45 protein-coding genes and 1 riboswitch (2 of these 46 running past the window's edge) are annotated in these 57,671 nt (G+C 38.3%); of the genes, 31 read left to right on the top strand and 14 right to left on the bottom strand.

The window, feature by feature from the left end; all coding sequences use genetic code 11:
- Both GAB14E_RS07650 and GAB14E_RS07655 read right to left on the bottom strand, forming a co-directional pair.
- Positions 1 to 307 carry the start of a sensor histidine kinase gene (locus GAB14E_RS07650; protein ID WP_033083175.1) on the bottom strand. 1,325 nt of this gene lie to the left of the window's left edge, so only the first 307 of its 1,632 coding nucleotides appear in the window; it begins with the start codon at positions 305 to 307; its stop codon lies beyond the left edge, outside the window.
- A gap of 24 nt (positions 308 to 331) precedes the next feature.
- Entirely contained in the window at positions 332 to 1,396 is a 1,065-nt protein-coding gene (locus GAB14E_RS07655; RefSeq protein ID WP_033083132.1) for a methyltransferase, read from the bottom strand.
- 166 nt (positions 1,397 to 1,562) lie between these two features.
- Positions 1,563 to 1,828, top strand: a riboswitch (Lysine riboswitch).
- 176 nt (positions 1,829 to 2,004) lie between these two features.
- On the opposite strand from GAB14E_RS07655, the gene GAB14E_RS07660 reads away from it, so the two are divergent.
- The 3 genes from GAB14E_RS07660 (at position 2,005) to GAB14E_RS07670 (ending at position 5,317) form a co-directional block, all read left to right on the top strand.
- Positions 2,005 to 2,754, top strand: a complete 750-nt coding sequence (locus GAB14E_RS07660) for a 2,3,4,5-tetrahydropyridine-2,6-dicarboxylate N-succinyltransferase (protein WP_033083131.1) — start codon at positions 2,005 to 2,007, stop codon at positions 2,752 to 2,754.
- 160 nt (positions 2,755 to 2,914) lie between these two features.
- Complete coding sequence (locus tag GAB14E_RS07665) at positions 2,915 to 4,162, top strand: PLP-dependent decarboxylase (protein ID WP_033083130.1); 1,248 nt, start codon at positions 2,915 to 2,917, stop codon at positions 4,160 to 4,162.
- A 24-nt stretch (positions 4,163 to 4,186) separates the two neighbouring features.
- The gene (locus GAB14E_RS07670) at positions 4,187 to 5,317 is read left to right on the top strand and encodes a succinylglutamate desuccinylase/aspartoacylase family protein (RefSeq protein WP_033083129.1); all 1,131 of its coding nucleotides are present in this window, start codon (positions 4,187 to 4,189) and stop codon (positions 5,315 to 5,317) included.
- A 290-nt stretch (positions 5,318 to 5,607) separates the two neighbouring features.
- On the opposite strand, the gene traF is transcribed toward GAB14E_RS07670, so the two are convergent.
- Complete coding sequence (gene traF, locus GAB14E_RS07675; RefSeq protein ID WP_033083128.1) at positions 5,608 to 6,876, bottom strand: conjugal transfer protein TraF; 1,269 nt, start codon at positions 6,874 to 6,876, stop codon at positions 5,608 to 5,610.
- Between the two features lie 205 nt (positions 6,877 to 7,081).
- On the opposite strand from traF, the gene GAB14E_RS07680 reads away from it, so the two are divergent.
- Complete coding sequence (locus GAB14E_RS07680) at positions 7,082 to 7,399, top strand: hypothetical protein (RefSeq protein WP_052093821.1); 318 nt, start codon at positions 7,082 to 7,084, stop codon at positions 7,397 to 7,399.
- A gap of 129 nt (positions 7,400 to 7,528) precedes the next feature.
- Entirely contained in the window at positions 7,529 to 10,039 is a 2,511-nt protein-coding gene (locus GAB14E_RS07685) for a TonB-dependent receptor (protein WP_033083126.1), read from the top strand.
- A 346-nt stretch (positions 10,040 to 10,385) separates the two neighbouring features.
- On the opposite strand, the gene GAB14E_RS07690 is transcribed toward GAB14E_RS07685, so the two are convergent.
- Complete coding sequence (locus GAB14E_RS07690) at positions 10,386 to 11,240, bottom strand: CvfB family protein (protein WP_033083125.1); 855 nt, start codon at positions 11,238 to 11,240, stop codon at positions 10,386 to 10,388.
- A 430-nt stretch (positions 11,241 to 11,670) separates the two neighbouring features.
- Here GAB14E_RS07690 and GAB14E_RS07695 point away from each other — a divergent pair, with 430 nt between their 5' ends.
- Positions 11,671 to 12,903: an efflux RND transporter periplasmic adaptor subunit gene (locus GAB14E_RS07695; RefSeq protein WP_033083124.1), complete on the top strand. Its 1,233-nt coding sequence runs from the start codon at positions 11,671 to 11,673 to the stop codon at positions 12,901 to 12,903.
- 2 nt (positions 12,904 to 12,905) lie between these two features.
- Positions 12,906 to 16,133 (top strand): efflux RND transporter permease subunit, encoded by a 3,228-nt coding sequence (locus GAB14E_RS07700; protein ID WP_033083123.1) that lies wholly within the window; start codon positions 12,906 to 12,908, stop codon positions 16,131 to 16,133.
- Between the two features lie 293 nt (positions 16,134 to 16,426).
- On the opposite strand, the gene GAB14E_RS07705 is transcribed toward GAB14E_RS07700, so the two are convergent.
- Positions 16,427 to 17,320 carry a glucosaminidase domain-containing protein gene (locus tag GAB14E_RS07705; RefSeq protein ID WP_033083122.1) on the bottom strand — a complete coding sequence of 298 codons (894 nt, stop codon included), beginning with the start codon at positions 17,318 to 17,320 and terminating at the stop codon, positions 16,427 to 16,429.
- Between the two features lie 292 nt (positions 17,321 to 17,612).
- On the opposite strand from GAB14E_RS07705, the gene GAB14E_RS07710 reads away from it, so the two are divergent.
- From GAB14E_RS07710 to GAB14E_RS07720, 3 genes are all read left to right on the top strand, one after another.
- A complete protein-coding gene (locus tag GAB14E_RS07710) occupies positions 17,613 to 20,561 on the top strand; it encodes an ATP-binding protein (RefSeq protein ID WP_231562073.1) in 2,949 nt (982 codons plus the stop codon).
- Between the two features lie 6 nt (positions 20,562 to 20,567).
- Complete coding sequence (locus GAB14E_RS07715; RefSeq protein ID WP_033083120.1) at positions 20,568 to 21,488, top strand: hypothetical protein; 921 nt, start codon at positions 20,568 to 20,570, stop codon at positions 21,486 to 21,488.
- A gap of 94 nt (positions 21,489 to 21,582) precedes the next feature.
- On the top strand, positions 21,583 to 22,512 hold the full coding sequence (locus GAB14E_RS07720) for a Dyp-type peroxidase (RefSeq protein ID WP_033083119.1): 930 nt from the start codon (positions 21,583 to 21,585) through the stop codon (positions 22,510 to 22,512).
- 74 nt (positions 22,513 to 22,586) lie between these two features.
- Here the strand turns inward: GAB14E_RS07720 and GAB14E_RS07725 are convergent, their stop codons facing one another.
- Positions 22,587 to 23,549, bottom strand: a complete 963-nt coding sequence (locus tag GAB14E_RS07725) for a hypothetical protein (RefSeq protein WP_033083118.1) — start codon at positions 23,547 to 23,549, stop codon at positions 22,587 to 22,589.
- 432 nt (positions 23,550 to 23,981) lie between these two features.
- On the opposite strand from GAB14E_RS07725, the gene GAB14E_RS07730 reads away from it, so the two are divergent.
- From GAB14E_RS07730 to lpxC, 17 genes are all read left to right on the top strand, one after another.
- On the top strand, positions 23,982 to 25,811 hold the full coding sequence (locus tag GAB14E_RS07730) for an acyl-CoA dehydrogenase C-terminal domain-containing protein (protein WP_033083117.1): 1,830 nt from the start codon (positions 23,982 to 23,984) through the stop codon (positions 25,809 to 25,811).
- Positions 25,812 to 26,199: 388 nt separating this feature from the next.
- A complete protein-coding gene (mraZ, locus tag GAB14E_RS07735; protein ID WP_033083116.1) occupies positions 26,200 to 26,658 on the top strand; it encodes a division/cell wall cluster transcriptional repressor MraZ in 459 nt (152 codons plus the stop codon).
- A 62-nt stretch (positions 26,659 to 26,720) separates the two neighbouring features.
- A complete protein-coding gene (gene rsmH, locus GAB14E_RS07740; protein WP_033083115.1) occupies positions 26,721 to 27,671 on the top strand; it encodes a 16S rRNA (cytosine(1402)-N(4))-methyltransferase RsmH in 951 nt (316 codons plus the stop codon).
- A 2-nt stretch (positions 27,672 to 27,673) separates the two neighbouring features.
- Complete coding sequence (gene ftsL / locus GAB14E_RS07745) at positions 27,674 to 27,982, top strand: cell division protein FtsL (RefSeq protein WP_033083114.1); 309 nt, start codon at positions 27,674 to 27,676, stop codon at positions 27,980 to 27,982.
- A gap of 107 nt (positions 27,983 to 28,089) precedes the next feature.
- Positions 28,090 to 29,865 (top strand): penicillin-binding transpeptidase domain-containing protein, encoded by a 1,776-nt coding sequence (locus tag GAB14E_RS07750; protein WP_033083113.1) that lies wholly within the window; start codon positions 28,090 to 28,092, stop codon positions 29,863 to 29,865.
- Positions 29,858 to 31,465 carry a UDP-N-acetylmuramoyl-L-alanyl-D-glutamate--2,6-diaminopimelate ligase gene (locus GAB14E_RS07755; RefSeq protein ID WP_033083112.1) on the top strand — a complete coding sequence of 536 codons (1,608 nt, stop codon included), beginning with the start codon at positions 29,858 to 29,860 and terminating at the stop codon, positions 31,463 to 31,465. The genes GAB14E_RS07750 and GAB14E_RS07755 overlap by 8 nt, the downstream gene beginning before the upstream one ends.
- Positions 31,462 to 33,030 (top strand): UDP-N-acetylmuramoyl-tripeptide--D-alanyl-D-alanine ligase, encoded by a 1,569-nt coding sequence (locus tag GAB14E_RS07760; protein WP_033083111.1) that lies wholly within the window; start codon positions 31,462 to 31,464, stop codon positions 33,028 to 33,030. Before GAB14E_RS07755 ends, GAB14E_RS07760 begins: the two co-directional genes overlap by 4 nt.
- Positions 33,030 to 34,112, top strand: coding sequence for a phospho-N-acetylmuramoyl-pentapeptide-transferase (gene mraY / locus GAB14E_RS07765; protein WP_033083110.1), 1,083 nt, complete (start codon positions 33,030 to 33,032; stop codon positions 34,110 to 34,112). Before GAB14E_RS07760 ends, mraY begins: the two co-directional genes overlap by 1 nt.
- Before the next feature lie 62 nt (positions 34,113 to 34,174).
- Positions 34,175 to 35,581 carry a UDP-N-acetylmuramoyl-L-alanine--D-glutamate ligase gene (murD, locus tag GAB14E_RS07770; protein WP_033083109.1) on the top strand — a complete coding sequence of 469 codons (1,407 nt, stop codon included), beginning with the start codon at positions 34,175 to 34,177 and terminating at the stop codon, positions 35,579 to 35,581.
- A complete protein-coding gene (gene ftsW / locus GAB14E_RS07775; RefSeq protein WP_033083108.1) occupies positions 35,572 to 36,873 on the top strand; it encodes a cell division protein FtsW in 1,302 nt (433 codons plus the stop codon). Before murD ends, ftsW begins: the two co-directional genes overlap by 10 nt.
- A complete protein-coding gene (murG, locus tag GAB14E_RS07780; RefSeq protein ID WP_052093819.1) occupies positions 36,873 to 38,042 on the top strand; it encodes an undecaprenyldiphospho-muramoylpentapeptide beta-N-acetylglucosaminyltransferase in 1,170 nt (389 codons plus the stop codon). Before ftsW ends, murG begins: the two co-directional genes overlap by 1 nt.
- 98 nt (positions 38,043 to 38,140) lie before the next feature.
- Positions 38,141 to 39,556: a UDP-N-acetylmuramate--L-alanine ligase gene (gene murC / locus GAB14E_RS07785; protein WP_052093829.1), complete on the top strand. Its 1,416-nt coding sequence runs from the start codon at positions 38,141 to 38,143 to the stop codon at positions 39,554 to 39,556.
- Positions 39,556 to 40,509: a D-alanine--D-alanine ligase gene (locus tag GAB14E_RS07790; RefSeq protein ID WP_033083107.1), complete on the top strand. Its 954-nt coding sequence runs from the start codon at positions 39,556 to 39,558 to the stop codon at positions 40,507 to 40,509. Before murC ends, GAB14E_RS07790 begins: the two co-directional genes overlap by 1 nt.
- A gap of 22 nt (positions 40,510 to 40,531) precedes the next feature.
- The gene (locus GAB14E_RS07795) at positions 40,532 to 41,401 is read left to right on the top strand and encodes a cell division protein FtsQ/DivIB (protein ID WP_033083106.1); all 870 of its coding nucleotides are present in this window, start codon (positions 40,532 to 40,534) and stop codon (positions 41,399 to 41,401) included.
- Between the two features lie 13 nt (positions 41,402 to 41,414).
- A complete protein-coding gene (ftsA, locus tag GAB14E_RS07800; RefSeq protein WP_033083105.1) occupies positions 41,415 to 42,650 on the top strand; it encodes a cell division protein FtsA in 1,236 nt (411 codons plus the stop codon).
- A gap of 148 nt (positions 42,651 to 42,798) precedes the next feature.
- Positions 42,799 to 43,956, top strand: coding sequence for a cell division protein FtsZ (gene ftsZ, locus GAB14E_RS07805; protein ID WP_033083104.1), 1,158 nt, complete (start codon positions 42,799 to 42,801; stop codon positions 43,954 to 43,956).
- Between the two features lie 269 nt (positions 43,957 to 44,225).
- A complete protein-coding gene (lpxC, locus tag GAB14E_RS07810) occupies positions 44,226 to 45,143 on the top strand; it encodes a UDP-3-O-acyl-N-acetylglucosamine deacetylase (RefSeq protein WP_033083103.1) in 918 nt (305 codons plus the stop codon).
- 102 nt (positions 45,144 to 45,245) lie between these two features.
- Here the strand turns inward: lpxC and GAB14E_RS07815 are convergent, their stop codons facing one another.
- On the bottom strand, positions 45,246 to 45,752 hold the full coding sequence (locus GAB14E_RS07815) for a DUF721 domain-containing protein (RefSeq protein WP_033083102.1): 507 nt from the start codon (positions 45,750 to 45,752) through the stop codon (positions 45,246 to 45,248).
- 104 nt (positions 45,753 to 45,856) lie between these two features.
- On the opposite strand from GAB14E_RS07815, the gene GAB14E_RS07820 reads away from it, so the two are divergent.
- The 3 genes from GAB14E_RS07820 (at position 45,857) to mutT (ending at position 50,034) form a co-directional block, all read left to right on the top strand.
- Positions 45,857 to 46,708, top strand: coding sequence for a M23 family metallopeptidase (locus GAB14E_RS07820; RefSeq protein WP_231562072.1), 852 nt, complete (start codon positions 45,857 to 45,859; stop codon positions 46,706 to 46,708).
- Positions 46,709 to 46,822: 114 nt separating this feature from the next.
- Positions 46,823 to 49,504, top strand: coding sequence for a preprotein translocase subunit SecA (secA, locus tag GAB14E_RS07825; protein WP_033083100.1), 2,682 nt, complete (start codon positions 46,823 to 46,825; stop codon positions 49,502 to 49,504).
- Between the two features lie 92 nt (positions 49,505 to 49,596).
- A complete protein-coding gene (gene mutT, locus GAB14E_RS07830; protein ID WP_033083099.1) occupies positions 49,597 to 50,034 on the top strand; it encodes an 8-oxo-dGTP diphosphatase MutT in 438 nt (145 codons plus the stop codon).
- A gap of 8 nt (positions 50,035 to 50,042) precedes the next feature.
- Here mutT and yacG read toward each other — a convergent pair whose 3' ends face one another.
- The 7 genes from yacG to GAB14E_RS07865 all read right to left on the bottom strand — a co-directional run bounded on the left by yacG (position 50,043) and on the right by GAB14E_RS07865 (position 56,633).
- Positions 50,043 to 50,279, bottom strand: coding sequence for a DNA gyrase inhibitor YacG (gene yacG / locus GAB14E_RS07835; protein WP_033083098.1), 237 nt, complete (start codon positions 50,277 to 50,279; stop codon positions 50,043 to 50,045).
- Between the two features lie 110 nt (positions 50,280 to 50,389).
- Positions 50,390 to 51,142: a cell division protein ZapD gene (gene zapD / locus GAB14E_RS07840; RefSeq protein WP_033083097.1), complete on the bottom strand. Its 753-nt coding sequence runs from the start codon at positions 51,140 to 51,142 to the stop codon at positions 50,390 to 50,392.
- A gap of 63 nt (positions 51,143 to 51,205) precedes the next feature.
- Positions 51,206 to 51,814, bottom strand: a complete 609-nt coding sequence (coaE, locus tag GAB14E_RS07845) for a dephospho-CoA kinase (RefSeq protein WP_033083096.1) — start codon at positions 51,812 to 51,814, stop codon at positions 51,206 to 51,208.
- A gap of 19 nt (positions 51,815 to 51,833) precedes the next feature.
- The gene (locus GAB14E_RS07850) at positions 51,834 to 52,715 is read right to left on the bottom strand and encodes a prepilin peptidase (RefSeq protein WP_052093828.1); all 882 of its coding nucleotides are present in this window, start codon (positions 52,713 to 52,715) and stop codon (positions 51,834 to 51,836) included.
- Between the two features lie 123 nt (positions 52,716 to 52,838).
- Positions 52,839 to 54,086 (bottom strand): type II secretion system F family protein, encoded by a 1,248-nt coding sequence (locus GAB14E_RS07855; RefSeq protein WP_033083095.1) that lies wholly within the window; start codon positions 54,084 to 54,086, stop codon positions 52,839 to 52,841.
- A gap of 113 nt (positions 54,087 to 54,199) precedes the next feature.
- Entirely contained in the window at positions 54,200 to 55,900 is a 1,701-nt protein-coding gene (gene pilB / locus GAB14E_RS07860) for a type IV-A pilus assembly ATPase PilB (RefSeq protein WP_033083094.1), read from the bottom strand.
- A 268-nt stretch (positions 55,901 to 56,168) separates the two neighbouring features.
- A complete protein-coding gene (locus GAB14E_RS07865; protein WP_033083171.1) occupies positions 56,169 to 56,633 on the bottom strand; it encodes a pilin in 465 nt (154 codons plus the stop codon).
- Between the two features lie 757 nt (positions 56,634 to 57,390).
- Here GAB14E_RS07865 and rplM point away from each other — a divergent pair.
- Positions 57,391 to 57,671 carry the 5' portion of a 50S ribosomal protein L13 gene (gene rplM, locus GAB14E_RS24895; RefSeq protein WP_019027184.1) on the top strand. The gene runs 148 nt beyond the window's last position, so 281 of the gene's 429 nt are visible here — the first part of the coding sequence; its start codon is at positions 57,391 to 57,393; the stop codon falls past the right edge of the window.

Here is a 57,671-nt window from a genome sequence, read left to right as displayed (position 1 = left end):
CTATACTGTCATCTTCATTTAATCTATAGACATGTATATGGTTGATGATGGGTGTGGTGATTAATTGTTTCAGCTCTTCTTTTAATTTAACTTGGCTAATATCATTGTCACTTTCTAGAAATCGAGTGCTATTTTGGGCGAGTATATTTGCCCAGGCACGAGTTTCACTGGCAATGGTTTTATCACCATGTTTATCAACCATAATAATTATGGTTATCGAAGCCATAAGTAAAACAACCGTGCTAAACGCCATTATACTTAGAACTAGGTGGTTATGCAGTGAAACGGTTTGATTTTTTTGGGGCATAGTATCCAATAAATAACACTTATATTACTTTGATGATAGCTGAGCTTGGTAAATAGTAAACCCTTGTTCTTTCGTTATCACGCGAGTATCGCCAATATGAGCTTGCATGATTGGTTGGTAACGTAAAAAACTGTTAGCGACAATGGTAATATTGCCTCTCTTACTAAGTTTTTTATTTATTCCGGCCAAAAACTCTTCACTAGCTTGGTAATGAGTTTTAACGCCTTGATGAAAAGGTGGGTTTGAAACAACGTATTGATACTGTTCGTTAACATCAGACAAGCTATTGGAAGGGAATACCTGACCTAATAAACCGTTTAAAGCTAAACTCTCTTGTGCAGACGTTAGCGCTAAAGCACTCACATCGAGTAACGATAAATTTATAGCAGTGAATTTTTTACCAATAAAGCAACTTATCACGCCAGCGCCACAACCAAAATCTAGTACTTTGCCAGACATCTTTTCGGGTAAGTTACCTAATAATAATGCCGTGCCAGTATCAAGTTTTTTCTGGCTGAAAACACCAGGTAAAGAAGCAATAGTCAGTTCAATGCCTTCAACAGTAATTTTATATTTTTTAAACCAATCTTGTAAGTTGAAAACTATTGATAACTTTTCTGGCTGAAATAAGCCTGCAAAAAGCAAACAGTGGCGCGCAGCATCGGCTTTTTGGCAACAACTCAGTAGGTCTTTTGTTAATTTAGGAGCTGACTGAATACCGCCTTTCTTCTCGCCAACCAGTAATATCTTTGTTGTTACATCTATGCAATGGGCAATCATAGCGAGAGTGAAGTTAAGTTCAGCTTTGCTCTTGGGAAAAGTGATGATTACTAAGTCATGATAAATCTTTGTTTGGTAAGTACTGGAAAATATTGCCTGAACATTTTGAGTGGCTGTTTGGCGATGTTTGTTAATAATTGCCTGATAATCAATAAAGTTATTATTAAAGCAATTAATGCTATTTGGCTTATAAAGTTCAAGATAGGCATCAATGAAACCATCCTCAGGTAAGTTAATGAATAATGGTGTTTTAGCAACGAGTAATTCACTATTACGTAATAAAACTTGGCTAGGATTTGACAAAGACATAGAGTAATAAATAGAAAAGAATAATGGTTATATTCTACGGTAAATAAGTATAAGGGAATAGCGTTATTTACCGTAAGTTAATTGTACCAAGGTAAAAAAAATGCTTAAATAGTAGGTGTCCCTAATTCCAGTTTAATGGTTAGTCAACTAAGCATTAAATTTTAATAGGGCCAGAAGAGGAGCGTTAACCAGGTAATTACCATTGTTTTGTTTGTATGGTGTTTTTTAATACAGTCAAAAGCAGAGATCAAACTCTGTAGATGGTAATGAGGGGGATTAACGCCGAGATAAGTGGCTATTTGATTGGCTGTTTATCGGTTGTTTACTTTATATCTATATTTTTTAGTGATGTAAAGTAGTGGGCTGAATCCCAACAACTGTCACTTTGAACAGCAACCTAGTTGGTTGTTTAAGTGGGGAGCTTCTGGCCTTTGCATATTAGCCAAAATGCCAGCCCCGCTGATATTATGCTCTTCTTTGTAATTGCCCAGTCCTCCGCACTATGTATTGAGTTTTATTAATCAAGTGTGCTTTCGTATGCCTGTAAATGCCACTCAGTACTCATTATTTTCCTATAAATTTTTTATATCAGATAAGCGGAGTAGCAAATGAACTGGCAAGAAGTAATAGCACAGTTAGAATCAGGTAGTTTACGAGCAGCAAACCAAGATGAAGCAGGTAACTGGCATGCCAATATTGAAGTGAAACAAGGCATATTAGCTGCTTTTAAAGCCGGAAAAAATGTCGCTTTTGAGAATAATTATCAAGGTTTTGTTGATAAGCATAACTTACCTGCTCGTCAGTTTTCGCCACAAGACGGTGTTCGTTTAGTACCTGGTGGTTCATCTGTACGTGCGGGAGCTTATGTTGCTGAAGGCGTGATCATCATGCCACCAGCTTATATAAATGTTGGCGCATTTGTTGATACCGGTACTATGGTTGATAGCCATGCTTTAATTGGTTCATGTGCACAAATAGGTAAAAATGTTCATGTATCAGCAGCAGTGCAAATTGGTGGTGTACTTGAGCCTGTTGGCGCCAGCCCAGTAATTATTGAGGATGATGCTTTCTTAAGTGCAGGGGTTGTTGTAGTTGAAGGTATTGTTGTTAAAAAAGGTGCGGTATTAGCACCGGGCGTATCGCTTTCTAAATCAGTGCCAGTTTACGATTGTGTAAACCAAGTCATGCGTGAAAAAGGTGCTGAAATACCTGAACGTGCGGTTGTAGTACCTGGCACTCGTCCAGTTAAAGGTGAGTGGGCGCAAGCACAAGGTTTAAGCATGGCCTGTGCACTTATTGTTAAGTATCGTGATGAGAAAAGTGACGCTTCATTAGAACTAGAATCAATCCTGCGTTAATAGATCACCCTGTCGCTGTTTAGTCCAACCTATACGTCAAAAGTACTCATTGATAGTCATCAACTCCGTGCTTTTTTCTTTAGTTTGAACCATACAGCTTAAAGATGACTAATTAATATAATCAATTGATTGAATTATTCAGATTAAAAGAACATTAATAATGACAACACCGACTTGGTTTGACACCACAATTGAAAATGCCCTAATCAATCATAAATCTCCAGAAGATGAACAGGGCTATTTTGTTTATCAACTTGACGCACTTAAAGAGCATTTAGCTAAATTGCAGCAGCAAGATGTTATTAAGCTGTGGTTTGCGGTTAAAGCCAATCCACTTTCAAAAGTTATTCAAACTTTAGACGGTGCAGGTTTTGATTTTGATGTAGCAAGCTCTGGTGAATTAACACAAGTGTTGGCTCAAGGCGTGGATCCAAGTCGTATCTTAAATACCGGACCCGCCAAGTCGAAAAAGCAGTTAACTGCCTTTGTAAAACAAGGCGTTAATACCTTTGTTGTTGAAAGCCTAAATCAGTTGAACTGGTTGCAAGAAGTTGTGCTTGAACAAGAGCAGAGATCAGGCGCTCTTGTGAAGCCTAAAGTATTACTTCGGGTACAGCTGCAATGGCATGAAGGTGAGAAAAATCCATTAGGGGGGAATAGCTTAACCCCTTTTGGTCTCTCTGTTTCTGAGTGGCAAAAAATCCATGTTGATAGCTTTCCCGCGCTAAACCTTTGTGGTTTGCATATTTTCCAATGGGGTAACATGCTGAGCAATGAAAAAATGTTTTCACTGTGGTCGCAAATGGTTCCTCCTTTAACTGATTTAGCAAAAAGTATCGGTATGACTCTAGATGTTCTGGATTTAGGTGGTGGCCTAGGTATTGATTACTTAGCTGAAGGGCAAACCTTGTCTTGGTCTAAAGTAATTGAAGATTTAGCTGTTATTAAAGAAGAATCGGGTGTTAAAGAGTTATGGCTTGAGCTTGGTCGCTTTGCTGTTGCTGAGTGTGGCTATTACGTTGTACCAGTAGTTGATAGGAAAATGAATTATGATCAAGAGCAGTTGGTGTTAGCCGCAGGTATCAATCATTTACTACGTCCAGCAATTACCGAACAACCCTTTCCGGTACAAATACTACGTGAAGGTTTTTCCACTGAAAATACCAATATGCAGGCTTTTGATCTTCATGGTCCTTTATGTACTAGCATGGATAAACTCGGGCATTTAGATTTACCAAGCGATATTGCTGTTGGTGAGCAGTTAGTCTTTGGTTATTGCGGTGCTTATGGCTTTACAGAAAGCATGCCGTTTTTCTTGTGTCATGAACTAGCGGCTGAGTATGTTTATCAAAATGGCAGACTAACTCAGGTTAGAAAATCTCTGCCTGCTTCATCTTATTTGGCATAGTAAAAAAATAGTTAAGGAATGGCGATGAATAAATTTATCAAAGAAATTATGCCTGTTGGCGAAATGGCCAGTGGCGCTAAGTTAACAGTGCCCGTTTACACTTTTAAAACAGAACATAGTTCTGGTCCTAATGTTTACATACAGGCAAATATGCATGGTGCGGAAGTACAAGGTAATGCGGTTATTTTTCAGCTGCTTGAATTGTTACAGCATTGTGACTTAAAAGGAGATATTACCTTAGTACCTTATGCCAACCCAGTAGCTTGCAATCATAAAAATGGCGAGTATACCTTAGGTCGTTTTGACCCTATTACCGGGGTTAATTGGAATCGTATGTATCATTTTGACCAAAGTGTTATAGAACCTTTTGCTCAGCAATATTTAGATGCCAGTGAAGATGAAATAAAAAATAAATTTCAAGAATTCTTGGTTACAGCTATTGAGAAAAAACTGGAACACAATACTTGGGGTATAACTACGGGACAACGCATTGCTTATCAATTACAACGACTCGCCCATCAAGCTGATATCGTTTTAGACTTACACACAGGTCCAATTTCAAGTAAGCACTTATATTGCCCTGAATATGTAAAGGAAAGCGCAAAATATTTTGATATTGAGCATACAATATTCATTGGTAATGACTTTGACGGCGCTATGGATGAAGCCACTTTTTGTCCATGGTGGAGCTTGCAGCAAGCTTATCAAGCTCTGGGGCGAAACTTTATCATGGGTCAAGGGGCTTTTAAGCGAGAAAGCTTTACCGTCGAATTGGGTTCGCAAGAGCAAATAGACTTGGATGTCGCCAAGCAAGATGCGCTGGGAATTTTATCTTATTTACAATATCAGGGTGTTATTAGTAACAAAAAATATCAACCACAAAAAATGACTCGATACGCGTGTTACCTGAAAGATTATAAAGCCTTATATTCTCCTATGGGTGGTATGGTAGATTACCTTGCTGAGTTTGGTAAGCCCTTGGCTGCTGGAGAGCCTTTAGCTCGAATTCTTCGCATGGATAACTATGGTGATGGCGAAGCGTTACATAATGTATCACTTGAGCAAGAAGTAATTCCCATTTTACATTTTGCTTCCGCTAGTGTTAATCAGGGGACTGAATTATATAAGGTATTTTCTAATTACTTTAAGCTTTAGTTTTTATGACTTTGACTTATAGTACATAAAGAAATCTTCAATGAAGTCTTAGATACATAATAAAAAAGCAGCTATTGAATAACATCAATAGCTGCTTTTTTATTATGTACAGGATGTACGGTAGCTCGCGGAGATAGGGATATCTAAGAGTGAGCAATACAGGATGTACGGTAGCTCGCGGAGATAGGAATATCTAGGAGTGAGCAATACAGGATGTACACTAGCTCACTAATACTGCATTCCTATGAATACAGTTTCAGAGAGTATATTTATATTGCCTATTCAGCAGGTCATATCTTTAAACTAAGCTGCAATGCAGCACCAAGAGTATCGTTATCTCCGGTGAAAGCAGCAATATCAACTGCGAAAACATCCCAAGGAGATACACCAATACCGGCGGTGTAAATATCGTCATCAACATCGTTTAAGTCAGTGCGATAACCTAATCGGAATTGAATATGGTCATAAAAACGAAACTCAGCACCAACACCGGCATATTTTGATGGTTCTAAGGAAGCAAATTGCTCACGATCTGTAAGATCTATATCGGTAGCCAAACTCAGCCAATTGTTTTGGTAACTAAGGCCAAAACTAATACTGTTTTCTAAAGTAAAAGTAATATCTTGCTCAACATGATGCACGGTTTGTTTGATCAAATTATTGCTAACCAGAGCTGCATGCCATTGACGTTCTGCACCCCAAGCAATATATAGCCCTAAATCGACGTTAGTACCATTTTCATTAGTAATATTTTCGTCATTAGTAATTTCAAAATCATCATCGTCAAAGTCACTAATTTTTACACTGTTATAATAAAGATCTACGCGTTGATATTTTAATTTAGCACCAATACTTAAATCGTAACTAGTGTGTGTAATTGCTGGATAAGCGGCCATAACACCTGCTTCGGCAATTGAGTAACCCACTGCTGTAGTGGCTGATTGAAGGTTATTTAAGTCTAAGTCACCCGTTAAAATTGCATCATTTAGTATCTTTTCATCGCCTTCACTGTAGTCCATTACACCGCCAATGCGTCCATATTGATTGGTGAAAAAACCTATACTTAAATATTGGTTGGGAATGAGAACTTGGAAGTTCAAGCCATTACGGACCTTAACTATCTTTCCATCGATTTCCTTAAAGTCAGTAATAATGGCATCCACTTGTTGATTTAAATCTTGATAATAACTTTGGGCTTGGTCTAACGATTGGAAATTTTGAGACTGAATGCCGTTAATGTCATCGGCTAACTTATCAAGGTTGTCACTAATATCTTCGGCAGTATCAACAACATCATATTTATCAGATGCCATAATGCCTACATTTAATGAGAAGAAAACATCATCATTATCATTATCAAATTTTGTCAGTAACGCAGGATTACTCAAAGATGAAGTAAAGTCTTGGGTTAAGCCAGTAAAGCCTTGTCCTGTGCGTTTTGCAGTAAAACTCTCGCCATAACTAGGTAGTGTCATGACCATAAGTGGAATTAGCAATAATATTCGTTTACATTTTACCGAACAGGCAATATTTGATGATGAGCTAATAAAAGGGGCCATAAAATATCCTTGTGTTAATAATTGCATAACTATCTAATCTAAAAGTAGTAAATGCTTAACTGCACAAAGTATAGCGTAGCAATGTTGTTTCGTTAGTTGTTTGTATACATTCTTCTAAATTTGTTCACATAGTCCGACTAAAGATCTCAATTCTTAACAAAGGTAGTGATTGAAGTTATTTTTGTAGTGTTATACTATAACAGTTATGGGCAATGTATTATCTCAACGTAAGATTAGAAATAGACAAATTAGGCAGAGTGTTTTAACACTTCTGCTTTTCTGTGCTACTTTTTTTGCCCATAGTGAGCATTATACTCAAGTTGAGTTTGAGGTGTTTTCAACCTTTGAACAGCATGATTGTCATTTATGTCAACAAGGTATTGATACGCCCCCTAACTCTATCGGGCTTTATCCTGTATCTGTTGGCATGGCCAATATTGATAAAGTTCAAATTGTTGACCTAGCACTTGTTTCCCCTGCTTATATTTCCCCTCAGTTAAGAGCACCTCCAAGCTTTCTTTAGTCTTTTCATTGTGTTTTTTGTTTGTGAAGTACTTATTTATATAAGTAACTCTTCATATTAGCTGCTTCTTTGTCTGCAAATAAAATTTGTTGCTTGAGCAGTATCCCCATCTATTTTCGGAAATTAGTTATGTCTTTTTATGTCTCTCAAAAGAGTATTAATGCTCAAGTAAAGTCTCCCCTTAAAAGAATTATCAACGCCGGTGCTCTCTCTACACTTGCCACTGCATTATGTTTTAGCCCTAGTACTTTTGCCCAACAGGTATCAGGGGTTGTGCTAAACAAACAAGGACAAGCAATTAAAAATGCCCTTGTTGAATTAGGTAGTGATTTACAAACAAGTCGCTCAAATTCACAGGGAATATTTAGTTTTAGTAATGTCAAAGAAGGTGTCTTTGAACTTCATATTAGTGCTAAGAATTATGGCCATAGTAATCAGCAAGTTATTATTCAAAATACCGATGTCACCGACTTAAATATCGTGTTGTCGACATCGGTAATGGAGGTGATCGATGTGCATGCCACTCCGTTACATACCTCGTCAATAGAATCAGCGTTGCCAATTAATGTACTTAGTGCCGATGAATTGAAAATGAAACAAGCGGCGACATTAGGTGAAACTTTAAAAAATGAAGTCGGTGTACATTCAAGTTATTACGGGTCAGTTGCCAGTACACCAATAATTAGAGGTTTAGATGGACCTAGAGTGCTCATTACTCAAAATGGCTTAGATGTTGGTGACGCTTCGCGTGTTGGACCTGATCATGTGGTCGCTACAGAAACGAGTACTGCAACTCAAATAGAAGTGCTTAGAGGCCCCGCAACACTCTTTTACGGTAGTGGTGCTATCGGTGGTGTGGTTAATGTGGTTGATAATCGCGTACCAACCAGTAGTGATGAACAAGTAGATTATTTGTTACAATATAACGATGTATCCAATGAACAACAGGCTTCAATAAATATCCAAACAGGTACAGATAATGTTGCTTTTCATTTAGATGGTTTTTGGCGTGATTCTAAAGATTATAAACTTGCAGGAGAGGCTGACTCTCATGGAGAAGAACACTCTGAACATTCGGATGAGGGACATAATGAACACGGAAAAAAACGTTTAGAAAATAGTTCATCTACTGCCAGCGGTGCCACATTTGGTTCAAGTTACTTGCTTGAAAATGGTTTTATTGGTTTTTCTTATGGTTTTATGAACAGAGAATACGGTATTCCTGGCCATAGCCATGCAGAAGAGCATGACGATGAACACTCGAATTTAACTGCTGGCGATGATGAACAAGAAGGCGTTTATGCAAAAATGCAGCAAGATAGGTGGCAGGTACTAGGTGAGTATAATTTTGATCAGCAATTTATCAGTAAAGTATCGACAAAATTTGCATATAGTGATTATCAACATCAAGAGATTGAGTCAGGGCTGGTTGGAACTACTTTTACCAACAAAAGTACAGAAGCACGTATAGATCTGTTCCACCAAAATACTTATGGTTGGCAAGGGGCTTGGACACTGCATTATAAATCATCAGACTTTAAAGCAATGGGTGAAGAGGCTTTCTCACCACCCGCTAAATCAGAAATGTTCGCAGCTGCTTGGCTAGAAGAGAAACATTTTGGCCCAGTGTTATTACAATTAGGGGCTAGGATAGAGCAAGTTAATATAGATGCTGATGACAGTTTAATTGGTTTTGAAGATTCCCATCAAGACCAGCATGGATTACATAACGCGCCGATACATAATGAACATCATGAAACTTTAATATCGTTTGAGCAACAATCATTTACTCCTATTAGTGCGTCGGCTGGCTTGGTGTGGGATTACCAGTCAGGTTATAACTTAGGGTTTTCAATGGCATTGTCACAACGTGCAGCTTCTTCGGGGGAGTTGTTTTCATTTGGCCCACATATAGGCACAAATACCTTTGAAGTGGGGGCAATGTTTGATGTTCATCAAGAAGGTGATGAAATTCATATAGAGTTAGCTGAACAAGCTCCTAGCGTTGAGACATCGCTTAATTTTGATCTGACATTACGTAAGTTTAATGGCGATTTTGGTTATGTTGTTAGTGCCTTTTATAATCGTATCGATAATTACTATTATCAGCAAGATACTGGTTTGTTTTTTGTCGATGATCACGGTCATGCACATACAGATCAAAATGAAGATGAATCAGGCTTACCAATATTAGTGTATCAACAAGATGATGTTGAAATGTATGGCGCTGAAGCTGAGTTTATTTATCAAGTGACATCGGCAGTTAAAACCAGTTTAATCGCTGACTATATCCGAGCTCGTCTAGTCAATGAAGATGAAAATGATAACTTGCCACGAATTCCACCTATGCGTATTGGCGCTATAATGAACTATCAAGCAGATAAATTTGATACAGAACTAAGTATCAGCCATTACTTTGAGCAAGAGGATATTGCCGAATTAGAGACGAGCACTGATAGCTATACGATGGTCGATGCCCATGTGAATTATTATATTGCTGGTGTCGGCGATGATTTAACTTTGTATTTGAAAGGACAAAACCTCACCAATGAGCATGCTAGGGTACACTCATCTTTTTTAAAAGAAGTAGCGCCGCTACCAGGGCGTAACTTTAGTCTTGGTATTCGAGGTAGTTTTTAAATTTTACTAAACAAGCTTAGTGGGGATAGCTATAGAGCTTTAACTTATACCAAGCTTATTAATTTAGTTCCCAAAGGGCGAGTTTAAAAGACTTATATGCAGTTTTAATAAGGACGCTACATGGAGGTAGCGTCTTAGAGAATGAAGGGGCATATTCTCCAGAATAACCATTCTCAACAATCAATGGCCTGCCTCTAATACTTTTAACTCTCGCTGAGTGGAAAAAACTTATTGGAATTGGTATTACTGTTCTAGAATCTTTAGAGTGAATATAAAAAAGAGCTTATAACATGGTTATAAGCTCTTTTTTTAGATAATTAGGTGAGTTTAGCTTTACTTCGATAAGTTAAATTAACTTAATGCCTTCTTTAACGATGGCAATCTTACCTTTTTTCAATAAATTACCCACGGTTGCTTTAAAGGTTTTTTTACTCACCCCTAACGTTCTTTGAATCAACTCAGGTGAACTTTTATCATTTAATGGGCTGATACCGCCACGATCGGCGATATGTGCTAATAATTTATCAGCAAAATCATTAACTTTGTTTTTACTACCACGCGATAAGATAAGATCTAAACGGCCATCTTCACGTACTTGTTTAATGTAGGCAGGAATTTTTTTGCCAACACGAAGGTGCTGAAAAATTTCATTATCGTAAAGTAGACCCCAATGCAGATCGTTAACAATGGCTTTAAAACCTAAATCTGTTTTACCACCAATGATGAGATTTACTTTATCACCTTGCTGGTATTCTGCCGGCCAAATATCAATAAATTTATCTAATTTACTTGAAGCAGCAATACGGTCTGTTGTTTGGTCGAGAAAAACTCTAACTAAGTAATACTTACCCACTTCCATTGCGGTGTGTTGCTGGTTATAAGGTACTAATAAATCTTTTGGTAAACCCCAATCTAGAAAGGCGCCCATTTTATTTACTTGGATAACTTTCAACGAAACAAACTCACCCACTTGTGCCAGTGGCGTGGTAGTTGTAGCAACAAGTCTGTCGGCAGAATCAGCATAAAGAAATACCTTAATACTCAAACCGACTTGGCAATTTTCTGGTAGGTAACGTTTAGGCAGTAAGATTTCACCCAAGTCACCACCATCTACATAAGCGCCTTGGTCTGTCATAGCGACAATAGTAAGCTGATTGAATTTACCAATAGTTGCTTGGGGTGTTACTTGAGAGTCTGTCATGGGAAGTGCCGTGGGATAAATTTACCGTATTGTAACGCATTCTCAGAGGGATACCCAAGGATTTCAATAGTGCTGATGACAATTGATAAGTGGTTAATTTGACAAAACGAATATGAAAATGACATTAAAATGGTGAGATAAACTAAATGATAATAATTTCATTATGGCGTTTAAAAAATCATGATAAGTTCATTAAAGATGACTATTTATGTAAGCTATTGAAAAATAGTGGTTATTAATTGGTGGTAGCTGTTTTATTATCATGTTTTTTACATTGGCTTATATCTTGTAATACTGCGTTACATCTTTGTTAATATTTGTAATTAAAAATTAGTTATTCTAACGGGATAAAATACAGATAAATTTGCCAGCAATAAAGCATTAGAGCAAATAAAAAAACATCAAACTTTTAGAGAGAAAGGGATTAAAAGTGGCCACTAAAAAACAAATTATTATACCTATTGTTATCTTAGCTACGGGCATTGCTGCCATGGCAATATTTTCTAGTATGAAAAAACCACCAGAAGAAAAAGAGAAAGTTGATAATACTCCTATCGTCGCAGTTGAAAACATCTCAGTTGCACCAATGACCCTAGAAGTAAACTCTTACGGCATGGTCAAACCTAAATATGAAACCGAATTAATTGCGCAAGTTAATGGTGAAATTGTTGAATTGAATGATGTTTTTGTTCGTGGTGGCTTTGTCAAAAAAGATCAGCTTTTAGCACGTATTGATCCAAGTGATTATCATGCCGCGCTTATTGATGCACAAGCCTCAATGGCTACGGCACGTGCCGCTTTAGAAAAAGAAGTTGCTCAAGGTAAAGTGGCTGAGCGTGAATGGAGACAAATTGAAAACAGCTCACCGACAGAGCTAAGTTTACGTAAACCACAATTAGCGCAAGAGTTAGCACGAGTGAAAGCTGCTCAAGCCTCTATTTTACGTGCCGAGCGTAATTTAGAGCGCACAGAAATTCGCGCACCATATGATGCCATGATTGATAGTCGTAATGTTGGTTTAGGCTCATTTGTTGGTATCGGCAGTAAAATTGGTCATGTATTGGCTACCGCAATTGCAGAAATTCGCTTGCCTGTTGCTGATAACCAATTAGCATTCTTAGTTAAAACTAAATCCGCTAAAGCCGGTGTTAATGCCCAAGTTAATCTCATTGGCACTTATGCCGGAAAAGACACCCAATGGCAAGCCAAAATAGCGCGTAGTGAAGGTGTTATCGATAACAAAAGCCGCATGAGTTATTTAGTTGCTGAAATTAACGACCCTTATCTGTTAAATAGTTCAAATAAAAGCAGCAATGCACCGTTACGTTTTGGTAGTTATGTCAATGCAAAAATCATGGGCTATACCATCAGCCAAGCAAGCCTAGTACCTCGTTACTTAGTGGTCAATGGTAAAGTTGCTATCCTAGATAGTGAGTCAAAATTAAATTATGTAACCATTGATATTGTTCGCCAGCAAGGCAGCCATGTTGTGGTTGCTAACGGTTTGGCTGATGGTGATCAATTGATTGTCTCTGCACTTGATTATCCTGTTGATGGCATGAAACTAGCCTTAATAAGTAATGAAAGCCAACAGGAAGAAAAAGATGTTGAAGCTGAGAAAAGTGAAACTCAAATGGCAAGTAACAAAGAGTCAGGAGAATAATAATGAGCTCTGCTGACAATATAACTAATGAGAAAAGTGATAGTGAAAACTTAAATAGGCCTCATGATGATATAGATACCAATAAAGGCATTATTGCTTGGTTTGCCCGTAATAGCATCGCTGCTAACTTGCTTATGGTTTTTATCTTAATTGGTGGCGGTTTAACGGCACTAACCATTAATAAACAAATGTTTCCCCAGTTAGAATTCAACTGGATTTCATATTCCGCACCATACCCAGGGGCCGCACCACAAGAAGTAGAAGAAGGCATTACTATTAAGATCGAAGAAGCGCTTAAATCAGTGCAAGGTCTTAAGCGAGTGATCACTTATTCTAACCGAAATTACTCCAACGGCTGGTTTGAAGTTGAGCTTGATTATGACCCCCAGGTTGTACTAGAGGAGGTGAAATCAGCCATTGACGCAATTCCAAGTTTCCCAGAAGGTATGGAAAGAATTAAGGTTGAGCGAGAGAAGTTTCGTCAAGAAGTGATGTATATCTCACTTTATGGTGATTTAACTAATAGTGAGCTGAAAGAACTTGGCCGCAAAGTTCATAATGAAATACAGCAACTTCCAGGTATCAGTATTTCTGAATTATACAGTGGCTTAGCCTATGAAGTCTCTATTGAAGTCAGTAAAGATAAATTACGTGAATACGACTTAAGTTTTCGGGATGTCGCTAACGCGGTACGTAGTTTTTCCCGCAATATGTCGGCGGGGCAAATACGTGCAGCCAATGGGTATATAAACTTACGGGTGGAAAACCAAGCCTATCGTGGCTTTGAATTTGAACAAATTCCCGTTATTACCTTGGAAGATGGTACCAAAGTCATGTTAAGTGAAGTTGCTACCATCAATGACGGTTTTCAGGAAGGACTACAGTATTCTAAGTTCAATGGTGAAAATTCAGTCACTATTTTTATCGGCGCTTCCGAGAATCAAAGTATTACCAAAATTGCCGATATTATGAAACGCTATGTTGACGATAAAGCATCTGTTTTACCTCCAGGGGTTAAGCTGGAAACCTGGGTTGATTTAACTTATTACCTCAATGGCCGGTTGAATATGATGCTCGACAACATGAAAAGTGGTGCGGTATTAGTCTTTTTAATGTTGGCGCTATTTTTAAGGGTACGTCTAGCTTTCTGGGTAATGATGGGTTTGCCTGTATGTTTCTTAGGCACGTTATTATTTATGCCAATGGAATTTATTGGTGTCACCATCAACGTTATTAGTTTATTTGCCTTTATATTGGTCTTAGGTATTGTGGTTGATGATGCCATTGTTATGGGGGAGAGTGCCCATGATGAAATTGAAGCGCACGGTCATACAACAGACAATGTAATTCGTGGTGTTAAACGAGTTGCTATGCCGGCTACTTTTGGTGTACTAACCACTATAGCGGTATTTTTACCTTTCCTCTTTGGTGAAGGTCCGTCATCTGCTTTTGGCAAAGCCATTGGTGGGGTGGTGGTTTTATGTCTTATCTTTTCACTGATTGAATCAAAACTTATTTTGCCAGCGCATTTGGTTAAAATGAAGGTGAAAAAATTTAATCCGAGAAACCCGCTCGATAGACTTCGCGCCTGGATTGATACTAAGTTAAAAAACTTTATTAATAATGTATATCGTCCGGCTTTAGTGGTTTTGATTAAATATCGCTATGCGGTGTTAATGTTTTTTATCTGCCTTATGCTTATTAGCAAGGGCTTGTTTGATGGTGGTTTAGTTCGCTATGTTGGTCAACCTAAAATCCCCCATGATTTTCCTCGCATCAGTGTAGACATGAACATAGATGCGTCAGAAAAAGCTACTTTAAATACCCTACTCAGCATTGAAAGTATTATTCATAAAGTTGATCAGGATATTGAAGCTAAATATGGCAGTTCAATGATCTCCGATATGCAAGTTGATTTGCGTAGCAGAACTAACGGTCAAGTGATGGTTAAGCTGGTTATTCCAAAAGAAAGAGCTATCAATACTTTTGAGCTGGCCGAATTATGGCGTAAGGCAATTCCTGACTACCCAGGTGTTAAATCCCTTACCATTAGTGATAATTTGTTTGGCGGTGGCCGAGATGATGGGGATATTGCTTTTAGACTGGAAAGCCAAGATGATGCTCAGTTACTAGCGGCGGCAAAAGAGCTGAAGCTGAAACTTAATTCGCTTAAAGGTGTCGGTGATGTTAACGATTCTCGCCAAACCAGTGCTAAAGAAGTGCAGTTCACATTAAAGCCTTTAGCCTATAGTTTAGGTTTAACGCTGGAAGATATTGCCTCGCAAGTGAGTTATAGTTTTTATGGTTTAGAAGCGCAGCGTATTTTGCGCGATAGTGAAGAGGTTAAAGTCATGGTACGTTATCCACTTGAGCAACGCAGCAGTGTTGGCCATGTTGATGATGTTATGATCCAAGCGCCTAATGGTGCGGAATTGCCTTTGTCGGAGTTAGCTGAAATTATTCTTACCGATGGTGTTACTCGCATTCGTCGTGAAAATGGTAACCGTACTATTAATGTTTGGGCATCGGTAGATGCTGAACAGGTTGAACCTTTTGAAGTAGCTAAAGATATCCGTGATAATTTTGTGCCACAGTTATTGCGTAAATATCCATTGGTGAAAAGTGAAGTCTCTGGACGTATTCAGGAAGAAATGGATGGTGCAGCGGAGCAGCTCCGTGACATGATGATTTCGTTTATGATTATATTTTCACTTTTGGCTATCCCCTTAAAGTCCTACTCACAAGCAGTCATGATCATGACCGTGATTCCTTTTGGTGTTATTGGCGCAGTATTTGGTCACATGATATTAGGTTTGGATTTAAGTGTATTATCCATGTTTGGTATCGCGGCAGCATCGGGCGTGGTGGTTAATGACTCCCTAGTGATGGTAGATTTTGTCAATAAAGCAAGACAGCGTGGTGAACGTTTAAAAGATGCGGTAATACATGCAGGCACTAAGCGTTTTCGCGCCATCATGTTAACCTCAATCACTACCTTTATTGGTCTAGTTCCAATTATTTTCTTTGAAACAAGTGCTCAGGCACAAATAGTAATTCCTATGGCAGTATCACTGTCGTTTGGTGTGCTATTTGCCACTATCGTAACTTTAGTGTTTATTCCTAGCCTTTACTTGATCATTGAAGATATACGTGTACAGGCAAGACGCTTGATAAATGCCATCAAACGTATGTTATTTGGTACGGATGCTGCGGATACAACTAAAGCGTGAGTCAGCTAAGATAGCCAGTTCGCTTTAATCGGCAGGCAATTATCATTTAGTGAAAACCACCGCTTAGTCGGTGGTTTTTTATTGTGCTAACCTGAACTCGGCTTCATAAAAGATCTCTAACAATTATTTCTCCTTACTTCTGCGGAAAACTCACTTGTATTAGCTCCCTATTGACACGTAATTTTTTCTTGAATTAAGCAAAACTATCAAGTTAGATAATATCTATAAAACTTAATCTATATTTCAATTGATTAACTTACCTCTTAAACCAAGTTCAGGTTATGTTAATAGCCCTATTTAGTGGTAACTAACTTAATCAATATAGTGTCAGACAAATAAGCTTCATCCACATCCTCTAATTTGTTGTAGCGGATCATTGAGCGCAGGCCATCAATATAAGCTTGGCCACGTTCAGAATACTTATCTAACGTGCCAGCTAACGCTAAACCCGTAATTTCCTTATTCTCTTGACGTAACCTTTCTCGCAAGATACGAAGTTTCTTATATGCAGCTGTAGTGTTGATATTGAGCATGTAAGCTTCAACCGAGTCTAATGGACTATCAAAACGCGCTAAACCATAGTTGCCTAGTTCTTTGCGTTGTTGCTTAGGAGTCATACCTTTACCAGAAAAATCCCATTGTCCAAAAAAGGCGTTACCTTCTTCAGTAAATCGTGACGTTGCCCAGCCACTTTCTTCCGCCGCTTGGGCTAATGCCAGGGAAGGCGGCATAATGTCCACTTGCAGCAACAGTTGTTGGCGTTCGTTATTAGTTAACCCTGAATCTGATTTGGTTTTTAGGCGATACTTTTTCGCGATAGCGAGTAATTGCTTTGAAGACCATGACGCCGATTTTACGACTTCACGTTCTTTGAGGATATTTTCATTAGACATTAATACTAGCGGTGCCATTAATCGGAAAAACACCTGCTTTTTTTGCTTTACTGGAATATGACTAGAGGCTATTTTCCATTTTTCACTAACACCTGAAAAAATTAGCCTCGGTACTTCTCTATTACCTTTTTGCCAATGTTTACTGGTGTAGTGGTGTTTTTTGAATAAGGCTATTAATTCGTCTAAGGAATGAATCTGCACTTCGATAAACTTCTTATTATCAAGGTGGGCATAACTTACTTGGTTTAAAATACCAAATAATAAAAATATAATCACCATAGTTTTTTTGATCATTGAGCTGTCCTTGCATGAGAGAATTACAGAATGAATGTAACAGTTGCAGTTTGAATTTTAGGGAATTGCTTTATCTATGTCAAAAGTATAGCTAGGGACCTAAAGCTAAATATAACAAAAGCTTGTACTTTAAATTTGGTACATTTCCTAGATGTAAATTGAAATGATTTATCACAGGCTGTTTGTTGATACGATGTTTTTTAAACGTAATTAATGCTATAAATAATATCCCTTAATCCTGTTAATAAAATTCAGCAGCCCATGATAGTTAAAGTAGAGCTCTAATTACCCCATGATGGAACAACTTAAACAAACAATATTGCTCTTTTGTATATTGACCATCAGTAATTTAACCAGCCTCAATAAAGCTTGGGCTCAGCATAGTCAGTTGCAACAACAGCTTATCGAAATTAACCAGAGAGTCGATAAAAAACAAGCCTTGTTAGCGTTATCGCAATTGATTAACTCCCCAGCCCTTAGTGCGGCAGATAAAGTGGCGATATTACTGCAACAAAGTAAAATACTATTTACCCTGCATCGATATAACCAAGGTATTGATGTCGTGCAGCGGGCGAGAGATACAGCAACGAAGGCAGGTTTATCTAACTTAGCAGCACAAGCAGATAAAATGCTTGGTGTACTGTTGTATTATCAAGGCGAGTTAAAGTCGGCATTAAAGGCTTACCAAGCATCTCTTGCTTATTATGATGATAATCAAGAGAGCGACCTTAATACTTTTGCTATTGAACGGGCAAATTTATTAAATAATATAGCACTAGTTTATACCTCTTTGGGACAACCTAATTTAGCCTTAGTGAATTATCAACTTGCCGAGCCCTTATATGCCCACTACGGTGATGAAGTTGATAAAGTTGATGTTAGATATAACATTGCGGCTTTGCATATCAGTTTAAAACGTTTTGATAGTGCCATTGATATGTTGATAGTGATAATAGAAAAACGTCAGCAACTAAAAGATGACTATGGTGTCGCTCAAGCTAGAGCTGATTTAGGTGTTGCTTATAAAGATTCTGGCCAATTTGAGTTAGGCGTTGAAAATATTTTATCCGCTTTACGTTTTTTTCAAGCGCACGGTTACAAGCATGATATAGCCTCTCAACTGCATAATATGTCTGAAATATACAACGATATTTTTGATATTGAACAAGCGTTGTATTATGGCAAACAGGCACTTGCCATAAGTAAAGAAGTTGGCCACCAAAAAGCCTATGCTGGCAGTTTACAAAGTTTAGCTAAAGCCTCTTTTTATTCTGGTGACATAGCACAAGCTGAACTATATATAGAGCGATCAATTAACGTAGGAGAAAAAATTGATTATCAGGCACTACTGACTGAAAATTTAGCTATATCTGCTTTAATTTACGCCAGTAAACAAGACTTTGTACAAGCACTTGTTCAACAACAGAAATATCAATATAGGTATTTATTAGCTTCGAATAATTTACTTAATCATAAATTGGCTGAATTTGAGTCAGTGCAGCTTAATCAAAAGATAGTCGATTTAGAGCAGCGTAGAAGGTTACAAAATTTACAATCGGCTAAAATAGAGCAGCAGCGCAATCTTATCATTTTGGGTTTAGTATTAGTGCTTGTGGTGATCTTTTTTATCTATCGCCGCTACCTTGAGAAGCGATTAACACAAGAGTTAGAATTTCGTGTTAAACAACGTACCCGTGAACTTGAAAACTTAACAGATGAATTAGCCCAAGCTAACCAAGTTAAAAGCCAATTTCTTGCTAATATGAGCCATGAGATTAGAACGCCACTTACTGCCATTGTCGGGCACGCGGAAGCCATCATTCATGACGATATTGATAAAAGTAAAGTGCAAGAAGATATAGAAGTAATCCATGGCAATAGCTTACACTTACTTGAGCTTATTAATGATATTTTGGATTTAAGCCGCATTGAAGCCAATAAATTTGAATTAGAAATTCAGCCTGTAGATTTAGCTGAATTAATTCAAGATTTATCGCATACCTTTACCAGTCAGGCTGAACAGAAGCAGCTAAGATTTACTATTGAACATCAACTATCTCTGCCCTTTATTATTCAGGTGGATAACTTACGCTTAAAACAAATATTGCTTAATCTATGTGCTAACGCTATTAAGTTCACTGAGAAGGGCCATGTAAAACTAAATATCAGTTGGCAAAGTGGCCAGTTAGCTTTTACAGTTACGGACACGGGTATTGGTTTGAGTACCGATCATTTAGCACAAATTTTCGAAATATTTACTCAAGCAGATAATAGTATTAGTCGAAGGTTTGGTGGTTCAGGCTTAGGCCTTTCCTTATCAAATCAGTTGGCAAAGCTGATGTCTGGTAATATTGCGGTAACAAGTAAATTAGGTCGAGGTAGTAGCTTTTGTTTGACTCTCCCGTGTCAGCATAATGCTGATAAAAGTAATATTGTTAAAGAAAACATTAAGGTTATAGATGATGCATTGCTCATACATAGTAGTGAAGATCTCTTTAGCGGCCAAGTTTTATTGGCTGAAGATCATGATGATAACCGGCGCTTGATTGCTCGTTTATTGAGGAGCTTAGGTTTAGAGGTCATTGTCGCCAGCAATGGTAAAGAAGCCGTAGAGCTTTGGCTTGAGCATCAGCCAAAGCTGATACTATTAGACATTCAAATGCCAGAGATGGATGGTGTAGAGGCATTTAAAGCTTTACGTGCTTTAGGTTGTAAGCAAGCTATCTATGCCTTAACAGCAAATGCTATGTCCCATGAAGTTAGCCAGTATCTTAGTATAGGTTTTACCGGACACTTAAAGAAACCTATAGAAAGAAAGAATTTTATTGCTACCATTGCCAAGTATTTTAATACAAATAACGCATTAAGTTCTTCAACACACAGGCGAAATGATGGACCGGGTAAAGTATTGTCGGCAAACGAACTGTTTGATAAAGCGGAAGAAAACATAGCACAAGTAGATTTAAGTGATTTAGTCGCTGAGTTTAAAATTAATCTTAGTAACGATAAAAGAGCGTTGTTACTTTTTAGTGATAATAATGAAATCGAGAAGCTTGCTTACCTTAGCCACCGTTTAGCAGGCGCCGCACAAATGTTTGGTTTTAATGAACTCAATCAAGCAGCGAAAGAATTAGAGGTTATAATTAAAAAAGAGTTGGGAACAGATAAACCTAATCATTTATCAATTAATGAATTAGCTCATTGCTTAGTTGATGAAATTAATGTGATTGAGCAGCAGTAATATTTTATGAAAAAACAATTTTCTTATTCACAAGCTTTGTTAGCATTAGCTATAACATATCTAGCTTTTTCCTTATTTAAATTTACAGTGCAGATACCTGATATTCTCAGCGTTATAGAGAAAACGACACAAACTATCGATGTTGTAAGCCCTAGAGTCGACGAAATAGTTGCTGAAGTTGCCCTTGTTAGAGTGGAAGTGGGTAAAGTTAGGACAATGGTATCGAAACAAACGCCTGATATTTTATCGCAAATTGAAGCATCTCTACCTGTGATCCAGCAAGTGGTTGCTGAAAGTGAAAATTATTCACGGCAATTACCTAGTATAATGAGTCAAATTGCGAGTATTGAGCAACAAGTCGCAATATTGCAAGCTTCGATGCCAGCAATATTAAAACGTGTTGATGCAGTGGTTAAAACCACAAATAATACCACTAATGAAGTTGCGCGTTGGCGTCCTCATTCTACTAAGTACCTAGAGGAAATTGCCCTTTCCAGAGGTTATATTCCGAACTATCTTACACGTATTGAAAATACCGTTGTCGATGCTAAAACAGTTGGTAAGGAGGCTAGTAGCGGTTTAGTTACTGGGTTTTTCAAAGGTGTGATTTCATTGCCATTTGAAATGGTTGCTGGCTTAGCTGGTATTGTTGATGCAGACTCTCGATCTGCAAAATACTTAACTGCTGAAGATGTTGCTTTAATGCAAGAAAAGGTCGTTGCTTTACTCAACGATGGTAATCAAACTAAAACGATTTGGCAAAATGTGAAGAGCGGCAACCGCGGCACCATAATTAAAGGTGATAGCACTACCCGAAATAAACAAGCATGTCTTAATGTCATTTTTAACAATCATTTCGGTAATGAAAAAGAAACACTCAAAGAGCTTATGTGTATCAATGAAAAAGGTTTATGGAAGGTCATTTAAGCTTTTCCTGACGACATCATGGTAAGACCAACTTTATTGTGTACAATACTGATATTATATATTTTTAATATAAAATAAGTTAACAGGAAGTGAAATGGCTAGAGAACAATTTGGAATTTGTGCTGAACCAAACTTGCATGGAAATTATCTACTGTTTAATGCACTAGATGATAAAAATGCTTTTATTCGAGCGGCAATTTCTCGTTTACCTCAGCTGTTTGATAATTACGCGGATCAATTCTCTGAAGCAAATCTTATTGGTGTCGTCGCTATTGGTGAGGCGTATTGGGATGAATTTTATCCCCGTGCACGTCCTACATTATTAGCACCATTTCCTGCAATGCATAGTGGTGATCGTGTTGCACCAACGAGTAGTTATGATATTTATATTGAAATACGCAGTGATCGCGCCGATGTTAATCATATTGTTAGCTCTAAAGTCTGCCAATTACTCGGTGATAGTGTTGAATTAATCGAGCAAGTACAGGCATTTAGATTTTTAGATGGCAGAGACTTAACTGGCTTTGTTGACGGTACTGAAAACCCGCAAGGGTTACGCCGCCGCGAAGTTGCCTTGGTTAAAGCCATTGATGACAGTGAGTTTGCTGGTGGCAGCTATTTACATACTCAGCGTTATCAGCATAACCTATCACTCTGGGGCTCTCTTGCTGAGCATGAACAAGAAGATGTTTATGGTCGAACCAAATTAGATAACGTTGAATATGATAGTGCCGATAAGGCGCTAACAGCTCATACTAAGCGCACTAGTCTTAAAGATGAACAGGGCAATAACATTGAAATTGTCAGACAAAGCATGCCTTATGGTGATATGAAGCGTAAAGGTCTATTTTTTGTATCATATTGCCACTCACCTAAGCCGTTTGAGGTTATGCTCAATAGCATGATACATGGCGATGGTCATGGTAACTCTGATCATTTACTTAAATATACTCAAGCTGAAACAGGCAGTGCTTTTTTTGCGCCGAGCTTAACGTTTCTCGCTCACGTAGCTGATATTGATTAAACTGTAATTACTTCAATTAAGCATAATGGAAATAATCTTAATTTGTTAAGGTTATTGATATGACTAACGATGAGCTATTTTTTTTGCTCCTCTTTGGGCTCTTCGTTCTGCTCAGATAAAACTTCGTGGTAATTTTGGGCAATATAATGGCCTTGATTAATCGCTAGCTCAGATTCAGGAGCTAAAGCACCCAAAGGCAGTAAAGTGGGGCCGGTCGGCTCAGCCAGTAAATAGTTTACGCCATCATGTTCAATGGCAACTTCGCCAGCTTCGCTTGGAATATTGATACCAATAAAAGCATGACCATCAATATAAACAAACACCATCTCAATACGCGGCATTAAAGCCCGTAATAAAGTGGCGGTTAATGTCATTTTACTATCACAATCTCCTTGGTTCTCCCACAGTAATCGCAGCGGTGGATTAAAACCTGCGCCGGAAGACGTGAGGCGAGATTCTAAAGTGCTGTATGGAATACTCTGCACAAAGCCTAATACGTAGTTACTTACTTTTCGTATGTTTTCTATGGATACTTTATCTAAAATAATAGGTTTTAATGACTTTAAGTCGGCAACTGAATTATCTGCAATGCTAACGTGATCTACTTTAATACCGTTTACTTGCTCATGATTGGTAAAAGCTTGGTAGTAAGTCTGTTGGAAATACTCTTTTGTTATGTCGCTCTCGAGCCTAGCTAGAGTTTGGTAAGCTTTAGCTACTTTCTCTTTATCTAAGCCCCTTACTTCAATAGAGAAATTATCATGCTGTTGCTGATAACGTACTTGCACCCCTGAAATGGGGTTTTTCTGCATATACTTTTTAATACGGCGCAGGATTGTTTTTTGCGCATAACTTCTTTGATAGGTTTTGAAACTTCTGAATCGGTCAAATAGCCCTTCTTGAGCTAAAGTAAAGCTGATGTCTTGTTTATTTTTGTTGTGATCAAGCCATTGATAATGAAAGCGGTAGCCTTGTTTTATTTTAGTTTTCTCGAAACTTACTTGCTGTGTTTGTCCATCAGCTATAAATAATAACATGAGGGCTGCTATCGTTAGCAAGCGCTGATGTATTTTTAGATATTTATAGGCAAAATCGAAGGTCACGTTATTTTTACTCATAGGTATAGGAATTATTAATTATATCAGTGTTGCTTTAATCTTTAACTCAGCTTAACCAAAGCTGATGTCGATTATATGAGTATAAACCCTAAATAACACATTAACTTAGTTTTAAAGCTAATAGCAAACAGCAGGTATATTTCAAACGAAAAATCTCGTCATGTAGATTGTTATTGAATTACCGGCAAAGAGCTGAGCCGAAACTAAACTAGAGGCTGGATATTTGAGCTTCAAATAATGAAAACGTTTGTAGACTTGCCCTTTACATTGTCATGATTTATATTGTATTCAAACGAGTGTTTTAATTGTGTGTTTGCCACACTTTAACCGATTCCCCTAAAGGAGGTCATTATGGCTGAGTATAGAGCGCCATTATCAGATATGAATTTTTTGCTATATCAAGTGTTTAATGCCGATAAAATGTGGCAAGAAATACCGAAACTTAATGAGCAAGTAGATAAAGAAACAGCAACGGCAATATTGCAAGAATGCTCAAAAATAGCGGAAAAAGAAATTGATCCTATCGCCCGTCAAGGGGATGAAATAGGTGTTAGCTTTAGTCTTAATGAAGATGGCTCTGGTGGTCAAGTAACCACAGCACCGGGTTACAAAGAGGCCTTTAATACTTTTGTTGCAGGGGGTTGGACTGCATTGGGTGGTGATGTTAACTATGGCGGCATGGGCATGCCCAAAATAGTGACTGCGTTTATGGAAGAGATGTTGTGCAGTACTGATATTTCTTTTGCTTTATATCCAATCTTAACTGCAGGTGCGGCTTTATCACTGGCTAAACATGGTAGTGAAGAGTTAAAACAACGCTATTTAACTAAGTTGTACAGCGGTCAGTGGTCGGCTTCAATGTGTCTAACAGAAGCTCATGCGGGCTCTGATCTCGGTATTATCCAAACTAAAGCGCTGCCACAAGCAGATGGTAGTTATCAAATTAGCGGCAGTAAAATATTTATTACCGGCGGGGAGCATGATCTCACCGAAAATATTATTCATCTAGTACTAGCAAAGTTACCTGATGCTCCAGATGGTCCTCGCGGTATATCATTGTTTTTAGTGCCTAAGTTTAATGTTGATGAAAACGAAAACTTATCAGGTCGAAACAAAGTAAGCTGTGGCTCTATTGAAGAGAAAATGGGCATACATGCATCGGCAACCTGTGTAATGAATTTTGATGGCGCGCAAGGCTTTTTAGTGGGTGAGTTAAATAAAGGTCTAGCTTGTATGTTTACCATGATGAATTTTGAGCGTATTGGTGTTGGTATTCAAGGCATGTCAGCAGGTGAACGCTCTTATCAAAATGCCCTTGAATACGCTAAAGATCGTAAACAAGGTAAAGCCTTAGATTCTTCGACAAAAGCAATAAAACAGCCTGATTCTATTATGGTGCATGGTGATGTGCGCCGTATGTTGTTAAACATGAAAGCCTTTAATGAAGGTTCACGTGCTCTAAGTTGTTATATTGCTATGCAACTTGATTATGCTACTTTTGGCTCAGGTGAGCTGCAGAAAAAAGGTGAACAATTATCTACCCTGATGACGCCTTTAGCTAAAGCATTTTTCACAGATTTAGGTTTTGAGAGTGCTGTAGCGGGTCAGCAAGTACTTGGTGGTCATGGTTATATTAGAGAGTGGGGTCAAGAGCAACTAGTACGTGACGCACGTATTGCGCAAATTTATGAAGGTACCAACGGGATCCAGGCAATGGACTTATTGATGCGTAAAGTTATTGCTTCTAAAGGGGCGCTAATGAACGTCTTTGATAAGGAAGTAACAGACTTCATAAGCTCACAACAAGATAATAATACTATGGCTGAATTTATTGAGCCACTAACAGTCTCAATAGCACACTTGAATGAAATATCATCACTGTTACTTGCTAAATCAGCTGATGATATCAATGAAATAGGCGCGGCAGCCAATGATTACCTTCACCTATTTGGTTATACCGCTATGGCATTTATTTGGGCAAAAATGGCGCGAGTATCACTGAGTAATATACAAGAGGGTACAATTAGCGAAACCTCTGAATACGGTGAAAATTTTTATCAAAGTAAATTACATACAGCGAGATATTACTTTGCGCGATTATTACCAAGACAACTCTCTTTAATAGCCACTATTAAATCAGGCAGTGATAGTTTGTTTGCTATTGAAGATGAACTTTTCTAACTAAATTACCCTAGTAGCCAAGCTGAAACAGGCTTATCTTTCTAGCTAGCTTTTCCTTATTTGGGTGAAGCTAGCTCTTTCATACCATTTTTTTCTTTCAGTGATCCATTTAACGCTTTTTTGTCGTATAAAAATTATTTTTGAGTACAATTTTGGGATGGTATGTCACAAAAGCCCACAAATTCATCTACTTCTTTGCAAGGCCTAATTTTACTGGTGTTATAGCCAGTATTTAGTAAGTCACTTTTCATTTTCCTTACTTGACAGTTCATTGCTTTTTTCACTAAACTGTAGCAATGTGGAAAAAAGTGGGTAAATGTGGATCTTAAAATTTAGCTTCACTTTACTTGTTTATTAATCAATCCAAAATGGCTAAGAAACAGCAGATATGTTTAGAGGCACTAGCGCAATTACGCTTGACAGCAAAAATAGGATCACGATACCGACCAAGTATCGTGAAGAGCTATTTGCTGATTGCCAAGGAAAAATGGTCTGTACTGTCGATATCCAGCAAGCCTGCTTATTGCTTTATCCATTAGCTGAATGGGAAGAGATAGAGTTAGCCTTAGCGGGTTTATCTAGCACAAACCCACAAGAGCGCTTATTCAAACAAATTATTCTGGGTAATGCGAGTGATTGTGAAATGGATAAAAATGGCCGTTTACTTATCAATGGACCATTAAGAGAACATGCCAACTTAGAGAAAAGTATTATGCTAGTTGGGCAATTGAATAAATTTGAAATATGGCATGAAAGTGCCTGGCAAGAACAGATGAAACAAGGTATTAGCAAAATACAATCAGGTGAAATTGTATTGACAGAGCGTTTACTTGATTTAGCTCTTTAGCAATAACAGAAATATACGTTATAAAAAATAAATGCGTTAACAAAGGTTATAAAAATAATAACATGGAATTAGATACCACACATATCTCAGTACTACTCAATGAAGCTGTTGATGGCTTGGCAATTGAAGGTGACGGTTGTTTTATCGACTGCACTTTTGGTCGGGGTGGTCATTCGTCATTAATTCTTTCTAAGTTATCTGCAGATGGTCGCTTAATTGCCATTGACCGTGATTTAACCGCCATTGAAGCCGCTAAAAAATTCAAAGATGATGCTCGATTTTTAATTGAACACCAAGGCTTTGCCGCATTAGCTGACATTGTCGAAAAACATCAATTAACAGGTAAGGTTGACGGTATTCTACTTGATTTAGGTGTATCTTCTCCTCAACTTGATGAAGCCGAACGTGGTTTTAGTTTTATGAAAGATGGCCCTCTGGATATGCGCATGGATATCAGTAAAGGCCAAACTGCAGCCGAGTGGTTAGCGGTGGCTGATGTTGAAGATATAACTTGGGTATTGCGTACTTTTGGTGAAGAAAAACATGCCTGGCGAATAGCCAATGCCATTGTCGATAGCAGAGAAGAGTCACCGTTAACCAGAACAAGCCAGCTAGCCAAGCTAATCAAAACAACGGCACCACAAAGAGAAATTAAAAAGCATCCTGCAACTCGTAGCTTTCAAGCAATCCGCATATACATCAATAGCGAGCTAGAACAGATTGAGAAAGTTCTGGCTGCTTCTCTTGATGTGTTAGCGGAAGGCGGACGATTAGTTGTTATCAGTTTTCATTCTCTTGAAGATCGTTTAGTTAAGCAGTTTATGAAAAAACACTCTCAGGGTAAAAAAGTGCCACGAGGTTTACCTATAAGCGAAGCAGAATTAAATAAGAGTAAAAAACTGGCTTTAATTGGCCGGAAATTAAAACCGAGTAAAACAGAAGTTGAAGAAAATGTCCGTTCTCGTAGTTCGGTCTTACGTATTGCTGAGCGTTTAGCAAGAAACGTTGATTAGTTATGGCAGCTCGTGCCTTAGTTTTTGATATTTGGCAAGATATTGTCCGTTATAGCGTAACGTATATATTGTTGATATTTGTGGTTATGTCAGCATTTTCTGTCATTTACTATAGCCATATTAACCGACAAACAACGAGTGAACTTGAAGTATTATTATCAAAAAAAGATGAATTTAACATTGAGTGGCGCAATTTATTATTAGAGCAAAACAGCTTAGCTGAGCACAGTGCAATCGAGAGTAAAGCTAAAAAGCTATTAAATATGAAACAACCTGATAGCAATTCGGAAGTAATTGTAAATTTTGAGTAAATGGCTCTGAGTTTTCAACTTTATTATAAAAACTTTATTAAAAAAGAATAATGTTTAGTACGAATTTCACTAGAGAGCGATAAAACAATAATTTTAATGAGAACGCTGTGAATAAAAGATCAGCCAAAAACAATAACCCATTAAATACCGCTCCATGGCGTTATTATTTAGTGCTGGCTGTTGTAGCTCTGATTTATCTAAGTTTGATGGCGCGTACCGCTTACATTCAGATTATTGAACCGGATATGCTGAAAAGACAAGGTGATTTACGCTCATTGCGTGTTGCCGCTAATACTGTACAACGCGGCTCTATTGTTGATCGTAATGGCGCTGAATTGGCTATTAGTGTTCCAGTTGAAACTGTATGGGCAGATCCTAAAATCATCATGGACAATAATGCTTTAACCATGACTAAACATTGGCAAGCACTAGCTGATGTGCTCAACCAAGATATAAATAAACTTACCGCACGAGTGCTTAAAAGTCCGCGAAAACGTTTTATTTATTTAGAGCGTAAAATCTCTCCCGCCATAGCAACCTACATTAAAGAGTTGAAAATTCCTGGTATTCACTTACGCAAAGAGTCAAAACGTTTTTATCCAACGGGGGAAATTAGCTCTCACCTTATCGGCTTTACCAATGTAGATGATAAAGGCATCGAAGGCATTGAGCGTATGTACGATAAATTATTAACCGGTACTGGTGGCACTAAACGTTTTAGAAAAGATGCTAAAGGCCGAAAAATTGAAATTATCTCTGTGGAAGACGCTGAACAAGCGCAAGACATTACCTTAAGCATTGACCAACGTATTCAAGCTATTGCTTATAAAGAGTTAAAAGGTGCAGTACAGGCTTTTAAAGCGACCTCAGGTTCGGTAATCGTGGCGAATGTACATACTGGGGAGATATTAGCTATGACTAATAGCCCATCGTACAACCCAAATAACCGTCGCAATACGGCGATACACCGTTTTAGAAATCGTGCGATTACCGATATCTATGAACCAGGCTCTACCATGAAGCCACTTACAGCGTTAACTGCATTAGAGTTTGGTTCAGTAAAAACTAATACTATCCTTAATACTAGTCCTGGCTGGATGCGCTTAGGTGGTAGGCGCGTTAGTGATCCAATAAATCGCGGTAAGTTATCAATTGAAGAAATATTAGTTACTTCATCAAATATGGGTACTACTAAATTGGCGCTTTCAGTACCAAAAGATTATCTATTAACTAAGTTCTTCGATGCTGGTTTTGCCGATGATACCGGTACCAATTTAGTCGGTGAAAGTGCCGGTATGATGCATGATAGAAGTCGTTGGTCGAAATTTGAATTAGCCACGCTCTCTTGGGGCGCAGGACTTGCCATTACTCCTGCTCAGTTAACGCGTTTTTATATGGCGTTGGCAAATGGTGGCATAAAACGTCGGTTATCCATTGTTAAAACCGATAAAAAAACTGCATCGTCTGAGGATCAAGAAAGGATCTTTTCTAAAGAAAACAGCTTAGCCATTACTCACATGTTAGAAGCTGTTGTGGATGAACATGTACCGAAAGCCAAAATTGATGGTTATCGTGTGGGCGGTAAAACTGGTACCTCAATTAAAGCTGTAGCCGGTGGTTATGGTAATGATTATGTGGCTTTATTTGCCGGTATGGCGCCGATATCGGATCCTGAAATTGTAGTCGTGGTGGTGATTAATGAACCCAGTGGCGATTTGTATCACGGCGGTGAGGTTGCTGCACCTGTATTTTCAAGAGTGATGAAAGGAGCCTTGCGGGTGCTTAATATCGCTCCGGATGCGAAAAACTCACAAACGGCTAAAAAGCATATTATTCAGTCAAAACCTAATTTGACATTAGTAGCAGGAGAGCAACATGCCTAAACCTGCCGCGCAAAATATAATAACTTGCTTAGCTAAATTCGATATTGCCATGGCAAGTACGGTTAATTTAGGCTGTTATGTTGGTGATCTCCATAACGATAGTCGAGAAATAGTTGTAGGAGATATTTTTTGCGGGATTATTGGTCACGACCAAGATGGTCGTCAATATATCGAACAAGCAATTAAACAGGGCGCTAAGCTAGTTCTTGCCGAATGTGAAAGCATTGATGAACATGGTGAAGTTACTAAGAGTTCAATTGATGAAGAGGTTGTTATTGTTAAGTTCTACCAGCTTAATCAACACTTATTTATCTTAACGAAGTGCTATTATCAAAAACCGCAAAAGAATATGACTATAGTTGGTATTACGGGCACTAATGGGAAAACAACTACGAGTCAGTTATTAGCTCAAATGCTCAGTCTTTCTAATAAAAGTTGCGCAGTCATAGGTACTAATGGCGCTGGTAGTCTTGATAAATTATTGCCCGTTGAAAATACCACACCTGGTGCTTGTGAGTTACATCAATTATTTAATCGTTTTAATGATGAGCACTCTGTCCATGGTAAGTTTAGCCATGTTGCTATGGAAGTTTCTTCACATGCACTATCACAAAATCGTGTGCAAGCAGATTTATTTGATATAGCCTTATTTACCAACTTAAGCCGTGATCATCTAGATTACCATGGCTCTATGGCAAGTTATGGTGTTGCGAAAAAGAAAATCTTTACTGAAAATATGAATCAAGTTGCCGTTGTTAACTTTGATGATGAGTTAGGAAAACAATGGTTAGCAAGTTGGCCGAAGCAACAACGTTTATGGTTATATGGTCGTGATGAAAATATCAGTAATAACAAATATTTTGTAACAGTCAATAACATTAATCGCCATAGTCATGGTGTATCCTTCACCTTAATAAGTCACTTGGGTAGTGTTGATATTATCAGCCCATTATTAGGTGACTTTAATATTGATAATTTGTTGGCAGCTATTTGTGTCTTGCTTATAGAAGGAGCGTCATTAACCGATGTTCCCAATTTAGTTAAACAAGTTAATGGTATTGCCGGGCGGATGGAAGCTAGCAGTGCAAACAACTTAGCAACCGCCGTGGTTGATTATGCCCATACACCAGATGCCTTAGAAAAAGCCCTGCAAGCCTGTCGTCAACATTGTTCAGGTGAACTTTATGTTGTTTTTGGTTGTGGCGGAGATAGAGATAAAGGTAAAAGACCCTTAATGGCGCAAGCAGCAGAAAAATATGCTGACTTTCTAGTAGTGACCAATGATAACCCCCGCAGTGAAGATGAGCAGTTAATTGCCAATGATATTGTTACCGGATTTATCAATCCAGATGCAGAAAATATATCCGTGATTTTAGCAAGAGAACAAGCCGTATTGACTACCCTGAAAAAAGCAAAGGCTGGCGATATTGTTTTATTGGCAGGTAAAGGGCATGAAGATTATGTCATTGTCGCTAAATATGATGTTAATGGCGCTATCATAGGCACAGAAAAACTAGCTTACGACGAACGTTCAGTGGTGAAAAAGTTTTACCACGATAACGCAGACTTAGCCATATCGACTAATAAGGCAAACTTATGATTGCTATTTCATTATCGACTTTAGCACAAGTGACTGATGGCCAACTGATTAAGCCAGAAGATGCAACCTCGGTCAGTTTCGATGAATTGGCCATTGATGATTTAGTTATTGATAGTCGCGCCATTGTTAACAATCCCGACAAAACCACTGCTTTTTTAGCGCTCAAAGGCCCTAGTTTTGACGGTCATCGTTTTGCACCACAAGTTATCGAGCAAGGCTGTCAATTGCTTATCGTTGATCATCATTTGAGCAGTGTGACTGATACCGCACAATTAGTTGTCAGCGATACCCGTATTGCTTTAGGAAAAATAGCCGCTTTTGTTAAAAAAGAGCTTGGTCCTAAAACTGTCGGCATTACCGGCAGCAGCGGTAAAACTACTGTGAAAGAAATGGTGGCTGCTATTTTATCTCGCCTAGGTAAAGTATTGGCTACTAATGGTAACTTTAATAATGATATTGGCGTGCCGCTAACGTTACTTCGTTTAGATAGAAGCCATGATTTTGCTGTCATAGAAATGGGCGCTAACCATATAGGTGAAATCGCTTATACCACCGTCTTAACAAAACCAGACGTTGCCGTAATTAATAATATTGCTGCTGCGCACCTCGAAGGTTTTGGTGATTTATGTGGCGTGGCACGGGCTAAAGGTGAAATATTCTCAGGGCTTGGCGAAAATGGTGTCGCTTTATATAACCAAGACACTAAATATACCAATAAATGGCAATGGCGTTTAACGGATAAAACTGTTCGTACTTTCTCTTGTGTCACTTCTTCACCAGAAAGTAAGGCCAATTGTTATAGCGAAAATGCCAACTTAGATGATAGTGGCTGCGCAAGTTTTACCTTAAAAACTGATCAAGGCAGCTGTGAAGTTAAGTTAACAGTACCGGGTAAACATAATGTTTGTAACGCAGTTGCAGCAGCTTGTATTGCGCTAGAATTTGGCGCCAAGCTTGAGGATATTCGTTTAGGTCTAGCACAAATGCAACCAGTACAAGGGCGTCTGAATTTACATCAAATAATCGATAACAAAACCGGTTGTAATATTAAACTTATTGATGATAGTTATAACGCCAATCTTGAGTCAGTAAAAGCGGCTACACAACTATTATCAAGTTACCCCGGTAAACAGTTGCTTATTCTAGGTGATATGGGCGAGCTCGGTAGTGATGCACGTCGTTATCACCAAGAAGTTGGTGAGTTCGCTAAGAGCCAACAGTTAAATACATTATTGTCTTTAGGAGTATTAAGTCAAAGTGCCAGTGATGCCTTTGCACAGGACAATGATAAAAATGAGCAAAGTCGACATTTTAATAAAAGGGCTGATTTGATGGCTCATTTACTAACTATGATCACTCAGCAATTGTCGACTGGGCAGCAAGATATTGCCATTTTAGTTAAAGGCTCTCGCAGTGCGCATATGGAGCATGTAGTAACAGCACTTATTAAATGGTTTGGGAAAATGAATACTGAACAAAGTAATAGTCAAGAAAGTATTGTTCGTACCAACCAAGCTTGTAAAATTCAAGCTAATGAAAATCAAAGTAAAGAAGGTAAAGCTTAATGTTATTGTGGTTAGGAGAGTTTTTAACTCAATTTTATACAGCGTTCAATGTTTTTTCATATTTAACATTTCGCGCCATTACCAGTACGCTGACCGCGCTGTTTATATCACTGTACTTTGGCCCTAAATTGATTCGTTACCTGCAAAAAATGCAAATTGGTCAAACGATTAGAGATGATGGTCCAGAAAGTCACCTCTCTAAGTCAGGTACGCCAACCATGGGTGGCTTGTTAATACTCGCCTCCATAGTTGTTAGTGTTTTATTGTGGGCTGATCTGAGTAATATTTATGTTTGGGTCGTTTTATTTGTGGTAATAAGCTTTGGCGCAATTGGTTTTGTTGATGATTATCGTAAAGTTATTAGAAAAGACTCAAATGGATTGATTGCCCGTTGGAAGTACTTTTGGCAAACCGTTATTGGTTTAGGTACAGCATTATTTTTGTATTATATTGCTCAAGGGCCTAATGAAACGGCGTTATTAGTACCTTTTATGAAAGAGGTTTTACCGCAATTAGGCATATTTTATGTGGTGATGACCTATTTCGTCATTGTCGGCACTTCAAATGCGGTTAACTTAACTGATGGTCTTGATGGTTTAGCTATTGTACCTACTATCATGGTCGCCGGCGCTTTTGCTCTGTTCGCCTATGTTACGGGTCATGTGAACTTTTCCAATTACCTTAATATTCCATATATCCCATTAACAAGTGAACTCGTTGTAGTTTGTACTGCAATTGTCGGTGCAGGATTAGGTTTCTTGTGGTTTAACACTTATCCAGCGCAAGTATTTATGGGTGATGTTGGCTCACTAGCTCTCGGCGCAGCGCTTGGCGTAATTGCCGTACTCGTTCGCCAAGAGTTGGTTTTATTTATTATGGGTGGTGTTTTTGTTATGGAAACGCTGTCAGTTATTTTACAAGTAGGCTCGTATAAAATGCGCGGTCAGCGTATTTTCCGTATGGCACCTATTCATCACCATTATGAATTGAAAGGCTGGCCAGAGCCGCGGGTGATTGTTCGTTTTTGGATTATTTCATTGATATTAGTATTAATAGGTTTAGCGACCTTGAAGTTACGTTAAATACTAGGTTGAACAAAGCGTTAAAAAATACGTAAATAATATAAGGTAAATTTAAATAAATTATGACTTGGTTAACAGCTTTTAAAGGTAAAAATATTGTTGTGCTTGGCGCCGGAATGACAGGTTTGTCATGTCTGCGCTTTTTGCATGGGCAAGGTTTGTCTTTTGCTGTTAATGATTCTCGTGCTGCGCCTTTTGCCAGTAATGGTGAACAAATAAAATACATGAATGACTATCCAAGGGCACAATTTGTTTTTGGTCAATGGCAACAAAGTTTGATTGTTAGTGCTGATATTATTATTGCCAGTCCCGGTATTAACCTTGAAGATGAAGGTATTGCCGCTCTTATTTCGAAACATTGCCGAGTCATAGGTGATATTGAATTATTTTGTCTAGTAAACAATAGCAGTACTAAGCCAATAAAAATGTTAGCTGTTACTGGTTCAAATGGTAAATCCACAGTGGTCTCACTGCTTGACTATCTAGCGAAGTCCCTTGGTGAAAGCGCTTCTTTGGCGGGGAATATTGGTGAACCAATACTTAACCTGATTCATGAAGGCTTCAACACCGAGGTTAAGTCAGTCGACATAGCAATTGTTGAACTATCTAGCTTCCAACTTGAAACCTTAGTAAGTATGAAGGCTATTGCTGCTAGTGTACTGAATTTAAGCGATGATCACCTTGATAGACATAAAACCTTAGCTAATTATCAGACCATCAAACAAAGTATTTATCCACAAGCAAAAATAGCCGTAGTAAATAGAGAAGATAAAGCTACCAACAGTTTAATAACCGAACAAAAAGTCATCTCATTTGGTTTAAATGCACCAGAACAAGGCCACTTTGGTCTTGCGATTATTGATGACCAGCAAGTTATTATGTTTGGTGAACAAGAAATTATAACTCTAGATGAATTACCACTTGCCGGTATGCATAACGCGCTAAACTATATGGCGGCTTTTGCCCTTGGTTATAGTGCTGGTTGGTCATTATCTGCTATGGCAGAAAATATAGCAGGATTTACTGGTTTAGCGCATAGGTGTCAACGAGTAGTAACTGACGATGGCATTCAATGGATTAATGATTCAAAAGCGACCAATGTTGGTGCATCGCTTGCAGCTATATCAGGCTTATCGCCAACGCTGAGCGGAAAAAACCAGCTGATTTTAATTGCTGGTGGCGATGGAAAGGGTGCTGATTTTACCCCCCTTAAAAATATATTCAATCTTGAAGTGAGCCAGTTAATAACGTTAGGTAAAGATGGCGCTGAAATTGCTGGTTTAGTCAGTAATTCGATTGTAGTTGAAACTTTAGTGGAGGCCGTTGAACAAGCTAAGAAAATAGCAAAAGCAGGAGATATGGTCTTGCTATCACCGGCTTGCGCCAGTATTGATATGTTTAAAAACTATATGGTACGTGGCGAACAATTTATTGCAGCCGCGCAAGCTAAGGATACTTCATGTCGTTAGAAAAAACCATGACCTTAGCAAGAACCATGTCATTAGAAACTACTCAGGCAATTACCAAGACCATTTCAAAAGTGTCAGCACCACCATTACCTGAGTGGATAAATCGCTTTATGGCGGGTTCAAATCAATATGGCGCAAGCGCATTTGATCGCAGTTTTATTGTTCTGGGAATAATCATGTATATGGTTGGACTGGTTATGGTGGCAACTTCCTCAATACCGGTTGCAGAACGGCTATTTAACAACCCTTTTCATTTTGTTATTCGTCACGGCATTTATATTGGTTTAAGTCTTGCGATTGCAGGTGTTGCTTTACAGGTCCCCATGTCTTGGTGGCATAAAAACAGTAGTTACTTGTTAGGTTTTGCCATAGTGCTGTTGGTTACGGTTTTGCTGATTGGTCGTACAGTAAATGGTTCGACGCGCTGGATCGTATTAGGGCCAATCACTGTACAGGCAGCAGAGCCTGCTAAATTATTTTTCTTTTGTTACTTATCGGCATATTTAGTGCGTCGCCGTGAGCAAGTCATGGAAAACTTAAAAGGTTTTATAAAACCACTCATTGTCTTTGGCGTTATGGCGGCATTGTTATTATTGCAGCCTGATTTAGGCACAGTAATTGTGATGTTTGTTACCACTTTTGGTTTACTGTTTTTAGCTGGAGCTAAGTTATGGCAATTTATCGCTATGGCTTCAGTTGGAGCAACCTCTCTAGGCATGTTGGCCTATTTTGAACCTTATCGCTGGCGCCGAGTCACTAGCTTTTTAGACCCATGGCAAGACCCGTTTGGCAGTGGTTATCAATTAACTCAATCCTTAATGGCCTATGGTCGCGGCGAAGTGTTAGGCCAAGGCTTAGGAAATAGCATACAAAAATTAGAATATTTGCCTGAAGCGCACACTGATTTTGTGATGGCAGTTTTAGCTGAGGAGTTTGGCTTTATTGGTATCAGCTTGGTGTTGTTACTTAGCATGACTTTAGTTTATAAAGCGCTTATTTTGGGCCGTTATGCGCTTGCAAAAGAAAAGTATTTTGAAGGTTTCTTAGCCTATTCTATCGGAATTTGGATGTGCTTTCAGGCTGCGGTAAATATAGGCGCTAGTGCTGGTATCGTACCCACTAAAGGTTTAACCATGCCACTGATTAGTTATGGTGGTAGCTCGATGATAGTAATGACATTAGCCTTAGTTATTTTAATACGCATTGACCATGAGATTCGATTGCAGAGTATTCAAGCGACTAGCTCGAAAAGAACTACAAAAAAAGACGCTAAGAAAAGTGATGATAAATAATGAACACGAATCACAATCAAATCGAAGCAAGTGAAACAAAAACCTTACTTGTCATGGCTGGTGGTACCGGTGGCCATATATTCCCAGGTCTTGCGGTCGCCGATGAGCTTAAAGCTATGGGTTGGAACATCCATTGGTTGGGAACGGCTGATCGCATGGAAGCTAAAATTGTGCCTGAGTATGGTTATAATATCTCCTTTATCGATATCAGTGGTTTGCGTAAAAAGCGGTTATTAACAATGTTAGGTATGCCTTTTAAGTTATTTAAATCGGTTGTGCAAGCAAGGCGGGTGATTAAAGCGGTTAAACCCGATGTGGTGTTAGGTATGGGCGGTTATGCCAGCGCGCCAGGTGGTTTTGCGGCTTGGCTAAGTAACATCCCTTTAATTGTGCATGAACAAAATGCTGCCGCTGGTTTAAGCAATCGATTATTAGCGCATATTGCCAATAAAATATGCTGCGCTTTCCCTGGTGCATTTGATAAGAATGTAGCTGTTGAGGTGCTTGGTAATCCATTACGTTCTTCAATTGCACTGCAAAATTCGCCAATAAATAACGATGAAGAAAAAGAAAGCAAAAGTTCAAGTAAAAATATATTAGTAGTTGGCGGTAGTCTTGGGGCACAGGTATTAAACGAAGTAATGCCTTCTTGTTTTGCCAGTCTAGTTAACCATGATGAAAAATTTTCCATATGGCACCAAACTGGCGCAAGTAAACAAGAACAAGTTGTCAAAGCTTACGCAGAACAAAACCATGGCAGGGATAAGGTGCAAGTGAATGAATTTATTGACGATATGGCAAAAGCATATCATTGGGCCGATCTGGTAATTTGTCGAGCGGGAGCTTTAACGGTTTCAGAACTAGCCATGGCAGCAAAACCAGCTGTTTTTGTTCCTTTACCTCACGCGGTAGATGATCATCAAACAAAAAACGCACTTTACCTAGTTAAACGCGATGCAGCAAAGTTAATGCCACAGGCGCAATTAAATAAAGACAGTATCGCAACATTAATTAGCGAACTGTTTGAGCAGCCTGAAACTTTAACAAATATGGCTAAAGCTTCATTTAGTGCAGCAAATAGTGATGCCAGTAAAAAAGTAGCAAAATTGTGCCAACAACTTACACAAGTTAATAGTGCAAAACCCAGCAATAACGAAGAGAAAATATGATTAAGCAAACGAACTCAAATGCCAGCTCAAGTACTAGCTCAATTAAAAGTACTGATTCAAGTAAAGGTACTGCCTCACACATAGGTCAGGTACCTGAAATGCGTCGGGTTAAACGTATCCATTTTGTCGGAATAGGTGGCGCTGGCATGGGCGGAATTGCCGAGGTATTGCTTAACGAAGGTTATCAAATTTCAGGCTCAGATATAGGTAAAAACCAAGTAGTAAAACGCCTAACAGCCTTAGGTGCCGATATTATAATTGGCCACCAAGCAGAAAATGTCGAACAGGCAAGTGTCATTGTTGTTTCTACCGCGATAAGTAGTGATAATCCGGAGCTAGTTGCAGCAAAAAAATTACGCATCCCAGTGGTTAGACGCGCAGAAATGTTAGCTGAGTTAATGCGCTTTCGCCATGGTATTGCCATTGCCGGTACGCATGGCAAAACAACAACAACAAGCCTAATTGCCAGTATTTTTGCCCAAGGCCAATTAGACCCAACATTTGTTATTGGCGGCCTACTCAATAGTGCTGGTACTAATGCTCGATTAGGTAGTAGTCGCTACTTAATTGCCGAAGCTGATGAAAGTGATGCGTCATTTTTGCATTTACAACCTATGGTTGCGGTTATCACCAATATCGATGCCGACCATATGGAAACTTATGGCGGGGACTTTGAAAAACTCAAAGATACTTACATCGAGTTTTTACATAACTTGCCCTTTTATGGTTTAGCTGTTGTATGTATCGACAACCCAGTAGTACGTGAGTTATTGCCACGCATTAGCCGTCAAGTGATCACTTATGGCTTTTCTGAAGATGCAGATGTAAGAGCGGTAAATTACCGACAAGATGGCGCAGTTAGTCACTTTACCGTTGAAGTGGCGGACAAAAAAGCACTTGATATGAGTGTAAATTTACCAGGGCAACACAACGTGTTAAATGCTTTGGCAGGTGTTGCCGTCGCTAAAGATGAAGGTGTTAATGATGAGGCTATATGCCAAGCATTAACCGAGTTTGCCGGTATTGGTCGACGTTTTGAACAGCTAGAAAACTTCAGTACTGATGCAGGTGAGATGGTATTGATTGATGATTATGGTCATCACCCAAGTGAAGTAAAAGCCACAATTTTGGCTATGCGACAAGGTTGGCCAGACAAGCGGTTAGTGATGGTTTTTCAACCTCATAGGTATTCGCGTACGCGAGATTTATATGAAGACTTTGTTGAAGTATTATCAGAAGTCGACTGCCTGTTTTTACTTGATGTATATGCGGCCGGAGAAATACCTATCTCAACGGCTGATAGTAAAAGTTTAGCTCGTTCAATTAGACAAAGAGGCCAAATTGAGCCCGTTTATGTTAGTGATGTAGATAAACTAGCGCAACTATTAGCAAACCAGTTGCAAGATAATGACATGGTCATTACTCAGGGGGCCGGCAGCATTGGCGCAGTAGCTAGAAAATTAGTAGAGCATAACTTATTACATGTTAATTCAGCTGATGAAGGTAGTGAGTAATGACTAGCGATATCAGCAGTGAATTTGTGCAGCTTAAGCAAGAGAAGATTGCTGTGCTTTATGGTGGTAACTCTGCAGAGCGTGAAGTGTCACTTAATTCAGGACAAGCTATTGCTAATGGTCTTGAGCAAGCAGGTTTTGATGTGGTGTTAATTGATACTAAATTTGTGCCTTTGACTGATTTGGTTAGTAAAGAAATAGATCGAGTTTTCATTGCTCTGCATGGTAGAGGCGGTGAAGATGGTTGTTTACAAGGTGCTCTTGAGTACATGGGCATTCCTTATACAGGCTCAAATGTTTTAGGATCTTCGCTTTCAATGGATAAGGTACGCAGCAAACAAATTTTTAAAGCCTGTGACTTACCAACAGCACCCTTCGCCGTTGTTGGTAAGAATGACTTCGATGACTTGTCATTAAAGACATTATTGACTGAATTAGGCGGTAGAGTCATGGTCAAACCTGCCAATGAAGGTTCAAGCATTGGCATGGCGCAGGCACGAACTGTAGAGCAGTTACGCAATGCGCTTATTGAAGCCTTTGGTTTTGATGATGAGGTATTACTCGAAGCTTGGATAGATGGACCTGAATATACAGTCGCTATTTTAGGTGATAAAGCCTTGCCAGCAATACATATGGAAACACCACGTGAATTTTATGATTACGAAGCAAAGTATCAATCAACAAGTACGCAATATCACTGTCCATGCAGCTTAAGTGATAGTGACGAAAGTGAATTGAAAAAATTATCGTTGAAAGCATTTAACGCTACAGGGGCAAAAGGTTGGGGCCGTGTAGATGTTATGCGAAGCAGCCGTGGTGAATGGCAAATTTTAGAGGTCAATACTGTACCAGGTATGACAGAAACCTCATTAGTGCCAAAAGCAGCGAATGTATACGGTTTAAATTTCAGTGAGTTAGTTACGCAAATTTTATTACTTAGCATAAAAAAATAAACGTCAAAGAGTGACGAGGATTATGAAAAAAAATCAGCATAACAATAGTAAAAAAACAACACAGCCAAGCCAAGCGAGTACCTTGTCTTTTGGTTTGGGTTTGCTATTTTTTGTTGTTGTGCTGTTTGGTTTAATCACTATCAGTTGGTGGCTTACCCAACATTTCATCGGTCAAGAAAGTGCGCCGGTGACTTCTATCGTTATATCAGGGGAGATGCCCTATAGCCACCGTAACGATATTATCAATGCTATTGAGCCGGTTGATATGGGTAACTTTTTTCAAGTCGATGTCAATGAGGTACAAAGTTATGTACTCACTTTACCTTGGGTTTACTCTGTGGCGGTGAGAAAACAATGGCCAAATGAATTAAAAATATATGTGGTTGATCAAAAGCCAGTAGCATTTTGGAATGGTAACTTTTTAATCAATCAACTCGGTCAAGTATTTCAGGCGGAAATAGCGCGCATTAATCATTATCTACCGAGCTTTTTTGGCCCTGAGGGAAGTGAGTTGTTAGCGTTGAAAAATTACCGTGATTTCAATGCCCTATTAGACTTTAAAGCCTTGTCTATTGATGAGTTAGTGTTAAGTGAACGTTTTTCATGGCAACTAACTCTAGATGACGGCGTTACCTTAAATTTAGGTCGCGAAGAGCGAGTTGAGCGCATTCAACGATTTATGGATGTTTACCCAATAATCAAAGCACAGCTTAAAGTGAAAAAAATTGCGGGAAAACAGCAAAATCAGGCAGTTGATTACATAGATTTACGGTATGATACGGGATTGGCTGTTGGTTGGAAAACAATAGATAAAATTAGCCAGAATAAATTGCTAAAAAATAACGATAATAATCACCTAAAACTAGTGCCTCAAATAAGCACAATCAGTTAAGAGTTTAAGTTAAATGTCTAAAGCAGCAGAAAGAAAATTAGTGGTTGGTCTTGATATTGGAACTTCAAAAATATCAGTCGCCGTTGGAGAGATCACCCCGGACAACCAATTAAGTATTATTGGTGTCGGTAATCAGCCTGCGCGCGGTATGGATAAAGGTGGAGTTAATGACTTAAATTTAGTTATTCAAGCAATTCAACGGGCGATTAATGAAGCTGAGTTAATGGCCGATTGCCAAATAAGCTCTATCTACTTAGGTATTTCGGGCAAGCATATTAGTTGCCAAAATGAAAATGGTATGGTGCCAATTAACGACAACGAAGTTATTCAAGAAGATGTCGATAATGTAATTCACACGGCCCGTTCAGTACCCATCTCAGCTGAGCGCCGTATGTTACATGTACTGCCGCAAGAATATAGTATTGATTGTCAAGACGGCATAAAAAGCCCAATCGGTATGTCGGGTGTGCGTATGGAAGCAAAAGTACATATAGTCACTTGCGCTAATGATATGGCTAAAAATCTGGTTAAATGTGTTGAACGCTGTGATTTAACGGCTGATCAATTAATTTTTTCAGCGCTGGCGTCAAGTTATGCGGTGTTAACCGATGATGAAAAAGAATTAGGTGTGTGTGTTGTCGATATGGGCGCGGGCACTATGGATATTTCAGTGTTTACTGGCGGTACTTTACGACATACCGCTGTAATACCTGTTGCTGGTAATCAGGTGACCAGTGATATATCTAAAATTTTTAGAACGCCATTAAGCCATGCAGAAGATATTAAAGTGCAATATGCCTGTGCGTTAAAACAATTAGTTAGCATGGAAGAAAGTATTGATGTACCGAGTGTTGGTGGTCGTCCTGCACGATCTATGTCTCGTCATACTTTATCTGAAGTGGTTGAACCAAGGTATCAAGAATTGTTTGAGCTAATTCAAGATGAAATTAGAGAGTCAGGTTTAGAAGATCAAATTGCCGCTGGTTATGTATTAACGGGTGGCACGGCGAAAATGGAAGGTGTATTAGAGTTTGCCGAAGAAATATTTCAAATGCCGGTCCGTATTGCCAACCCTTTGTCAGTACAAGGGTTAACAGAATATGTTAACGACCCAAGTTACGCAACAGTGGTTGGACTTTTGCATTACGGTATGCAAGCAACAAGTGAAATGGATAGTTCAAGTAAAAAACGCGAAAGTGTTGGTGACTTTTGGTCAAGAATTCATGCTTGGTTTAAAGGCGAATTTTAGAGGAAAGAGCTAAAGGCTAGTTTAAAGAATTAGTGTTGTGAGCTGTTAAATGGAACTAACAGCTATCTCGAATCGGTGTTGAGACAAATATATATAACAACGATTTATTAAGTATTTTAAGTAATTGTAAGTAAAACGGAGAGAGAGAATGTTTGAATTAATGGAAGACCATAACGAAGAAGCGATAATCAAAGTTATCGGCGTTGGTGGCGGTGGTGGTAATGCCGTTGAGCACATGGTTTCACAGACGATTGAAGGGGTTGAGTTTGTTACCGCAAATACAGACTCACAAGCGCTGCGTAACTCTTCTGCAGATGTAACATTACAGCTTGGTGCTGATGTCACTAAAGGTTTAGGCGCTGGCGCAAATCCTGAAATAGGCCGTTGTGCAGCTGAAGAGGATAGAGAAACAATTAAGCAAGCTTTACAAGGTGCCGATATGATCTTTATCGCTGCTGGTATGGGCGGTGGCACAGGTACTGGTGCTGCACCTGTAGTTGCTGAAATTGCGAAAGAAATGGGCATATTGACCGTTGCTGTAGTCACTAAACCCTTCCCATTTGAAGGTAAGAAACGCATGAACTATGCGGATCAAGGTATTGAGTTTTTATCTAAAAATGTTGATTCATTGATCACTATCCCGAATGAAAAATTACTGAAAGTTCTTGGCCCAGGTACAAGTTTATTAGATGCGTTCAAAGCCGCTAATAATGTTTTACTTGGCGCGGTACAAGGTATTGCCGAATTAATTACTCGTCCTGGTTTAATCAATGTCGATTTTGCTGATGTACGTACGGTAATGTCTGAAATGGGCACTGCTATGATGGGTTCTGGCACTGCTTCTGGCGATGATCGAGCACAAGAGGCAGCTGATGCAGCTATTTCAAGTCCGTTACTTGAAGATGTTGATTTAGCGGGCGCTCGCGGTATTCTTGTTAATATCACTGCTGGTATGGATATTAGCATCGACGAGTTTGAGACTGTAGGTAATGCAGTAAAAGCATTTGCTTCTGAAAACGCTACTGTTGTTGTTGGTGCTGTCATTGATATGGACATGACTGATGAGCTTCGCGTTACCGTTGTTGCGACAGGTATTGGCGCTGAAAGTAAACCTGATATCACTTTAGTCAACCCTACGCCAATGGCAGAGCCAAAAGTTGTGGGTGCTGATTATGCTCCAACGGCACAACCAAATAGCGTAGCCGAACCAATAGCAATGACAGATAGTAATGCCCAAAAAGCGGTTGCTACTGATTTAGATACCTATTTAGATATTCCGGCATTTTTGCGTAAGCAAGCTGACTAATTAGTTACTAAGTTGTTATAAAGTCAGTCTAGTAATTAGTGGTGTTTTTGATTTTAATGCTTTTTTCTGATATATTATGCGCCCATTAAATTGACTTAGCTGCTGCAACTCTTACGTTATGTATGAGTGGGTGCTAGTTCAGCTTAGTGGTGGGATTAAATGCTAAGAATAAATGTGTAGCTATTTATTTAATGGTTGGTAAATAAAATGGCATTTATAAAAGTAACAGCATTTATTAACAAATAAAAAGCAAGGTAAGCGAGGCTAATATGATTAAGCAACGTACATTAAAAACGAGTGTTTCAACAGTAGGTGTTGGTTTACATAAAGGTGAAAAAGTGCAGGTTACTCTCCGTCCTGCGCCAGCAAACACCGGTATTGTTTTCCGTCGAATTGATCTTGACCCTGTGGTCGATATTAAAGCGACACCTGAAGCTGTGGGTGAAACAACGTTATGTACATGTTTAGTTAACGAGCAACAAGTTAAAGTTTCAACTGTTGAGCATTTACTCTCAGCAGTTGCAGGCTTAGGTATTGATAATTTAATTGTTGATGTTGATGCTGCTGAAATTCCAATTATGGATGGTAGCGCCTTGCCTTTCGTTTACTTAATTCAATCTGTTGGTATTGAGACTTTAAATGTCGCTAAACGTTTTTTGCGCATTAAAAAGCCAATCCGCGTTGAAGAAGGTGATAAATGGGCAGAATTACTGCCCTATGAAGGTTTTAGAGTTAATTTTTCTATTGAATTTGAGCACCCTGTAATTGAAAAAACCTGCCAAACCATGAGTATGGATTTTTCAAGTTGTTCTTATATTAAAGAAATTAGCCGAGCGAGAACGTTTGGTTTTATGAAGGATATTGAGTTTTTACGTTCTCATAATTTGGCGTTAGGTGGCAGTTTAGAAAATGCTATAGTGCTGGATAACTACCGCATGCTCAATAAAAATGAATTACGATATGATGACGAGTTTGTTAAGCATAAAATACTTGATGCCATTGGCGATCTATATATGGGCAGTGCAAGTATTTTAGGTGAATTCAACGCCTTCAAGTCAGGTCATGGCCTAAATAATATTTTATTAAGAGAAGTATTCAAACGAACCGATTCATGGGAATGGGTAACGTATGAAGGTGATAAAGCTTCGCCGATAGAATATCAGGAAATAAATGCCACTGCATTTTAGTTAACGGGCTAACTTTACATTAAAATGCGAATACTAAGTACTTGATTCGAAATGTTGTATTCGCATCATCAATTATCTACATTCGCACATAGCTCTATTCAGCTACGTTTTCCCAGCAACACGAGCTAATTTTTCTAACTTTTCCTTCAAACCCTTTGGTGCATTCTGCGCAATAGCTAAAAATTGTTTAGCGGTTTTTTCATTAACAACAGTATTGCTTTCTACCGAATGTAATGGCGCAGACTGCAAAAGCTCAGCACGTGATTTTTCGGTAATTTCATGGCGTTGTTGGCGAAAACCTTGCGGGTTAACTTTTATTTCAATTTTTTGGAAGTTACCATCAGTACTATTTACTAACGCGTTGCAGATATTGTTTCTTTCAAACTGTAATCTTTGCCCCCAAACGGGTGACTTAACCTCTATAATCAGGGTGTCGTGACGGCAATTGGCAATATGCCAAGCATCTGCTGGTAAATCAGGGCATATTTGCCGTACAATGTCAGCCAATATAGTCAAAGAGTTGGTTTTTTCCTGAATATGTGCCAAAGTGCCTGTCGTTGTTTGCAGGAGTGAAGACATATTAATAGGGACTTTTGATTTTCTAGCCATTATAACTACCAAAATTCAGTGCTAAGGCAAACTGAATAAATTAACTGAAATAGAGTCCTATGAGTTTAACACTACTATACAGAGGAAAAAACGTCAGATTTTCAATGCAACTCACTAAATTGCATTGGTTGTCAGCAGTGTGTGCGTTTGCTTTAATTTCAGGTGGTATTGTTCATCTTGTTGTCAGTAATGAATTACAACCCGATGGCAATAAATATCAAGTATTATCATACCTTGATTCAACTCCCAATTTAATAGAAAAACAAAAGGTTACCGCCTTGACTGTTAAACTTGCCGAGTTACAAAGTCAGGTCTTACGGCTAAATGCCCTTGGTGACCGCTTAGCTGAGGATGCAAATATTCCTGAGAAAGAGTTCAACTTTAGTCAGCTACCAGCAAGTGGTGGGCCTTCAACCGCTAGTTTTCCGATAAATAACAAAACACTTGAGCAAATTTTTAACGAAATAGAGCAATTTGAAAGTAAAATAAATTACGAAGAAAAACAATTACAAATGCTTGAATCTTTAACATTTGGTCACCATATACAAAGTAATGGTTACTTGTCAGGGCGACCTATAGCTAAGGGTTGGTTATCTTCTTATTACGGCGTCCGTAAAGACCCATTTAATGGCAAACCAACTATGCATAAAGGCGTTGATTTTGCAGGCAAAGAAGACACTGCGATCATAGCTACAGCTTCAGGAGTCATAACTTGGGCGAGTAAACGATATGGCTATGGAAATTTAATTGAAATAAACCACGGTGAGGGATTAACAACTCGTTATGGTCATAATAAAGATTTATTAGTAAATGTAGGTGACGTTGTTAATAAAGGACAAATGATTGCGCGTATGGGCAGCACAGGCCGCTCTACCGGACCACATGTCCACTATGAAATATTACGAAATAATAAACAAATTAATCCTATTAAGTTTGTTTATCGCAAAGGGAAATAACCGAGTAGAACGTTAAGCGGTTATCATAATCAATTCACATAAGGTGGCAGATATACTCGGTACCAAGGTAACGGGTATAGCCACTGATAATTATCACTAAATGGTTTAAATAAGATGTTTGGAAGTTTGTTAACAAAAATGTTTGGTAGTCGAAATGATAGATTGCTGAAACAAATGGGTAAAGAAGTTACTAAGATCAATGCACTTGAACCCGTTTTAGAAGCGTTAAGTGATGAAGAATTAAAAGCTAAAACCATTGAGTTCAAAGACCGGTTTTCTCAAGGGGAAACTGTAGAACAATTGTTAGCAGAAGCTTTTGCTGTGGTAAGAGAAGCCAGTAAACGTGTATTTAGCATGCGCCATTTTGATGTGCAAATGATTGGTGGCATGGTACTTAATGAAGGCAAAATTGCTGAAATGAGAACTGGTGAAGGTAAAACTCTAACTGCAACTTTACCCTCATATTTAAACGCATTAACAGGTAAGGGTGTTCATGTTATTACGGTTAATGATTATTTAGCTACGCGTGATGCCGATTGGAGCCGTCCTTTATTTGAGTTTCTTGGTTTAACTGTTGGTTGTAATGTCGCAGGCATGACAACTGAAGATAAACAAGCAGCATATCAATCAGATATCACTTACGGTACCAATAATGAATTTGGTTTTGATTATTTACGTGACAATATGGTGTTCTCTCCGCAAGAACGCTCTCAAAAACCATTGCACTTTGCCATTATCGATGAAGTCGATTCAATCTTAATTGATGAAGCAAGAACGCCACTTATCATATCTGGTCAAGCTGAAGATAGTTCAGCATTGTATAAAACCATCAATGTTGTTGTACCAACGCTTGAACAACAAGAAGAAGAAGATAAAGAAGGTGAAGAAAGTACTGGTGATTACACCATTGATGAAAAAGCCAAACAAGTTTATTTAACCGAACGTGGTCAAATTCATATTGAAGAAATTATGGTGGAAAAAGAGTTGTTAATTGCTGGGGATACCTTATTTTCAGCAGCTAATATCACTTTATTACATCATGTTATGGCGGCACTTCGTGCTCATAAACTATTTCAAAAAGATGTTGATTATATCGTTAAAGACGGTGAAGTAGTTATTGTTGATGAGCACACCGGTCGAACTATGGAAGGTCGTCGTTGGTCTGAAGGTCTTCATCAGGCTGTAGAAGCAAAAGAAGGCGTTAATATTCAAAATGAAAATCAGACACTAGCTTCAATTACTTTCCAAAACTACTTTAGAATTTATCAAAAACTATCAGGTATGACAGGTACTGCCGATACTGAAGCGTTTGAATTTAATCATATCTATGGCTTAGAAACCGTTATTATCCCAACCAATCAGCCTATGGTTCGTAAAGATTTGGCTGATCTGATTTACTTAACGGGTGATGAAAAATTTGAAGCTATTTTAGCTGACATTCAAGATTGCGTAAAACGTGGTCAACCAGTATTGGTTGGTACTATTGCCATTGAGACTTCAGAGTTTTTATCTGACTTCTTGAAGAAACAAAAAATTAAGCACAAAGTACTTAATGCCAAATTCCATCAACAAGAAGCTGAAATTGTTGCTGATGCGGGTAAAGAAGGTGCAGTGACTATTGCTACCAATATGGCAGGTCGTGGTACTGATATCGTTTTAGGTGGTAATTTGGATGCCATAATCGCAAAATTAACCAACGCTAGTGAAGACGATATTGCTAAAGCTAAAGCGCAGTGGAAAATTGACCATGATCGTGTGCTTGAGTTAGGCGGTTTACATATAGTTGCGACAGAACGTCATGAATCGCGTCGAATTGATAACCAATTACGTGGTCGTTCAGGTCGTCAAGGCGATGAAGGCTCCACTCGTTTTTACTTATCAATGGAAGATTCATTGATGCGTATATTTGCCTCTGAGCGTATTTCAAATATGATGCGCAAGTTAGGTATGGAACATGGCGAAGCAATTGAACACCCTTGGGTAACTCGTAGTATCGAAAACGCCCAGCGAAAAGTTGAAGGTCGTAACTTTGATATGCGTAAGCAGTTATTAGAGTACGATGATGTTGCTAATGATCAACGTGGTGTTATCTATGAACAACGTAATGAATTACTAGATAATGAAGAGATTGGTGAAGTTGTTGATGCTATTCGTAGCGACGTCATAAATGGTGTCATTGACCAACATATTCCTCGTCAATCATTAGACGAGATGTGGGATATTCAAGGCCTTGAAGAACAATTGAAAGGTGATTACGCTACAGACTTAACTATTGCAAAGTGGCTTGAACAAGATAATAAGCTTCATGAAGAAAGCTTGCGTGAGAAAATTGTCACTGAATTTGAACAAGCTTATAAAGATAAAGAAGCAGCAGTTGGCGTAGATGTGCTACGTCAGTTTGAAAAAGCGGTGATGTTACAAAGCTTAGACTCACATTGGAAAGAACATTTATCAGCAATGGATCATTTACGCCAGGGTATCGGCTTGCGTGCTCACGCTCAGAAGAATCCTAAACAAGAGTTTAAGCGCGAATCTTTTCAGTTGTTTACCGAAATGTTAGATAACTTAAAGTTTGATGTAGTTGGTATTTTGTCTAAAGTACAAATTCGTGCTGAGTCTGATGTCGAAGCCGTAGAAGAGCAACGTAGAAAGGCTGAAGAAATTCCAATGGACTTTAAACATCAATCGATTACCAATCCTAATGAAGATAGACAAATGCCTCGTGTAGGTCGTAATGAAGTATGTCCTTGCGGCTCAGGTAAAAAGTATAAGCAGTGTCATGGTAAGTTAGCTTAACTTAATATTGTTATTAAAAATGCCAGTCAAATGACTGGCATTTTTTTTTCGCTTCACTTCGAAGTCGAGTAGTTGTTATTAGAAGAGAAATTATGAATAAAATTGTTCATGTTGCCGTAGGCATTATTACCCGAACGAGTGAAGAAGCTAGTACTCAATACTTTTTAACCAAACGTCTTGAAGCCGCTCACCAGGGAGGAAAGTGGGAATTCCCTGGTGGTAAGTTGGAAAGTAATGAAACAGTTGCACAAGCGCTGGCTAGAGAGCTTAAAGAGGAGGTGGCGATTGATGTTTTATCTTGTCAACCACTGCTCAAGATTGAGCATACTTACCGCGGTAAAGAAGGAACAGAGCAGGGAGATAAAACAGTTTGTTTAGATGTATTTATTGTCGATAATTTTATTGGTGAGCCAAGTGCCCAAGAAGGGCAGGGTGAGGGTTGGTTTACCTTAAGTGTATTGTCCACACTTAGTTTTCCAGAAGCCAATAGGGCTATTATTGAAAAACTCTTAGAACAAGCATCCATATAAAACGCAAGTTATTCAGGTTCAACAAAAAACTTATTGTTCATTAAAAACTCATCTTCCATTGCATCTAGCATTTCTTCTGATAAAACTGTGTCTACTTGAATATTTTGGCTGATTTTGTGGTTTTCGTCTGCCCACTCACCAAGATCAATTAATTGGCAACGTTTGCTACAAAAAGGACGGAACTCGCTACTTGCTTGCCATTCTACAGATTTTTGGCATTGAGGGCAGGGGACTTTTAATGTCATGTGGTAATATCATGTAAAACTATAATTATAACTAATTATACACTAAAGTTTAGCAGATTGAATTAACAGAAAATGAGTGAAACTTTAAGGCAATAATTTGCTGAGACTCGTTAACAGCGAGCTAATTGAAACACGGTTGTCTGATTTGCGTACCTGCGACCTGTGTGTTGGCATGGGAGCATGAAACGAATGGAGTAGCGGAACTTGTTACCGCTAATTGTAGGATAATACTTAGCCCCTTGCGCTAACTGTATCCGCAACAATAACAGACCCTCACCATTATCTTGGTAAAAGCCACTGTCAACTTCAATATTTTCGAATTCAGCACGTAAACGAATGAATTTCAAGATAATGGCTAAAGCGGAGGATATATCACTTAACAGGTTAAGCCATTGTTGAATCTCTTGTTTTGTCTTACTTTCATCTTGGTGCAGCCAAAAATGTAATTGTGGTAAGTCAAAACTAGAGCTACCGCCTTGAATTGCAAAGCGCTGTTTTAAACAAGACAGTAGTTTATCTTCTTTGAGTTGACCCCAGGTAGGTCGTGGAATTCTCAGGTGACTTACTAACTTTACGGTTTCTGCCAGATTCTTTTCTAGTGCGCTAGTATCGACATCTGGAACTTTAGACCATACAACTAAATTTTGTTCTAATTTTTCTAGATCTTTAATCAAATCACCACGGACATCGTTTCGTTCTAGTGTGTCTAAAATAGAGAATAGCGCATTGAAAAATACTTGGTGGCTAGTTTTGATGCTTAGGTCGCTGCTAAGACAAGTGAATGCCTGAGCAAAAAGTTGCTCAAGCTTAAGATAATTTCTTATGCGCTCATTAAGCGGATGTTCATATAAGACCGTAGACATAAAAATTTTGAACTACTGAACCTGAGGTTAAAATTAAAGAACGAATTATTTTATTGTTGATTTTTAAACCATTTTTGTCAAGGATAAATACTTTTTATCAAGTGATATGACAAGTTCTTTAATTTCTTGCTGGCTGATAGTGTCATTGTTAATCACGTCGTCAGCTACTTCTAGTCTCTCTGCACGACTTGTTTGACTAGCTAAGATAGCTTTAATCTCTGTTAAGGTGCTCGTATCTCTTAGCATGGTACGTTCTATCTGAGTAATTTCACTAACATCAGTAATTAATACACGATTAACTAGTGATAATAAATTGTTTTCAATAAGTAAAGGCGCCACTAAAATGCAATATGGACTTGTTGAGTTTTTAGTTTGCTTAATGATACCAACACGTATTAATGGATGTAATAAAGCATTAAGCCACAGTTTGTCAGCTTCATTGCTAAAGATACGGCTTCTCAATAAACCACGGTTTAGATTACCGTCGTTTTGTATATAATTTTCGCCAAAGTGATCAGCAATAGCCGTTAAAGCAGGGCTATTGACAGCGACCACTTCTCTAGCGATGACATCAGCATCAATTACATCAATGCCTAATTCAAGGAAATAATTGGTAATCGTGGTCTTACCACTACCAATACCGCCAGTAAGACCAATAATTAGTTCAGACATTGTGCAAGAGACTTATAAATTAAAGAAATTTTTGTAAATACCAAGACCAAATACCCTCACCCCATAATAAGGTGAGCCAACCAGCTACAGCTAAATAAGGACCAAAAGGTATGCCTTGTTCTTTTTGATGATTTTTGAATAACATTAAAGCAATACCTACAATAGCACCGACGACAGATGCCATAAGAATAAGTAATGGTAATAATTGCCAGCCTAGCCAAGCACCAAATACAGCAAACAATTTAAAGTCACCATAACCCATACCCTCTTTTCCCGTCATCAACTTAAAGAGCCAAAAGACAGAAAATAGGCTCATATAACCAACAGCGGCGCCAATTACAGCGTCTGTTAATGGGATAAAAGTACCGTTTATATTTATCAGTAAACCGAGCCATAATAACGGTAAGGTTATTTGATCAGGTAATAACATATGATCAAAATCAATCATGGTGAGTGTTATTAACCCCCAAGTGAGTAATAAAACCCATAGGGTTGTTATAGTAACGCCAAAGTGTTGTGCAACAATAAGACTTAATAGCATGGTTGATATTTCAATTAAAGGATAACGTACAGAAATACTATTTGTACATTGACTACATTTCCCTTTTAAAAACAACCAGCTCAATACAGGAATGTTTTCGTAAAATCGAATTTTATGCCCACAACTAGGACAGGTAGAGTCAGGTTTTGATAATGTGACAGGAGTAAATTTTTTAGCTTCAACATCACTTACTTCCTCAGCTAAATATTCCCGGCATTCATGGTACCAAGTATACTCCATCATTTTCGGAGTACGATAAATAACTACATTGAGAAAGCTACCAATGGCTAATGATATTAGGCTAACTGTGATGTAAAAGAAGCTAGGATATTGAAGGAATAACAAGGATAAATTGTTGATAAAAGATAAAAAAGTATTGTCTAACAAAGTGAAGTCCACATTTTAATCTGAAGTTACAAGTGAATGAATTTAGAGATAAAATGGAAGAGTATTGATATATTACTTTTCCATTTTAAGATAGGTTTATACAACTTTACCTATTTCAAATATTGGTAAGTACATGGCAATAATCAAGCCACCGATAACAACACCTAATACAGCCATAATCATCGGCTCCAACAAAGCGGTTAAACCATCTACAGCATCATCTACTTGTTGCTCATATACATTTGCCACTTTGGATAACATATCGTCAACAGCGCCAGACTCTTCCCCAATCGCAACCATTTGTATAACCATGTCAGGGAATATTTTACAGTTACGCATCGCTAAATTCATTTGCATACCAGAGGAAACTTCAGCACGTACTTCTAAAATAGCCTCTCTAAATACAGCGTTACCAGACGCGCCAGCTGCGGACTCTAAGGCATCTATCAATGGTACGCCAGCGGCAAAGGTTGTAGATAATGTTCTAGCATACCGTGCTACTGCGGCTTTTTCTAATAAATCACCAATTACGGGCAGCTTTAAAATGTTCTTATCAACACTGTCACGAAATTTAAGACTATTTCTGTGGGCACGTTTAAATAGAAATGATGCTAGATAAAGTCCTGCCAAGCCGAAATACCAATAAGCTTGCATAAATTCGGATATGCCAATTACGAATTGTGTGAATGCTGGTAACTCAGCACCAAAACTAGAAAATATCTCCTGAAAAACAGGTACTACAAAGATAAGCAAAATAGAGGTTACTATTGCCGCTACAACTAAAACAGCTATTGGATAGGTCATTGCCTTTTTAATTTTACTCTTAAGTGCTTCAGCTTTTTCTTTATAGGTAGCAATACGAGCATAGATAGTTTCTAACGAACCTGATTGCTCGCCTGAAGCTACCAGATCACAATACAGATCATCAAAATATAGCGGGTGATCACGTAAACAGTCTGACAAAGGGATACCTGAAGATAGTTTGATACCAATATCACCTAGAAGCTTTCGCATTTTACCATTATTATGACCTGAACCAATCATCTCAATTGTTTGTACTAAGGGCACACCAGCTCCTAACATGGTAGATATTTGCCTAGTAATGACTGCGATATCACCAGGAGTTATTGGCTTGTCACCACTTAGGCCGAATAAGGGCTTAGCTTTCTTTTTGACACGACTTGGCGTTATACCCTGCTTACGCAATTGACTTTTCAATTCGATAACATTGTTCGCAGGAAGTTCACCGCTAATTTTCTTTCCTTTACGGTTAACACCTTGCCAAACAAAAATATCTTGTTCTTTTATTTTGTTTTTAGTTTTCTTACCTGCTGTAATCGCCATAATTAACTTTGTTCCATGAGTTACTTTATTCTTTGTTTCTTATTATCTTCAGTAAAGAATTATTTAATGCATAAATATTTTATTAAGTGTAAGCGAGTTGACTAAAGTATACTTTAGGCGCTAGTTACTCGATTAATTTCTTCTAAGCTTGTCATACCACTCATTGCTTTAATTATTCCAGACTGACGCAGATTGTTATAACCCTCTTTTTGACATTGTCGTGCAATGTCAAGAGAGTTACCACCTTCCATAATAATAGAAGCAATAACAGAGCTAATTTTAATCACTTCATAAATACCAACCCTGCCTTTGTAACCGCCGGTACAATGGGTGCAACCAACAGGCTTAAATAGTTTTATTTCAGCCAATTTGTCAGCAGGAAAACCTTGCTCAGCCAATTGCATCTCTGACAATGGTTCCTCTTCTTTACATTGGGGACATAAACGACGAGCTAAGCGCTGAGCAATTATAATGGACACAGAGCTAGCGACGTTATATGAAGGTACACCCATATTAAGTAAGCGAGTTAAAGTTTCAGCGGCTGAATTAGTATGTAGTGTTGATAACACTAAATGACCCGTTTGTGCAGCCTTGATTGATATTTCAGCTGTTTCAAGGTCTCGAATTTCACCAACCATAACAATATCGGGATCTTGGCGCAAAAATGATCGCAAAGCACTAGGGAAAGTTAAACCTGCGCGATTATTGATTTGAACTTGGTTAATTCCTTCAAGGTTAATCTCAACAGGATCCTCGGCTGTAGAAATATTCCGCTCTTGTGTATTGAGAATATTCAAACCGGTATAAAGTGATACTGTTTTACCTGAGCCGGTAGGGCCGGTAACTAAAATCATGCCCTGAGGTTGATCTAACGCTTCCATATAGATCTTCTTTTGCTCGGGCTCGTAACCAAGCATGTCGATACCAAGCATGGCACTTGAGGAGTCTAATATCCGCATAACAATTTTCTCACCCCACATAGTGGGAAGAGTACTAACACGAAAATCAATCGATTTTTTCTTAGATAGTGCTAATTTAATCCTGCCATCTTGGGGAACTCGTCGCTCAGCAATATCTAGCTTTGACATTACTTTTAATCTCGCAGCCATTCTTGATGAAAGCGATACAGGGGGCCTGGCAATTTCAGCTAATATACCATCAATACGAAAGCGAATACGGAAGGACTTTTCATAAGGTTCAAAATGTAAATCTGAGGCTCCTTTTTTAATCGCATCAAGTAATATTTTATTGATAAAAACAACAATAGGAGCATCGTCTTCACTGTTAGCTCTATCTTCTTCCTTTTTTGTATCTTCGACATCGATGCCAGCAAGTTCATCTGCATCAATATCGCTTATATCTAAAGCATCATTCTCATCTTCTAATACTTTTTCAATACAAGTTTGTAAGCTGGTTTCGTCACACAATATCAATTCAGTATTATAACCAGTATTAAATTGAATCTCTTCCAAGGCATCAAGGTTAGTTGGATCTGACATGGCAACAAATAGCACTTTGCCTCTAAGAAATAGTGGTAGTGCGTTGTGTTTGGATATCAATTTTTCGTTTCGAATTCCGTCAGGTATTAAACTAGTATCAAAATGAGAAAGTTGAATTTGAGGATAACCAAAACTTTTGGAGAGCACTTTGGCAATGCTATTACCATCAAGATTTTTGTTTTCTATCAGAAAGCGAATGAAAGGTTTGTTCTTTCCAACAAAGTCGGCGGCAATATCATCTATTGACTCTAATGGAATAAGGTTCTGCTTTGATAATGCAGATAATACACTGGATTGTTGATGGTTGCCTTTCATAACTTTTAGAGATAACCTCTTGGAAATATTAAAATAGTAGTTAACTGTTTTAGTGTAACTTATAACAGTAGAAAAGCATAAAAAGATTTATAAGACTTAGGTGATATAAATACAGGTAGTTTTATGGCTAAAAGCGTCTGATATTTAATGATATAACCAAGTATTTTTTAGAGTCTATAAAACTGAAGTTAATAAAAAAAGCTCCCTAAGGAGCTTTTATAAAAATTAATAATAGAAAGATTAAATTCTTTTTATTATTTAATTCAAATTAACATAAGTTAGCTGAAGTATTACTACAAACACCTGGAGCCCATGAAATTGCGCCAGAAGCAAGTAATGTGCCTGTTAATACATATGTTTCTGCAGTGTTCGGTGAGTTAGTCGCTGCAGTTGCGGTAATAATATATGTACCACCAGCAACACCAGAGCCAGCTGCAACACCTGGAGCAGTACCTGTAAGTGCTGTACCAGCAATATCAGCACCAGCGGTAACATCCGCAGGAACGCCAAACACATTTTTATTACAGTTACCAGAATTTGGAAGACCTTGTGTTTGAACACAGATAGATATTGCAGTTTTTATATTTGCAGCGGCTAATGTTGTCTCAGTAAACTCAGCACGTTTGGTATAGTCTTGATATGCAGGTAACGCTACTGCAGCCAAAATACCAATAATCGCTACAACGATCATTAATTCAATTAAAGTAAAACCTTTTTGTGCACTTTTTTTCATTTGTTGTAAGTTTTTCATATTGTATTTCCATTTATGTTTTACGGGGGCTAACTTCATACTGCGACAAATTTTTACAAATGTAAAATATTGTTGCGACTTTTTTTACTTTTATTCATTGGTTAACCCCTGAGCGATTACTTTATAACCCATTATTAACTATGAGTTAACTTTTGCTCGGAGCTTTTTACTTTATTAACAGTTGTTACGCTAAGGATTTTCAAACTTAATGTCAACTCATGCAAGCGCTATTTCACTCTAATGTGAGCCTTTTTAAGTGATGACACCTATATAGGTAATAACCGCAATAAATACAAATATTCTTAGTGCTGTTTACTTATATCATCGAACTAAGAGATCTTTGATATATTAAAATATACAATAATATGATGGTTCAGGCCATTACAGGCTATTACACCATACTCGTCACTTTATTCATGGTTATGCTTTTAGGTCGATTTAGGGATGTTTAACTTAACCATGCATATTAATAGTGTCGCTTGAACTAGCTTATATATAGTTAGATGAATTATATTAAAAAATAATGGCAATAGACGTGATCTTTATGCATTCTTTCTGTATAATCCGCGCTCCCTACGTTACAAATGCCTATTGTTTTGTGGATTCTTGTTTAAGTTCCCTATAAATAGAGGCGCTGGGCTCGATGCTCGAAGGGGCAATGGCGTAGTCCATTTAACCGGCAATTGAACTTTTTGTTTTTATTGTCATTTAAGTAACATATATAAGATTGGGTTTTTTAATGAAAACTTTTGTAGCAAAACCAGCAAGCGTACAACGCGAATGGTTCTTAGTGGACGCCGAAGATAAAACTTTAGGTCGTATCGCTACCGAAATTGCAAGCCGTTTACGCGGTAAGCATAAAGTAGAATATACACCTCACGTAGATACTGGCGATTATATCGTTGTTATCAATGCTGAGAAAGTACGTGTAACAGGTAACAAAGCGAAAGGTAAAATTTACTACTCGCATACTGAATTTCCTGGTGGTCTTAAGCAAATTAGCTTTGAAAAGTTAATTGA

The sequence above is a fragment of the Colwellia psychrerythraea genome (genome assembly GCF_000764185.1).
GTDB classification, from domain to species: domain Bacteria; phylum Pseudomonadota; class Gammaproteobacteria; order Enterobacterales; family Alteromonadaceae; genus Colwellia; species Colwellia psychrerythraea_B.
This window is presented reverse-complemented; position numbering and strand designations above follow the sequence as displayed.

Excerpts from the sequence above, each read along its gene's own strand:
- GAB14E_RS07855 (WP_033083095.1), bottom strand. The coding sequence starts at position 54,086 with ATGGCGATTACAGCAGGTAAGAAAACTAAAAACAAAATAAAAGAACAA.
- zapD (WP_033083097.1), bottom strand. The coding sequence starts at position 51,142 with ATGTCTACGGTCTTATATGAACATCCGCTTAATGAGCGCATAAGAAAT.
- mutT (WP_033083099.1), top strand. The coding sequence starts at position 49,597 with ATGAATAAAATTGTTCATGTTGCCGTAGGCATTATTACCCGAACGAGT.
- GAB14E_RS07715 (WP_033083120.1), top strand. The coding sequence starts at position 20,568 with ATGAAAAAACAATTTTCTTATTCACAAGCTTTGTTAGCATTAGCTATA.
- ftsL (WP_033083114.1), top strand. The coding sequence starts at position 27,674 with ATGGCAGCTCGTGCCTTAGTTTTTGATATTTGGCAAGATATTGTCCGT.
- GAB14E_RS07790 (WP_033083107.1), top strand. The coding sequence starts at position 39,556 with ATGACTAGCGATATCAGCAGTGAATTTGTGCAGCTTAAGCAAGAGAAG.
- GAB14E_RS07865 (WP_033083171.1), bottom strand. The coding sequence starts at position 56,633 with ATGAAAAAAAGTGCACAAAAAGGTTTTACTTTAATTGAATTAATGATC.
- GAB14E_RS07690 (WP_033083125.1), bottom strand. The coding sequence starts at position 11,240 with ATGACAGACTCTCAAGTAACACCCCAAGCAACTATTGGTAAATTCAAT.
- murD (WP_033083109.1), top strand. The coding sequence starts at position 34,175 with ATGACTTGGTTAACAGCTTTTAAAGGTAAAAATATTGTTGTGCTTGGC.
- murG (WP_052093819.1), top strand. The coding sequence starts at position 36,873 with ATGAACACGAATCACAATCAAATCGAAGCAAGTGAAACAAAAACCTTA.
- GAB14E_RS07725 (WP_033083118.1), bottom strand. The coding sequence starts at position 23,549 with ATGTTATTATTTATAGCTGATGGACAAACACAGCAAGTAAGTTTCGAG.
- GAB14E_RS07700 (WP_033083123.1), top strand. The coding sequence starts at position 12,906 with ATGAGCTCTGCTGACAATATAACTAATGAGAAAAGTGATAGTGAAAAC.
- yacG (WP_033083098.1), bottom strand. The coding sequence starts at position 50,279 with ATGACATTAAAAGTCCCCTGCCCTCAATGCCAAAAATCTGTAGAATGG.
- GAB14E_RS07685 (WP_033083126.1), top strand. The coding sequence starts at position 7,529 with ATGTCTTTTTATGTCTCTCAAAAGAGTATTAATGCTCAAGTAAAGTCT.
- murC (WP_052093829.1), top strand. The coding sequence starts at position 38,141 with ATGCGTCGGGTTAAACGTATCCATTTTGTCGGAATAGGTGGCGCTGGC.
- secA (WP_033083100.1), top strand. The coding sequence starts at position 46,823 with ATGTTTGGAAGTTTGTTAACAAAAATGTTTGGTAGTCGAAATGATAGA.
- rsmH (WP_033083115.1), top strand. The coding sequence starts at position 26,721 with ATGGAATTAGATACCACACATATCTCAGTACTACTCAATGAAGCTGTT.
- lpxC (WP_033083103.1), top strand. The coding sequence starts at position 44,226 with ATGATTAAGCAACGTACATTAAAAACGAGTGTTTCAACAGTAGGTGTT.
- GAB14E_RS07730 (WP_033083117.1), top strand. The coding sequence starts at position 23,982 with ATGGCTGAGTATAGAGCGCCATTATCAGATATGAATTTTTTGCTATAT.
- coaE (WP_033083096.1), bottom strand. The coding sequence starts at position 51,814 with ATGTCTGAACTAATTATTGGTCTTACTGGCGGTATTGGTAGTGGTAAG.
- GAB14E_RS07705 (WP_033083122.1), bottom strand. The coding sequence starts at position 17,320 with ATGATCAAAAAAACTATGGTGATTATATTTTTATTATTTGGTATTTTA.
- mraZ (WP_033083116.1), top strand. The coding sequence starts at position 26,200 with ATGTTTAGAGGCACTAGCGCAATTACGCTTGACAGCAAAAATAGGATC.
- GAB14E_RS07795 (WP_033083106.1), top strand. The coding sequence starts at position 40,532 with ATGAAAAAAAATCAGCATAACAATAGTAAAAAAACAACACAGCCAAGC.
- GAB14E_RS07710 (WP_231562073.1), top strand. The coding sequence starts at position 17,613 with ATGATGGAACAACTTAAACAAACAATATTGCTCTTTTGTATATTGACC.
- GAB14E_RS07670 (WP_033083129.1), top strand. The coding sequence starts at position 4,187 with ATGAATAAATTTATCAAAGAAATTATGCCTGTTGGCGAAATGGCCAGT.
- GAB14E_RS07680 (WP_052093821.1), top strand. The coding sequence starts at position 7,082 with ATGGGCAATGTATTATCTCAACGTAAGATTAGAAATAGACAAATTAGG.
- pilB (WP_033083094.1), bottom strand. The coding sequence starts at position 55,900 with ATGAAAGGCAACCATCAACAATCCAGTGTATTATCTGCATTATCAAAG.
- ftsA (WP_033083105.1), top strand. The coding sequence starts at position 41,415 with ATGTCTAAAGCAGCAGAAAGAAAATTAGTGGTTGGTCTTGATATTGGA.
- GAB14E_RS07815 (WP_033083102.1), bottom strand. The coding sequence starts at position 45,752 with ATGGCTAGAAAATCAAAAGTCCCTATTAATATGTCTTCACTCCTGCAA.
- mraY (WP_033083110.1), top strand. The coding sequence starts at position 33,030 with ATGTTATTGTGGTTAGGAGAGTTTTTAACTCAATTTTATACAGCGTTC.
- GAB14E_RS07760 (WP_033083111.1), top strand. The coding sequence starts at position 31,462 with ATGATTGCTATTTCATTATCGACTTTAGCACAAGTGACTGATGGCCAA.
- GAB14E_RS07660 (WP_033083131.1), top strand. The coding sequence starts at position 2,005 with ATGAACTGGCAAGAAGTAATAGCACAGTTAGAATCAGGTAGTTTACGA.
- GAB14E_RS07655 (WP_033083132.1), bottom strand. The coding sequence starts at position 1,396 with ATGTCTTTGTCAAATCCTAGCCAAGTTTTATTACGTAATAGTGAATTA.
- traF (WP_033083128.1), bottom strand. The coding sequence starts at position 6,876 with ATGGCCCCTTTTATTAGCTCATCATCAAATATTGCCTGTTCGGTAAAA.
- ftsW (WP_033083108.1), top strand. The coding sequence starts at position 35,572 with ATGTCGTTAGAAAAAACCATGACCTTAGCAAGAACCATGTCATTAGAA.
- GAB14E_RS07755 (WP_033083112.1), top strand. The coding sequence starts at position 29,858 with ATGCCTAAACCTGCCGCGCAAAATATAATAACTTGCTTAGCTAAATTC.
- ftsZ (WP_033083104.1), top strand. The coding sequence starts at position 42,799 with ATGTTTGAATTAATGGAAGACCATAACGAAGAAGCGATAATCAAAGTT.
- GAB14E_RS07665 (WP_033083130.1), top strand. The coding sequence starts at position 2,915 with ATGACAACACCGACTTGGTTTGACACCACAATTGAAAATGCCCTAATC.
- GAB14E_RS07720 (WP_033083119.1), top strand. The coding sequence starts at position 21,583 with ATGGCTAGAGAACAATTTGGAATTTGTGCTGAACCAAACTTGCATGGA.
- GAB14E_RS07820 (WP_231562072.1), top strand. The coding sequence starts at position 45,857 with ATGCAACTCACTAAATTGCATTGGTTGTCAGCAGTGTGTGCGTTTGCT.